The organism is Sporolactobacillus sp. BBK16-2, from assembly GCF_059878335.1.
This window is the reverse complement of record NZ_CM187611.1, coordinates 1,610,214-1,667,884: the sequence shown is the minus strand read 5'-3', so window position 1 is coordinate 1,667,884 and position 57,671 is coordinate 1,610,214. Positions and strand designations below refer to the sequence as shown.

The window sequence follows — 57,671 nt, the reverse complement described above, 5'->3', positions numbered from 1 at the left end:
GACCGCGGCATGTGCGCACTGATTGCTTTCCTATTTGATCTACCGAAGCAAATGAATTAATCATTTGAAAGAGGCTGTCCTTTTTAAAGGACAGCCTCTTTTTTGTTGAAGAAGTCATATGAAGTTTTTTCATCCAAATCGAATCTTTTCTGGAAATCCTTTAAAAAAAGAACTTTGTGACAACCATAGGATCAATCATAGACCTTTCCAACGGAACCCACTCCCTAGAAAACAATCCGAATGTTTGAAGGCACTAAATGAACTCCTTCGTTCATTATCATGCCCACTTAAACATAAATAATACATTTAGTTGAAAAAATTATTCAGCAAGTTTTCTTCTGAGAACAGTTTGAAGGATACCGCCATTGCGATAATAATCAATCTCCACTTCACTGTCGAAACGAACAGTCACTTCAAATTGAATTTTCCGGCCATCAGAGGACGCTGCTTCTGCCTGAACTGAATCACCGGGCTTTACATTTTCGTCTATTGAGACAGTAATAGCTTCTTCTCCGGTTAGTCCAAGTAAATCAGCACTTTGTCCTTCACAGAATTGTAAAGGAAGCACACCCATCATCACCAAATTACTTCGATGAATTCGTTCATAGCTTTGTGCAATGACCGCTTTAATTCCTAATAAATTGGTTCCTTTTGCAGCCCAGTCTCTTGAACTCCCCATACCGTAATCTTTGCCTGCCAAGACGATCAAATCCGTACCGTTCTTTTTGTAATTCATCGCAGCATCATAGATCGGCATCAATTCATGAGTCGGCCAATAGGTGGTAAATCCGCCTTCAGTACCTGGTGCAATTTGGTTGCGGATCCGAACATTAGCAAACGTTCCGCGCATCATGACTTCATGGTTGCCGCGTCTGGAACCATACGAGTTGAAATCGTAGGTCTTAACGCCTTTCTCAAGCAGATACTGTCCTGCAGGACTTTTTGGAGCAATTGAACCGGCCGGTGAAATATGATCGGTTGTCACCGAATCGCCGAATTTCCCAATAACTCGCATGGATTCAAGAGGTTTAATTTCATTTAATTCTGCAGAAAGACTTTCAAAGAAAGGCGGATTTTGAATATAAGTAGAAGCTTCATCCCAATCATACAGTTCGCCTTCGCTTGTCTGAATGGCATTCCAGCGCTCATTTTCAACAAAAACACGCTCATATTCCTTCTTAAAGCTCTCAGGGCCAACAGAACGGTTCATGACTTCTTCGATTTCGTCGCTTGACGGCCAGATGTCTTTAAAGTAGACATCATTCCCCTGAGGATCTTTTCCAAATGACTCATGATCCATATCAAAATCAACCGTCCCTGCCAATGCGTATGCCACAACAAGCGGCGGAGAAGCAAGATAGTTGGCACGAATCAGCGGATGGATACGTCCTTCGAAGTTGCGATTACCGGATAGAACAGCAGATACAGTAAGATCCTGATCAGTTATTGCTTTTTCTACTGCTTGCGGAAGCGGTCCGGAATTTCCAATACATGTGGTGCATCCGTAACCAACCACATTAAATCCTAATTTTTCGAGGTAAGGAATAAGTCCTGCCTTCTCCAAGTAGTCGGTTACTACTTTAGAGCCTGGAGCCAGGCTTGTCTTGACATACGCAGGAACTGTCAATCCCTTTTCAACCGCTTTTTTTGCAACTAATCCAGCTCCAATCATGACGCTCGGATTACTTGTATTCGTACAACTCGTAATTGCCGCAATGACCACAGCACCGGTACTTAACTTTTCTTTTGATCCGTCTTCATATGCGACTTCAGCTGATTTCGTCAATTCCTCTTTGTCAAAGCCAAAGCCGCGATTCCCTGCAGGACGTGTTAGCGAGGATTCAAATTCATTTTTCATTCCTGTTAACGCAATTCGATCCTGCGGACGTTTTGGTCCCGCCAATGACGATTGGACTTCTGACAGATCCATCTCTAAGACCTTTGTAAAGTGAGGATCCATTGCCTCCGGTGTATAGAACATTCCATTTGCTTTGCAATAATCTTCAACGAGCTGAACCTGTTCTTCCGTACGTCCGGTCAGGCGCAAGTAATCTAAAGTGACCTGGTCTACCGGGAAGAAAGTTGCAGTTGCTCCGTTTTCCGGTGACATGTTGGAAACCGTTGCACGATCAGCAAGCGACATGTGTGAAAGACTTGGTCCGAAAAATTCAACAAATTTTCCGACAACACTTTCCTCGCGCAGGAGCTGTGTCACTCGAAGTGCTAAATCTGTAGCAGTTGCTCCATTAGGGAGGCTGCCGACAATCCGAACACCGATCACGTCAGGTACAGGAAAATAGGAAGGCTGCCCAAGCATACCTGCTTCGGCTTCAATACCTCCGACGCCCCATCCGAGAACGCCTAACCCATTGATCATGGTCGTATGCGAATCCGTTCCGACTAATGTATCCGGAAAAGCCAGCAGATCTCCATTGCCCTCGTCCACTGCATGAACTACAGAAGCCAAATATTCAAGATTCACTTGATGAACAATGCCGGTAGCAGGAGGTACTGCTCGAAAATTTTCAAATGAGGATTGCGCCCATTTCAAAAATTTATACCGTTCTTCGTTTCGCTCAAATTCCCGCTCCATATTAAAAAGAAGCGCTTGGTTCGATCCGAATCGATCAACTTGAACCGAGTGATCGACAACAAGATCGACCGGTTTTTCCGGATTAATCTTTTCCGGATCTCCGCCTAAATCGGCCATAGCCTTACGCAAAGAAGCTAAATCCACGACTGCGGGCACTCCCGTAAAGTCCTGAAGAATAATTCGTGAAGGGTTAAACGGAACGTCAATGTTCTTATCAAGATTTGCAGTTCCCCACTTGGCCAAATTTTCTACATGCTCTCTTTTGATCACTTTTCCATCGCATTGTCGCAGAACGGCTTCCAATAACACCTTTATTGAATAAGGCAATCTCTCGACGTCACCATATTCCGACAAAGCGGTTAATTGATAAAAACTTATGGTTTTCCCATTGCTTTTAAACGTGTTTCGAGCATTGAAAAAATCATTTTTTTTCACTGCCCTTGTTTCTGCAGCTGCCACCATTGTTTCACCATCCCGTCTGTTTTTACACTTTTCTCTACTCTAATCATAAGGGAATTTTTTAATTAAGTAAATTTTATTTAATTAAATCTAATTAATAAGTTTTTCTTATCATGAATAGTTTTTAAAGCCATCCTCATTGGCTATTATCTCCTTAAACGAAGTATTAAAAAATAAAAAAGAGAATAAGCATAATTAAATGCTTATTCTCTAGGAAGTGTCGCCATAAATTTATAGCGATCAGCCCGGAATAATGACTTTGTCAATTCGATTGGACATCCATTTTTCAAATAGGAGCAACGTTCGATTAATAAAATCGGAGAACCCTTTGGAATATCCAGAACCTTCGCTTCCTCGGCTGTAACAACAGATGCCTCAATCGATTGAATGGCATGATCAAAAGGAAGCCCGCACTGCCTCTCAATATATTGATAAAGTGACGGACTGACTTGTTCCTCAGTGAGATTAGGTACCATTTTAACTGGAATATATGAGGTTTCGATTGCCATCGGCTCATCATCAGCAAGACGTGTTCGCTTGATTTCAAATACATCATCATGCTCGTCTAATGCGAGATGATCCGCTACTTTGACAGAAGCACACACACGTGTGAAACTCATCATAATACTGCCAGGTTTCATCCCACGGCTGATCATATCCTCTGAGAATCCGTTTAATCCAAGCAGAGATTTCTCAATTTTGTTCTGATCCGAAACAAACGTACCTTTTCCTTTAATACGTATAAGTACCCCCGAATGTACCAAATTCATAACAGCCTGTCGCACAGTCATTCTCGACACATGAAACTGATCGGTAAATTCTCGTTCGGATGGGATTTGATCACCGGATTTCAAATTCCTGTTTTCAATTAACTGCTCAATGTATTGTTCAATTTGATAATACATCGGTACCGGAGATTTACGGTCAATCATTTCATCAATCCTTGCTCATCGATATTAGAGATAATGCAGGTTCATCGGCAATCACGGTAACATCCGGATGCTGTGTAAGGGCAGAAGCAGGAAAGCTGCTGTCAGGCAAAGACGCGTGGATCAGCTTGCTCATTGCCTCAGCTTTTTCCTCCCCGGATGCAATCAAAAGAATTCTTTTGCTCTTTAAAATGGTTCCGATGCCCATAGTAACTGCTCGTTCAGGAACATCCGAAAGACTCCTGAAATAACGAGCGTTGGCTTTACGCGTTGATTCCGTTAATTGTACTACATGTGTGCCAATCGTTAAAGGCGTTCCCGGTTCATTAAATCCGATATGACCGTTTCGACCTATTCCAAGCAGTTGAAGATCGATACCTCCAAGACTGGCAATCAAATCATCATAGTGCTTGGACTCTTCCTCTGAAAGATCTGAGCTACTTGGAAGATAGCTCTGATTCTCCGGAAGATCAACATGATTAAAAAAATGACTTGCCATATAGGCATGATAACTATTGGGATCCTTTGGATCAATACCGGCATACTCATCAAGATTTACTGTCGTAATCTGTTGATAGCTTGTTCCGTTTTGACGATGATCGGCAACAAGTTCTCTGTATGTCCCTTCAGGTGTCCCCCCAGTCGCAAGCCCAAGCACAGCATTCGGTTTCTTGCGAACAGTTTCTATGATTAATTCAGCAGCCTTCCTGCTCATCTCATTTTTATCCTTAACAGCAATAATTTTCATCTTAATGCACCTCTTTCTTTTGATAGGCAATTGTTCCCCGGCAGATCGTCAAAACGAGTTCGTTTTGTTCATTTAGAACAATCAAATCAGCATCTTTTCCGTTCTCAATCGATCCCTTATGATCAAAAACGCCGCATTGCAGTGCCGGATTAATCGCACCCATTTGTACAACATCGCTCAGTGTTGCATCAGTAAAAGCAAGGATATTTCGCAACGAATCCTTCATTTTCAATACACTGCCTGCGATCGTACCGTCTTTAAGCAAGGCAAGTCCATTATCAACAAACACATCCTGACCACCAAGATCGTAAACGCCTTTATTCAGACATTTTGCACGCATGGAATCGGTGATCAGAATCATTCGATCACTGCCCTTTAGTTTATAGGCTAGATTCACCATTCCTTGACACACATGATGTCCGTCGCAAATCAACTCAGTGTATAAATCATGGTGCAATAATGCTCCTCCAAGAATTCCCGGCTCGCGATGGTGCATACCTCTCATTCCATTGTACAGGTGGGTAACTTGTGTTGCCCCTGCATCAATCGCCCGAATAACATCCTCATCAATACCGTTCGTATGACCGATTGACGCGACAACCTTTTGTTTTTTTAAATGACGGATAAAATCTAATCCGCCTTTAACTTCTGGCGCCATCGTTACTTCCTTAATACGGTCCCCACAGAGTTGCTGCCAATGGTCGAATAAATCACAGTCTGGTTCAAGAATATACTCTTCAGGCTGTGCTCCGGTCTTTTCCTTATTAATAAACGGACCTTCCAAATGAATTCCGATGATTTCCGCTTCTCCACGTTTCTGATGACCGATCAATTCACCAGCATTGACTAAGGCTTTTTCTATTAGAGGAACTGACTGCGTGATCGTTGTCGCTAAAAATGATGTTGTCCCTTCTTTAGCAAGAGCAGTAGCTATCGTACTCAATGCCTCGGGAGTTGCATCCATTGTATCTGCACCGTTTGCACCATGAATGTGCATATCAATCATGCCCGGTAAACACTTGTAAGTTGAAGGAAATTGCAATGTCCGGTCCGCCGTCTGATTTTCATTTGATCCAATACTGACAATTTTGTCCTTATCGATCAGAAGACTGCTTTTTTCTAACCATTCATTTTGACTGTAAATAGAACATCCTTCAATTTTAGTCGTCATACGATCGCTTCCTTTTTTCTTTTATTTTATCACTCATTAGAATTACTTGTCTAGACATCTATACGTTAAAAATTATTTTCATTGCTTTCTTAAATCACGATCTTTTCTGTCATTGTTCATTCGCATAAACGAGGGATCCTTCTTCTTCTCAATCATCTCTCTTTGTGTGGATAGTGGATAGCGTGACTAAAGGCTTTGATCATTAGTTTAACCCCTCGTTTTTATAGGTGTCCTCCGAAGCCCGTATATTTCCGCTCTGAAAAAGCTCTGAGACTAATTCCACCAAATAAATATAGCGCTTTCATAATTATTCATAAGCATTACATCAGTATAAACTGCCATTCCATTCAAAAATAAACACTTAATAATGTCCTGATGAACCGAAGTAGCTGCATGGACAAATGCAACTTGAATTGTCCAATGTTCTCACATTTCGTGCACAGAAATAAAAATCAACCTGTGCCATTTTAAAATAAATCGGCAAATATGCTTTTGCAGCAATTGAACCGATCCCAATAACACTTACTTTGAGCATTGAACACCCCCCTGACTGAAATTTATTAGTACTCACTTTTTTCTATTGTAAAAACCCCCATGAATAGCTAATTCATAGGGGTTCATTACTCATTTCATTTGATGATTGATCGCTTTCATCATCTGATTAATCTTCTTTTGCGACGGTTGCTGACCCATTTGAGCCATCATGACACGCAACATGTTTTCATTAATCGGCGGATTCTTTTTTAGGTAATTCATCATATATCTACGGGCGATTAAAAAGCCGAGGATCAATCCGGCTGCTAGGCAAATCACGCCCACGAGTATGTATAACCAGAGCATGCGTCTGCTTCCTCCTTGTGTCAAATGTCCATAGTTCAGTTTACACTATCACGCGAATTCAGGTCAACCTCATACCCATGAAACATAGCCTTTTCCGCACATTTTCGGCTGGAAGACAAAAAAAAGAAAGCGTGTTCTTATAAATTAAGAAATGCTTTCTTCTGAAGGAGGATGAAAAATGGCCATTAATGATAAATAATCATTAATGGAATAGAACTTTGCAATCACAAATTAAAAAGCAAAAAGGAAAAGACAATTGTAGCAGTACATTGTCAAATCATTCCCTTTGTTATATAACAGTATATCACAAAACACTTTTTTTGCCAATTCTGCGGCTAAGATTTTTAACGATTCTTTAATTGATTATCTGTTATCGGGATAATCAACTTTTGATTCGGAACAATATGATTTCGAACTAGACCATTATTGTCTTTAACCCAGGTAACAAATGCATGTTTCGTGAGCTTAGGATTATTAGCATGGTATGTTGTAGCAATTGACCACAACGAGTCACCGGATTTCACTGTAATTTTGACATAATTATTCTGATCGGCAGCAACCGTATTTGTTAAAGTAAAGAAAAGAATGACTGTCATAATACAAAATAATACAATAAATGAAATTCCCTTTGTTTTATTATGTGCATGAGTATTCATCTTGTTTTACCTCCGCTAGGAATATTTGTTCTCAAGAACGCTTGTTCGTTTGTTTTCTTCATTTTAATACGAACGTACATTTGTGTCAATGCTTATTTTAGAACAAATGTTTGCATCTGAATTTCCCAGATGATATACTATTGACAAGATAAGGAAAAGGAGAAGTATCATGAAACTCTCAACTCGGCAGCAATCTATACTCGATTTTATTAAGCATGAAGTTGCGATTAAAGGATATCCGCCATCGGTCCGCGAAATATGTGACGCTGTGGGGTTAGCATCCAGCTCAACGGTACACGGTCATCTTGAAAGGCTTGAGAAAAAAGGGTTTATTAGGCGTGATCCTACAAAACCTAGAGCAATTGAAGTGCTCGATCATGATGGAGACATCTATACAGAAAAGACAGTAAGTGTTCCTGTAATCGGTAAAGTAACGGCAGGACTTCCTATTAGTGCTGTTGAAAATATTGAAGAATATTTCCCTGTTCCAAGTTCAATGGTCGAGGATGAAGATGCATTTATTCTCAATGTCTCCGGTGAAAGTATGGTTAATGCCGGCATTCTTGATGGTGACAAAGTCATCGTCCGTCAGCAGCGGACTGCAGAGAACGGTGAAATTGTCGTTGCTATGACCGATGAGGACGAAGCTACGGTTAAACGTTTTTTTAAAGAAAACAATCATATAAGGCTCCAACCGGAAAATCCTTCAATGGATCCCATCTTGCTTGATAATTGTGTCATTCTTGGTAAAGTAATTGGTGTTTTCCGTTCGATTAAGTGATCTCAACTGCCAAGTGTATGAATGATTCTGAAGCCTTAGGGTACGAAAGAACATCTGTTCCTTCGTGCCCTTTTTCAATTGATTATTGAAGTATTCACAATTAGAAATGGCGAATTCGTATACATGACCCACTGAGTCGGTTAAAATGAAGAAAAGCACAAGGAGGGATAAATCTATGAACGATTTCCTGAAGAAAAGTTTTCTCATAGGGCTCGGCGCGACCATCACCAGCAAAGATAAGGCAGAAAAATTTCTGAATGACCTGTCAAAAAGCGGCGGTGCAGCAGCAGATGAAGCAAAATCGCTTCTAGAATCTTTCAATGAAAAAGGGAAAGAAAACACGGACAAGTGGCGCGCAGAGTTTCACAAAGACATTGTTGATGCAATTAAGGATCTCGGCTTTGTATCACAGGAAGAGTACGGGAGTCTTAAAGAAAAAGTGACGCTTTTAGAAGCTGAACTCACAGAATTAAGGCAAAAAGTATCTAAGAGAGAAAGCAGCGAAGACTAACCTGCACACTAGGTGAATGCTATGATTGGAAAACATATACGCCATATTAAAAGATATCAAGAAATTGTTTCCGTTCTCGTAAAATATGGCTTTGGCTATATTGTTAAAGATGTCGGTCTATTTCATTTACTTTCATTACCGAAACAGATTGCATCAGACTTCTCTGGAAATGGGAATGATCAGAAGTCTCTTGGACAGCGTATCCGTTTAATGCTTGAAGAATTAGGACCAACCTTTATTAAGCTTGGCCAGCTGCTCAGCCTGAGAACTGACATTTTACCAGAGCAAATTGCAGAGGCAATGCGCGGACTCCAGGATCGTGTCACTCCGATCGATGCCCAATCCGTCAAACAGATCATTCAACAAGAATTCGGTAAACCAGTTGCTGAAGTTTTTGCTCAATTTGATGAACAATGTATTGCCGCTGCCTCCATTGCTCAAGCACATCATGCAAAGTTAAAATCCGGCGAAGAAGTTGCTGTTAAGATACGGCGTCCGGATATTGAATACGTGGTGGAGAACGATATTGAAATTCTATGGGATCTTGCTTCTCTCGTTGAGAAACGCTATGAATGGGCTAGGACATATCAAATTATCGATTTGGTTGAAGAATTTTCACTGGCAATCCGCAGCGAACTTGATTACGCTATGGAGGCGCGAACAACTGAAAAACTGTTTGATTTTTTCAAGAATGATGTGAATGTGATCATTCCCAAAATCTATCGAGATTATTCGACAGCTAAAGTGCTTACCCTTGACTATGTTCATGGGTATAAATATGAAGAATTGATTAAGAGTCCGCCAAAAGATGTGTCCAACAAAATTATCTGTGAACGGCTTGTCCGGTCATTTCTTGATCAAGCCTTAATCTGTGGCATCTTTCATGGCGATCCGCATCCTGGCAACCTTTTTTTCTTCCCCGATAATAAAATCGGGTATATTGATTTTGGACAAGTTGGACATTTAAACGAATCGATGAAGCGCGACTTCGGCAATTTAATTATCGGTCTGATGAAAGGAAATACCGAACTGCTTTTCCGCACTATTTCCACGATGACCGTCATGCCGGATGACTTGAATGAGCGTCAGTTGAAAGACGATTTGGAAACTCTGCGCGAGAAATATTATCGTCTGCCATTTAAAGAAGTTCACATCGGCAAAGTCATTTCTGATGTTTTCGCTGTTACCAAAAAGCATCATATCGGTATACCCAAAAATTACACGCTCCTTGGCAAGGCCCTAATCACTCTGGAAGGCTTGATCACCACTCTGGATCACGACACGAACATTCTCGAGCTTGCGGAACCTTATGGGCATCGTCTGTTAATAAGAAGACTTGATCCTACTGAACTTTCAAAAAAGTTATTGATGAATGGTTACGATGTTGTTGAAAACAGTATGCGTCTGCCTTCCCTTTTACGAAAAACCTTAACGCATTTATATAAAGGCAAAACACGTGTCGAAATGAAACTGCCGCAACTGGAAGTTCTGCTGGCCAAACTGGATCGCGCCGCAAACCGGATTTCGTTCAGTATTATGCTGCTCTCACTCAGTATCATTTTGGCAAGCATTATTCTTGGCGAAACGTTCGGGTCGCGTTCATTAATCACAAATGTGCCCATTATCGGCATTGCAGTAACCATTGTGCTTTTCATGTTTATGATCGTTCTTTTGTCAATTTTTCGTTCCGGCCGTTTCTAAGTGCTTCTGTTCCATAAATTGATCATTTGAGCGTTCTTCTAGAGTATCTGCCGGTACAAAAAATAAATAGTAGAAAGCGGATAATATGGTCACGGCACCGACAATCAAAAATAGAGATTCAACAGACAAATAAACCGGAAAAGATAATGTGATCAATCCAAGTGTCAGTGATTGAGAAAGCATTAAAATCGGCGTACTCCAGCTTTCCACTCTCCCCATCATTTTTGGATTCACCAGATGCGGCATCCATCCGCCGATCGCAACATTGACCAAAGGAATCAACAGGGTTGCAAGAAAGATCATAATTAAAAACATATATACAGTCGGCACGTATCCTGCGCCGATCATAAACACACCGCTGACAAGCAATCCGGCAATGATCATCGAACGAAAGCGGCATTTTCCTGCACACAAGGCGGCAATGAGACTTCCAATTAAAATACCTAATCCTGCAATTACTCCGGTCCACACGGAAAATAACTCGTAAGAATCGGGAACAAGCTTATATTTCAAAATAAAAATGAGCATAACGCTGCATCCGCCATTAATGATACCGAAAATTGCAAAACTGGCAACGAGCGAAGTCAGCAGTTTATCTTTAATGATATAATGCATACCCTGATTAAAATCGGAAATAATTGAGCGGAATTTTGTTTTCTGCCAATCGTGGACACCATTAGGCAAACGAACGTCGCTTTTAATATAAGGGTGACGAATCAATAGTGCTGACAGAACAAAAGATAGCGCATCAATAACAATCGCTCCCTGCAGACCAAGATTCCAATAGACAAGTGCTCCAAGCCCATTTCCGAAAATCATAAAAACACTGCTCACCATTTGATTGAGACCTGCAGCAACTGCGTAATCCCCTTTTCTTAAGATCCCTTGTAGAATTGCTTGTTCAGCAGGAGCAAAAAATTTTGCGACAGCAGCGCGCAAAAAGATAATTGGGAAAATTAAACTAAATTGGCCGAGCATCACCACGGCAAACAAAACAATCGACAAAAGAGCACTGAGCCAATCACAATTTGATGCGATTTTTTGCCGATCCATTCGATCCGCGGCAACACCGACAAGCCAAAAAACAAGAAGTGACGGAAGTGAAAACATCAACTCATTCAATGAGGCTAGATAAGGCTGATGACTGAATCGATCAAGGAAGAAGAAAACGAGAGCTGTCATGCCTATGACACTCCCAAGCTGTGATGTAACAGATGCAGCAAACAACATTGAATAAGTCTTGTTTTTAAAAATAGCCAACACAGATTTCATTAGATTCCACTCATTTCCAAGTCATTTATTAACTCCATGAACAAATGATAAAATAAATGATTAGAAAAAGATTCAATCTGATGTTGGGTTTCCGTTCAGACCTCCGTCGGATTTTACCTCAGCCTTGATGGATAGATGAAACAAACGTGAACCGATTGACGGGTCAAACTTCGCTGCCAATCGATTCAATTTATTTTGAGCTATAATTACACTTTTTAAATCATTCTGCTTGTCTCCAAGCATACGGCTGCATTCCTCATAAATAAGTTTGATTTTTTGATTATCAATCCCTTTTCCAGCAAGAAAAAGTGTACCCGCTCTACCGTATTGCGGCACAACAGTGACCCAATCAGCATCTTTTTGATTGGAAATCATTCGGCAAACGCTCTTCTTTGTGAGGTCTGCGACAACAAGCAGTACATCCTGCCATTCAGCCGAAATACTTTTTACTCCGTGCTCAAGTCGAGAAAGCATTGCTTGATTAATGACATAGGGTTGCGAATTAAATGGCATATCGTTCTTTACCCTATTTAAAAGGGCCGCACTTCCTGTGCAAGCGATAAATTGCCTTTTTGAAATTCGAAGGAAACTCGGTTTATTTCCTAAACACCGCTTTATTTTTCCCTTCTCAATGACTTCCACCAAAGTACCATCACTTACAGCAGATATCCATTGATCAGTAGCAATAATTGAAACAAAACTCATAATTACCCCTCTTCTCGCTTCCTTTTATTATAGGGTCTTTAAAAAATTTTAAAAAGTGGGTTCAACTAAAATTGTTTCAATGGATATGAGCAGATAAATTTGCATTTTTCGCCAAAAGTCATAAAATGTACCCATAAGGTTCAGTTTGTTGTCACATTTATATAAATAGAACTCTTGAAAAATGATGTAAATCATGGTTCAAGAAAACAGCTTGATTCTGAGGAGGAACCCATTATGGGAAAAGTAAAAGCTAGTGAGGCAGTAGTAAAGCTTTTAGAAAACTGGGGTATCGATCATATTTATGGAATCCCAGGCGATTCAATCGATTCGATGGTTGAAGCGTTGCGTAAAGAGGAAAGCAAAATCAAATTTTATACCGTGCGTCACGAAGAAGTTGCGTCATTGGCAGCTGCAGCATATTCTAAGCTCACCGGAAAAATCGGTGTTTCACTTGCTATCGGCGGCCCTGGAGCCATTCACCTGCTGAATGGCATGTATGACGCAAAAATGGATCATGTGCCGATGCTGGTTCTGGTCGGACATATCCCTGCACGTTTAACCGGTACCGATTATTTTCAAGAAGTTGATACGGTTGAATTATTCAAAGATGTCGCTGTATATAACAAGAAGATTACCAGTGCGGAAAGCTTCCCGGCAGTTGTCAACCAAGCTATTCGTACGGCTTACCAGGAACGCGGCGTGGCTGTATTGTCAATCCCGGACGATATTGCAATGGGTGAAATTTCGGATAACGCTCCGCAGCTCTCTACTGTATTTGAAAAGAAGATACCCGGACTCGTTCAGAACGATTTGAATGATGCCGTAGCATTAATCAACAGCGCAAACAATCCCGTTATTTTAGCAGGAGTTGGTGCAAAAAGTGCAAAGAAAGAATTAAAGGCCTTTGCTGAACGCATTTCCGCTCCAGTTGCCGTGACACTGCCGGGTAAAGGTGCCCTTTCCGATAGTCATCCGAACTTTATTGGAAATATCGGCAAAATTGGTACTAAACCAGCATATGAAGCGATGAAGAGTTCCGATCTGCTGATTATGATCGGAACGGATTATCCATATGCAGCTTATCTGCCGGAAGGCGCGAAATGTGTTCAAATTGATATTGATCCAATTAAGATCGGCAAACGTTATTCTGTAAATGTTGGTGTTGTTGGCGATGCGGCTGAAGCCCTTGCCTATTTAAATGAGCATGTTACTCCTGTTGATGATCGTCCGTTCTTGAAAACCTGCCAAAGCAAGATGGCCACATGGTGGAAGTGGATGGATGAGGATCAAGAGAAGAAACAAACACCGATTGCTCCTGAAGCACTTATGTCAGCGATTGAATCGATTTCAGAGGATGACACCATCTATTCTGTGGATGTCGGTACGTCAACTGTTTGGTCAACACGTTATCTCAAAGTCTCAGAAAAGCAGGATTTCATTGTGTCAGCATGGCTGGGAACAATGGGTTGCGGTCTTCCCGGCGCAATTGCTGCTAAACAAGCATTCCCTGATCGTCAAGCGATTGCGATCAGCGGAGACGGTGCATTCGCTATGGTTATGCAGGACTTTGCCACTGCTGTTCACTACAAACTGCCAATTATCGTTATTGTTCTTAACAACAAGCAACTGGCATTCATTAAATATGAACAACAATCTGCCGGTCAGCTAAAATATGCTGTTGACTTTGGAGATATTGACTACGCTAAATTTGCTGAGGCATGCGGCGGAAAAGGTTTCCGTGTTGAGAAGTACGACGACCTCAAGCCTGCGCTCGAACAAGCAAAAGCTTCAAATGTTCCGGTCATTTTAGATGTAGCCGTCGATGTTGATGCTGCTCCGCTTCCAGGAAAAATTGTTATGGACGAAGCAAAAGGCTATGCTCGTTTCACTGCTAAGTCGATTGCTGAAAATCATAAATTAGAAAAAATGCCTCCAATGAAAACTGTTGTACGGAGATTCTTATAATCATTTGAGAGCAAAAAACGTTTGTTTGGGAATTAGCCCAAACAAACGTTTTTTTTATATTAAATCAGTATTTAATGATTTTCTCAGATAAACGTGAAAAAAGATCTGCCACTTATAAACGGCAGATCCTTTATTGTGCAAACATTTATTTTTTTACAACGGCATGTCCGCCGAATTCATTGCGCAAAGCAGCAACTACTTTTCCCGAAAATGTATCGCTCTCAAGTGAACGATAACGCATGAGCAGCGAAAGCGCGATGACCGGAGTTGGCACTTGCATATCCAGTGCAGTCTCCAACGTCCATTTTCCCTCACCTGAAGATGCCATGACACCGCTCAATTTTTCTAGATTCCCGTCTTTCGAAAAGGCATCCTCGAGAAGTTCAACCAGCCAACTGCGAATGACAGAACCATGGTTCCATACTTTTGCGACAGCTTGATTATCATAGTCAAAGTCGCTCTTTTGCAGAACTTCGAAACCCTCTGCTAATGATTGCATCATACCGTATTCGACGCCATTGTGCACCATTTTCAAGAAGTGGCCACTGCCTGCCTTACCCGTATAAAGATATCCGTCCTCGACCGAAAGTGATTTGAATAGTGGCTCCAAATAACTAAAAGTCTGTTTATCTCCGCCAACCATGACACATGCGCCATGACGCGCACCGCTCATGCCACCAGAGGTACCGACATCCATAAATGACACACCTTTTTCCTTGCACAGCTCATAACGTCGAACAGAATCGGTATATCGAGAGTTTCCTCCATCAAGGATTATATCTCCCTTATCAAGCTGCGGCAGCAGACTTAAAAGGGTCTGCTCGGTAGGAACTCCAGCTGGAACCATCATCCAAAACACACGTGGTTTCTCAAGTGCGCCAACAAGCGCATCAAGCGAAGTAAATCCATCAATGCCTTTCGATTCCTGCGCTTTCGTTACCGCTTCTTTTGACAGGTCAAAAGCCTTCACTTCAAAACCATGCTCAGACATATTCATGGCAAGATTATAACCCATCTTTCCTAAACCAATTAAACCGATTTGCAATTCAATCACCTAATTTATCAATTATTTAAGTCGCTCCAATCTTAGTTTAACCCATACAAGCGGCTTATCCAAATCAATTTTTTTATGAAACAAATTTATTTTCTAAGTACAGGCAAAATATTTCACATCCAAAAAGCAATCTGCTACGATTTTCTTGTTACATTCCAAAGGAGGGTTTTCGATGAAAACATACCCGCTTTCACTCTGGACTTTGGTGATTGGCGCATTTGCAATCGGAATGACTGAATTTGTAATCATGGGCTTACTTCCCAATGTTGCACAAGACCTCCATGTCTCCACCGCAGCTGCAGGTCAGCTGATTACCGGATATGCAGTCAGTGTTGCTATAGGCGGCCCAATTATTGTCATCGCAACCTATAAGATGGCAAGAAAAAATGTGCTTATGCTCCTCATGGCCATTTTCAGTATTGGGAACTTCTTTGCCTCTATCTCAATTAACTACGGATTATTAATGCTCAGTCGTGTCGTCACCGCAATCGCGCATGGCTCCTTTTTTGGACTTGGTGCCATCATGGCTGCAAGCCTTGTTCCCAAAAATAAACAAGCCTCTGCAATGGCGCTCATGTTTTCTGGATTAACTGTTGCTAATATAGTAGGTGTTCCCTTCGGCACATTGATCGGGCAACGCTTAGGTTGGAGAAGCAGTTTCCTTGTAATCGGCATTATCGGCTTAATCGCTGTCATAGGATTATTTGCTCTTGTTCCCAACAAAGAAAGCAGCAAAAAATCATCGTTACTAAGCGAATTAACTGTTTTGAAAAGCGGAAAACTGTGGGTCACCTTGTTAATCTCGTTGTTTAGCTTCGGCAGTGTTTTTGCATTTTTTACGTATATCACACCTGTTCTGCAACATATGACAAGCTTCGGTGATCATGCTGTCGACTTCACTTTGGTGGTTTTCGGTATCGGAGTCACAATTGGTAACTTAGTTGGTGGAAAACTGGCGGATTGGCGTCTCAATGAATCCTTAATTGGATTGCTCATTTCTCTTGAACTGTTGTTTGTCATTTTGTTCTTCGTTCAATCAAACGCGGTTTTAATGGTAGCTGCCGTCTTATTGTTTGGAATTCTCGCATTCGCCCAATCACCTATTCTTCAATACAGGAGCCTTGTGCTGTCACAAGATGCACCATTAATGTCCAGCACATTGAATCAGTCAGCAATGAATATTGGAAACGCTGCAGGAGCATTTTTTGGAGGGTTATCCGTTCAATTTCTACCGCTTAGATACTTAGCATTAACCGCTCCCCTGCTTTCATTTGTCGGTCTTGTTCTGCTTCTCCTACAGCTTTATTTTTTCCATACAAAAGTAGTCAGAAGTTCCGTTTCCAGCTAATGCCTGTTTAACATGTTTTTCGTTTTGATCAAGCCATTTTATCAGAAAAATGATTACGCCGACCTTTAAGATGCCCATAGATGGATCATTACACGGGGTCAGGATGAAGATGCATCGGATTTGGTTCCGGCTTGCGATATACATCTGCAAAAAAGATAAGCATGGCTAATGCTAAACTCAATAAGAAGAAATACATTGCAACACTCAGATATGGTTTGTATACTTTTTTATAGACACGGAATTGAAGATCCTTGTTCATGACCAAATGTGCATCTTGAAATAAAACCCCTTCCAAGTACAAATCTCTCTGTTCGAATAAGCCTTTTCCATGGATTGATAAGTCCAGAAAGGCATCCTTTTGTCCCGTAATTTTAGAGATTGTCAATTGATAGTCCATTTTCCCTTGAAGCGTATGATCGAGAACTAGTTCCGACAACCTGTCCTTCTCCATATCATCCGCTGAAATAATCTTTTTTGTTTTTTGTTTTTTTCCGGATAACGGATGAATGGTCAACTGATAATTTGCTTTGCCGATAGACCCAGCTTTTCCTAAAGCAATATGATCAAAATCACGATCCGCATAAAACGTTTGTCGTACTACATTTTGTTCAGAAACATGTGCATAGATACCACCCTTTCTCTGACTTTGGTTAACTGAGTAGCGATACTGCACATCTGAATCCTGAGTAATCGGCTTCAAATGAATCGCAGCGAGGCAGATCAAGACAATAAAGAAAAGATGAGCTCCTCGCTGTGTATTTATCCAAGGAAGCTTAAGGGATACATGGTTTCGCACTTTTTGCATAAGTCTCGTCAGCTCTTTCAGCCCATAGCAACATCCGATCAGCATCGGAAACAGAAAAAGTAAAGCGTATCTTGGCTCGGCTTCCCAAATAAAGATGTAAAAGAGATAGTTTCCAAAAAGCATGATTTGGATCAATAAACTTACGTCTACTTTTTTAAGTCTGAAAAAACGCATAACTGAACAAAAAAGCAGCATAAAATGGAAACAATGAAATATTTGAACAATGAACAAGACAAGTTGCTTCTGGCCACCGAAAAAATAATCATAGATAAGAGAATGATTCGAAGTATTGCCCATATACCAGTAGTAGCCCATGGAACCGTCCGCGTAAACGCGAAATGCTTTCAATAGCCACAAATAAGACAATTCACTTACTGATCTTGTTGTTAATCTTTTCTTAATTTCGCGCAAATTTATTTCTTTTTTTTGCGCCTGCGTAGGCTGCCCAAGAGTTTTCTTGAAATCGCGGATATTATAACGTCCCTGTTCTGACAGTCCCAGCATGACCCAGTGTGTGGTCGGCATCTTGTATTGCGGCATTGCTTTAATGTGAACTTTTTCGGCCAAGTTGCCAGTCGCCAGCTGCATCAATATTAATAAAATGATTACGCTCGTTCCGATTATGCACGCCGTTTTCAATTTTGATCTGAGAATTAAATACAAAATAATTGCTGGAAGAAATAAAATCAGATTTTGACGAAGAACGCAACCGACTGCTAAAAGAAAGCAAAAAAGGATTGCATCAATTGGTCTTCTTCTCTGTTCATATCGGAGCCAAACGTAGAGAAGTAGCGGAGGCATCATAATCATCAATGTATCCGAGTAAAAGTAAAGTGTGTAAAAGAAAATTGGCGCACATGACAAAACAAGAAGCAGAAAGATCGCACTCATCCTTCGTCCAAGGAGCAGAGAAACGACCTTCCAAGAATAGAAAATGCCAATATTGAGTATTGCCAAACACACCGCATGATCAACGATGAACAACTCTTTGTTTGAATGAATGGGCAAAAGATAGTAGATGATGTATCGAAAAAGCATAATGGGGATGTTATTAGGATAAATTTGAAAATAAATGCTGTCTTCACTGAGAGAACCGTTATTTTGGAGCAAATCAAAAGCTTTCATAAAGACATGGCCACCATCAATTTCCGGGGGTTGAATGTCTGCAAAGGCAACAAAAACAAAGCACTCAAAAAGTCCAATAAAACTAAACAGCAAAATAATGATTTTTTTTACATTCCGTTCTGAACAGGATGTTAGAAAATGATTAAATGAAAGAAAAAAAAGAAAAATAATCGCAACGTAAAAAAGCAGCATAAAGGATAAGTCAAATGATGAAAAAGCAATTTTTCCGTAATAACTACGTGAATTCATAAATATGGGACCAAGCACGCTCATAAGGAAAAAAAGTCCTGCAAAAAGTGCAAAACCAATGCAAAATAGTCGTATCAATCTATGTTTTAGGAACAGCAATCCGATTCACATCCGGGTAATAATTCCATTTTTCTCATTCAGTATTTGTTAAACTGCTCACATTTATTACAATATGAGCAAAATAATATTCACTTTCCACCTGCATCATTTCAGTAAGAATCTTGTTACGTCAGGTTACTTTTACCTTTTTATAGGTAAAAGAAAAACCGGGCAAAAAGCGCCTGGTCCTTACTTCTGCAGGACGCGGTGGCTTTCGCGTTACATACAGGACGTACTTTCACAGGATGTGATGACTTTCGCGGTTGCATACAGGACGTATGCGTATTTAGCGACAGCTCCTTTGATACTTGAGAGAGTTCCTTTTTTAGCATGGGTTTGTGTCTTTGTAGTGCTGAATCATCGCTCCGGTTGCTCGCATCAACTGAGCACGACCACGGACAGTCTGAGAGTCTCCTCAGACAAGCAGAAATCTGCCTGGTATCGCGCATCTACTTTGATTCTCGGCCAAGACACTGGTTTATTCGTTTAAATACGGGCAAAATCATATACTTGACACACAAAAAAACGGTCGATACATAATCGACCGTTCTTCAATACATCTATTTATAACACTTTTATTTTTGGGTTACAGGCTTTTTCCATAATCCCAGAATCAATCCTGAAATGACTGCGCCGACAATTATTGAAATCAAGAACAAGATTGCGTGATTGCCGAGCAGGACAACGAAAATTCCGCCATGCGGTGCAGGGATATTAATGTTCCAAAACTGAGTCAAACCTCCGGCAATTGCAGCCCCGATAACACTTGACCCAATCACACGCAGTGGATCAGATGCTGCAAATGGAATCGCACCTTCAGTAATAAAGGAAAGACCAAGAATATAGTTAGTAATACCTGCTTTTCGTTCATCTTCAGTAAATTTATGCTTAAAGATAGATGTTGCCAAGGCAATTGCGAGCGGCGGTACCATTCCGCCTGCCATAACGGCTGCCATCATAAGTCCATTTGTATTACCGCTGCTCGTGAAGACACCAATAGCAAATGTATATGCGGCTTTGTTAACAGGGCCGCCCATGTCAACAGCCATCATACCGCCGAGTACTATACCAAGCACAACAGCATTTCCAGTGCCTAAGTGATCAAGAGCGCCAATCAATCCCGTGTTCACCCATTTGAAAATCGGATCAAGAATATAATACATTAATCCGCCAGTAATCAATAGACCAAATACAGGATAGAGAAGAATCGGTTTCAAACCGTCTAACGTACGCGGAAGACCGCTGAATGCTTTCTTCAATAAGATGATTACCCAACCTGCAAGAAATCCGGCTGCCAGACCTCCAAGGAAACCGGCGTTCGAAGAGGCTGCAAGAAAACCGCCGACCATACCTGGCATCAACGCAGGACGATCACCTATGCTCATTGCAATATAACCAGCCAGAATAGCAATTAGGAAGTGAAACGCACCGGTGTCACCTCCTGCGATCGCACTCAACATTTGGAAAATGGTATTGTCTTTACCAAGTCTTTCAAATAAGAACGATATAGCAAGCAAAATACCGCCACCGACAACAAAAGGAAGCATGTGTGAAATACCATTCATCAAGTCTTTGTAAATTCTGCTCCAAATCGATGCATTTGCCTCCGGAGCATCGTTTTCAGAGGCTCCGCCTTCAGCGTGATAAACCGGTGCCTGTCCCTTGAGTGCTTTATTAATTAACTCTTCCGGCTTGCGAATTCCGTCACTGACCGGTGTCTGAAGTACCTTTTTTCCATCAAAACGTGCCATTTCAATTTTCTTATCCGCCGCAACAATAACACCGGAAGCGCGCTTGATTTCATCTTTTGTCAGCACATGTTTTGCACCTTCAGAACCATTCGTTTCAACGCGTATTGCTACGCCCATTTCTTTTGCTTTCTTTTTCAATGCATCTTCTGCCATATACGTATGTGCAATTCCCGTTGGGCAGGCTGTAACGGCAACAACAAATTTCTCTTCAGTTGATGGAGACGGAGTTTGCGTTGATTTTGCAGCTTCTTCTTTCGCTTCTTCAGCATCATGCTCAGCTTGTTTGTCATTAAAAAGTTGTGCGACTTCACCGGTCGTTTTCGCTTTTTTTACCTGCTCAACAAAATCATGATCAATTAATAAGCGCGATAACGCAGCAAGCGTCTGAAGATGCACATCTGCTGCGCCTTCTGGTGCGGCGATCATGAAGAACAAATCGGAAGGCTGTCCATCCAGTGCTTGATAATCAATGCCTTGTTTACTTCGACCGAAGACAACCGTTGCTTCATTAACTGCCTTTGTTTTTGCATGGGGCATGGCAATTCCGTCACCAATCCCAGTGCTTGATTGTGCTTCCCTTTTTAATATCATTTCTTTAAATAATTTCGGATCGTTAATTCTTCCGTTTCGTTCCAAACTAGCAATCAGTTCATCAATTGCGCCTTCTTTAGTCGTGGCTTGCATATCCAGAACCATGGCGCGTTCAATCATTAGATCTGTAATTTTCATTGTTGTGCAACTCCTTTTTCAGTTTCTGTAGAGCAACAAGATTTTTCTGAAATACCGTCTTTAACGGAACAATTCCATATAATAAATTTCATGAAAATTGGTCGTTTGGCAAGCACTTTCATTGTAGGATCAATCTTCGACTCTCTTTTCCATTAAGAGTCAGCTGAACGGTCTGCAATATAAACTACGGTTTTCTCTGTCATTAAGGATTGGCATCTTTCCGGTATTTGATCCGTAATAATGGCTGCCTTATCCAAATCAAACATCTTGCAAAAAGATATTTCAGAGAACTTACTGCTGTCTGAAACGACATAAGAACTGGATGCAAGCTGATGTGCACATCGCTTCAATGCTGCTTCTTCCGGATCAGGGGTTGTATAGCCCATCGACGAATCAATTCCGTTAACGCCAATAAATGCGGTATCAAAACGAAATAGATTAATATTCTGCATTGCAATGCTGCCAACGACTGCCTTTGTATTCGGTTTCATTAGACCGCCTAGCAAATAACACAATATTCTTTTGCGAACAAGTAATTCAGCATGAGCAGGACCGTTAGTGACAACGGTTACATTTGCTGCCCTAATAAAAGGAATGATTTCAAGTGTCGTGGTCCCTGCGTCAAGATAAATACAATCGTTATCCTTTATTTTCTGAGCAGCCAGCTTAGCGATCGACTTCTTCTGCTGAACATTCTTAAGCGTCTTAGTTTCCATGTCAGGCTCTTCATTGAGCTTTCGCAATAAAGACGCACCACCATGAATACGACGAAGCAAGTGACGGTTTTCCAATTCCTGTAAGTCTCTGCGGATCGTTGATTCGGAGGCAGCCAACATTTGAACCAGTTCCTGCATTTTAACAACAGAAGTGTCTGTTAAAATTTTCAGGATCAATTGTTGCCTTTCTTCAGCCAACATACTCATTCCTCCACAAAAAATATTCTACCACACTTTCAGCCAAAATCAATCAATTTGCTTCAAAAAAGTTCAGCGCTTACAATTTATCGCGATTACTAATGATTAAAGTTGAACGATTCTGATTAGTACGCTCTGCTGCCGATAAGAATTTCAAACTCAACCGTAATTATTGCGGAGGATTTTTCAAACCACTGTTTCTGTATTGCTTCAGAAGCATTCCACGCGAGCGGCGTCATCTTCATCAAGTCTCTGATTCCATCCTGATCCAATTGAACTGTATAACTTATCTTTTGCACGGATGCGTTTGGATAATGCTGTTGAAATAAACTGAATGTGTCCGCATTAGAATAGTGTGATTTTTCTGCGCCAAGTAATGAACGTCGGAGTTCCTTAAGATAATCACTACCCGGAATGACTTTTATTATTGATCCACCAGGCTTGAGCATTCGATCAAAGGTGTGGTAATTGGATGGTGAAAGTATGTTTAAAACAACATCAAATAAGTGCTCGTTAAAAGGTGAATGGGCCAGATCAGCTACAAACCAATTTTGATCCGGATAATTCTTAGCAGCTGATTGAATGCCCTCTTTTGCCAGATCAATACCATACCCCTGTATGTTATTTGACGAGGCGATTGCAAGAAGCTGACAGATCTTGGCAAGATGTGAACCCTCTCCGCAGCCGAGATCAAGAATACGAACAGACTCATTCTTTAGATTTTTTATTTGTTCAGCAAGAGCCGCAATCAGTGGGTCAAAGAATCGGTGATCAACAATGACTCTTCTGCGTGCCTCAAAAAGTACTTTTTCATAATGCGTATGGACCGGTTTCGTTACCAGGTTTACATAGCCTTGCTTGGCGATGTCAAACGTATGTCCTTGCTTGCACATCAAACTTTTTTGAGCAACACTATCCATATCAGCACCGCAGACAGGACATCGGAACATATCTCTATTTAAATGCAATTGTTCGGCGCAATGTATTCGTTTATTCATGATTTAACTCGACCTTCATTCCTTAACACGTATTGCATCATTATACCACAGTACATAACTCCTCAATGCTTCATAATATCATTGAGGATAGATATCGATATTGAGGATAGATATGATCTTTCAAATAATGTATATCAATGGAGATATTAAGCCTTAAAACGTATAATAAATTTATTCCTATATGAAAGGTACGATTAATATGAATGATGCTGCTACTCCATCAATTCCTCGACCGCTCGTGAGAACGAATCAATGGGTCATTGTACTAAGCGTTGTCGTATCGATGATTACACACCAGTACTGGCTGCTTTTGATTCCTTTACTCTCAGGACTCTCAGGGCTCTTCTTTCACTACAACCCTGTAATGGCATTAGCAAAACCATTCTTGAGAAAACTGCTTAGTACCTATATTCCGGAAGATAAACAACAGCAAAAATTCAATCAGACAATCGCAGTGTCCTGTCTTTTCATTGCATTCATTAGCTTTCTTCTGCATTGGACCATTGTCTCCATCATCTTTTCAATAATCGTTGGTCTTGCAGCTTTTATCGCTATCCTCGGTTTTTGCGTGGGATGCTACATTCACTTTCAATGGTCGCAATATCGCCAAAAGCGCCTGCAAGCACAGAATCAATCGAAACAACTCTGAGATTATCCATCTTCATCGAGGCTTGTACTGCATAGGTGTTGTCACCAGTCGAAACCTGGGTGAATACACTAAGGCGAAAAGGAGCGATGAATATGTCGGATATTTATGATGCACCCGAGCAGCAGCTCTTTGTCCCGCAGATGATGGAGGAACGAGCTGCGCAGCAACCGGAAAGCAATAACCAAGCCATCCACGATATGTGCACTAAATTAATGAACTTCCACGTTATTGCACAAATGGCTGATGGGTCAAAAATGGATGGTATTATCGAAGAAGTGAACGAACAAGGCGTTGTCATGCTCGTTCCCGAAAATGTGAATGAAAATGAGCGTTTTTATCAAGGGCCAGGCGGTCCAAGACCAAGATTCAGACGATTTAACCGTTTTCTGTTTCCTTTTATTTTCTTTGCGCCACCATTTTTCTATCCGTACCCTTACTATTATTAAAATAAAATCTACAGTCATCCAAATGAAAAAGACGCCTCTTCAACATGTTGTATCACACATTACAGAGAGGCGTTTTTATTGTACAATAAGAAATTCAAACTTCGCTTTCACCAGTGGCTTTTCGAAGCCTAGTTTTCTAACACAAATAAGAAAAAATATTAATTAGAGGAATTAGTGTAAGTGCAACTATTGCTTCACTTTTACCAGAGACTTTGCGAAGCTAAGTTTTCTAATATTACTTATTAAGCTGTTTCGGCAAGGTTACCGAGCATAATTGCGATGGCCCCGCCTGTTTCAATCCACGTTCCTGCCGTTACCGTTGGATCGAACAGTGTATAATCATCCTCTTCATCCAATAACCTCTTTCTTCCCTGTGCCTGCATAAAATTACCTAAACAAAGCATTGCGATTCCAACGAATGAGTACATTTTCTTCCAAACAGTCCGATCAGTAAAAAGAATCATGTTTGCCAGTACTTCTTTCAAATTCGACGACATGGCTTGCACAAGCAATTTTCGGTCGTCGTCTTCATCATTAATGAATTGAATAGCAAAAGAGCCATAACCAATGATCGTCAGAGCAACGCTTAATTGCGCTAATGGATCCTCGGATATGAATTCCGCAAAAAGAGCGCCGGCGCCAACCTGGATTAAACTGCCTAGAAAAACCAATTGATCTTGTGTTTCACGATCCAAATTTTTTATTGGCGTCTGTCCGATGGAATTCATCACTTTTCCAATTGCTATGGATGTAAACGCTATGTTTTTGGACAGTTCTTCTCTATTCATCATTGTTCCCACCCGTCACACGAACCTCAATACTTTATCCTATTCAATAACGGGATAAATGATTGAACTATAGTCAAAAGGGAAAGACTCAGCTGCCCAGTTTTTTCCTGATTATCATAAGCGGATTTGCAATCATTGGCGAGATAAAGCACGCGGCGAGCGCTTCAGCAATTCCATTAGTTGCTACAACAACGAGCAGAGCAGGCAGCAGTCTGCTCACATCGATTTGCAGATAATTTGCATAGGGTACTCGATAAAAAATATAGATAAGGCCAAGAACAAGCACTGTATTGGTAATGGATCCAAATAAAGCAGCTATGGACATACAAACAATGCGCGGGAGCTTCGTTCTTTTCAATAAAATAAAAAGATATCCGGCAACAAAGCCGACAAGAATTCGCGGTATCACTGAAATTAAAGGATTAGTGAATACAATCGGTGCAATTGGACTACTTGGAAAAGTGAATGCACGTATAAAAGTAGTCATTCCCCATACCCCGCCAATGATCGCTCCTTCAATCGGCCCCAGAACAATGGCGACAACAATGACGGTTAAATGAATAATGGTTAAACTTAAAGCACCAATCGGAATATAACCAAGAAAAGGCACAAAATTTTGCAAAAGGATAATTGCCGTAAATACACTTAGGAGAACTAAGCGATATGTTTGATTTTGACCCCCGTTTTTCATAACTTGCTCCTTCTTCAACTTGATTGAGTATTTTTATTGATCTTGATCATTAGCCTACTATGAATTATAGTTGGTTTTTTCAATCTAGCAAGATAGGCTTAATGAAAGCATGACAAGAAAAATGATACAGGCAGCAGAGACAATCGTTTGTTTACATAATATTTTTCTGTTATTAACTGGTGTAATCAAAATAGAATAGTGTAATAAAAAGGAGTTCCTCTATTTCATTGATGCACCTTATGGACCGGAAATTTAATGAAATAGGTGTTATTGATGCCTGAATATAGCCGAAAGTTGACGGTATTGCCTGTCCAATAATTGCCAGATATAATGTCCGTAGGACATCGATCTGGTATTTATTTTTTGGAAAGGAAAGAGGACATCTCTTTAGCCGTGTAATACCACTTACACGAGAGATGTCCCCACAAATCAACCATATGATCATTATATCAGACTATAAGCTTGTTGATAAGCACTCAACAGGTGTTTTCAGTTAAGAGTACTGTGACGGCTCCTTGTCCCTGTTGCGGAGGACGAACTAAAGTTATTGGCAGTAGACCAAGAAAATACATAAGAGATACCGGAGACGAAAAAACGCTAATGATCCGGCGCCTTCGTTGCACAGACTGCTGCACAATTCATCATGAACTCCCTGATTTACTGCTTCCTTATAAGCGTTATGAAGTCAGCTGTTTTGAAAGGGTAGTTTCACAATCTGATCCAGTAGATGTTGCTGTGGATAATTCGACTCTGTTTCGTTGGAACCGTTGGTTCCTTGATTTTATTGAGTATTGGTTGGCTTGTCTTCGTTCCATTGACCTTCGCTTTCAATTGGATATAGACCCAGAGAATTCGCCGTCCCAGGATTCTTTGACCGTACTCGAACGTGTTGGACGGATCTTTGGCGATGGACCAGGTTGGCTGTCGCAAATGACCAAACCGATTGTAAATGTGAATTTGTGGCTACAGACCCGTTCCGCATTTTTGTCCGACTGACCCGTGATTAAACTTCATGATGAAGACCTAAAAAGGAGAGGAAAAATCATGAAGAAATCTGGAAAGTGGGATGAAGTTGCCGCGAATCGCTTTCAATTGATTGCACCCCTGCTATCGGAGGACTTAGACGCAGCTAAAGTAGCGGAAATGAAGAAACAGATTTGCGAAAAAAGTGGATTGTCTGACCGAACGATCCGGCGTTATTTAGCCAGTTATCGATCCAACGGGTTTGAGGGACTAAAGCCTAATAAAAAGGCTGCGAATCAGGAAAAGAACCTAAACGGAGATCTATTGGAACAGGCTATTCTTTTAAGAAGAGAAGCGCCTCATCGCAGTGTCCGTCAAATCATTCAAATTCTCGAGTGGGAAGGAAAAGCGAAACCGGGTGAGATCAAGCGTTCCACGCTTCAGGAAAGGCTAACCGCACGAGGCTATAGTTCGAGGCAAATGCGGCTCTATCAGTCAACGGCCGGCGCTGTCAGACGTTTTCAAAAAACTCATCGAAATAAATTATGGCAGTCAGATATTAAGTTTGGACCCTTCCTTCCCATTGGTCCAAATGGTTCCAAAAAACAAGTTTATCTTGTACTGTTTATTGATGACGCTACACGTTTTATTCTCCATGGTGCTTTTTATCCTACGTTGGATCAACGTATTGTAGAGGATGCTTTCCGTCAGTCGGTTCAAAAATATGGAAGGCCTGAAGCCGTTTTTTTTGATAATGGAAAGCAGTATCGAACGAAGTGGATGGCTCGGACCTGTTCTAAATTAGGGACGAGACTCCTCTATGCCAAGCCCTACTCGCCAGAATCCAAAGGGAAAATTGAGCGAATGAACAGAGTGATTGATGGCTTTCTTGGAGAGGTTGCTTTAGAGAAGCCTCAATCGCTCGATCAGTTGAACAAACACTTCCAAGTTTGGCTCAGTGAATGTTATCTGAACAAACCACATTCAGCACTTGGAGATCATGTGACTCCTATGATGGCTTATCGCAGTGACAAAAAGGCACTTCATTTTCTAGATCCGGAGACCATCGGTCTCGCTTTTCTTCATGCGGAATCAAGAAAGGTAGATAAATCCGGATGCATCAGTTTTCAGAACAAACTCTATGAAGTTGGACTGAATTTTATTGGAACCCATGTTGATGTGGTTTATGATCCATCAGATCTTTCACAGTTAACCATTGAAAAAGAAGGTTATCCCTCTTGGCAAGCTAAGCCTCTTGAGATTGGAGAACGTGTCGAAAAGCGTCCGGATCTACCAGAAACACTACAGCCGCAACCCGTTGATTCTTCACGTCTCCTGCGTGCAGCAGCTCAAAAACATGAAGAACGTCAAGAAATTCAGAAACCGGCGGTTTCTTATCGGAAGGCACTGAAAGAAGGTGGTCGCCATGTTTGAGTCGTTTTATCACATGACGAGTACACCATTTTCTCGTGCGATACCAGCAGACAAACTCTATGAATCTCTTTCCATGGATGAAATTCTAGGGCGCCTCACCTACGCGGCAGAACGTCAATTATTCGCTGTTCTAACTGGTGATTGCGGCACCGGAAAAACAACGACTATTAGGCGATTTTCTCAAGAACTGGATCATACTCATTATCGAGTGCTTTATCTATCAGATTCTAAGTTGACTCCCCGTCATTTTTATAAAGGGTTACTTGAACAGCTGGGCTGTGAAGCAAAATTCTATAGAGGTGATGCAAAGCGCCAACTGCACCACGAAATCGAATTAATGCGCGGTATTCATGGCCTTCAGCCTGTATGCATTATTGATGAAGCGCATTTATTGGATCGCGAGATGTTAGAAGAAGTTCGCTTTCTTTTGAATTTCAAGATGGATGCCCAGAGCCCGATGGCGTTAATTCTCGTGGGTCAAAGTGAACTGTGGGATCGACTACGTCTTCAATCATTTTCTGCGATCCGGCAACGGATCGATCTACAGTGTAAGTTGGGCCATTATGATCAATCTGAGACTACGGCTTATATTGAACGTCATTTAACCTATGCCGGCTGCGATCGGCCGTTATTCACTGAAAGTGCCATTGAAGAAATTTACCGTTTTTCCAGTGGCGCTGCTCGATTGATAAATAAAGTATGTACGCATTGTCTTTTATATGGTGCCCAAAATGGGCACACCGTCATTGATGATCGAATGATTAAGCGAGTCATTGAAGGCGAACTGTCATAATAAACACTAAAAATAGTGAAAAAGGATGGTGATTTCTAGCCATCCTTTTTCAGATTGGTCATTATTTCTAGCAATGCATGAATTGGCCAGAGATTTCGTCAATTCTTGGACAACAGTTCCCGTCAAATTCCGGACATCTTGCGATGTCTATAACAAAATAGGTGCTAAATTAAAAGACAATGAATCCCTATTATTTAAAGGAGTCATTGCCATTTTCTTTATTGAATTTATGCATATTAAATCGTTCACTGCTTCCCTTCTTTATCTTTCAGAATACCGATTAATTGCTTGATCTGCTTCGGCACAGGCAGACCCGTCCTGCCGGCGTTTTCTAAAATGGACAAGAGTTCGTTTGCTAAATAAAAATAGATGGTTGCATCCATGATAATATTTTTCGAACCAATAATTTGATCACATAGATGACTGACAGCCACAATAGCGAAAATCATCACTTTTTTGGCAATGCCTTTGAAACCAATTTTACTAGACAAAGCACTGACATAGGCGGCTGCGAGAAGTCCGGAAACATAATCAATGATCACAAAAGCGACCAATACTGCAATTAATGGTGTCCATTCACCGTATAAATAACCCGACACTGCACCAAAGATTGCTGCAATACTCCTATAGATAAATTCATATTTTGTCACAACTTCATCACCTCATAACTTCTTTATCTATAATTTATGTCCGAGTGTTCATTCATGTAAAGGCTTGCGATACAGCAAGAATAACCATTTTATTTCAAAATAATGAGCTCATATCCAATGGGGAGAGTAACAATGAAATGCTTGAACAAAGCAAAAAAAGAACCCCTGGTTAAGGGGTTCAAGTAACGATTGTTTTGGGAGTTATTGCTTAAATACTTACATAATGAATGTAACATAATGTGGAACAATCAACATCAAACTTTAGCGTGATTTGCATCTACGTCTAAGGTCTTAAAAATAAAAAAAGAATTTAAGGTGAACATGGCATGCATGCAAATCTTAAACTTAAAGGATGGGAAAGTTAATGAGGCAAGCATTGTACTGCCAGACGCAACTCGTTTTCTAAGTGCGCTGGAATAAATTAAGTATTTGGGGCAAGATTTGCTGGAGGCATAACCTGGATTCACCTCAAATCCGACCGATAAAACATTGAATTGTTTTACCACTATTATCTTATCTTGTTTTCATCCGCATGAACAACGTATTTATGATGCGCAACCCCGCATTCTTTATGCGGGATCACGCATAATCACGCACGATTCGTCTCAATTCACCAAATATCTCAACTCAATATGAAAGTGCTCGCTGCTCTAAAGCATTCCAGTGAACCATCATCTGCTTATTATTCATCCAGCGTTTCGTCCCTGTCCATGGATCATTATAATAAAATCCGTTTTTTGAATATCCAGTCAAGGTTAGCGCATGATAAGTAAACCCATCATATGTTCCCCAAATTACAACTGGATGATCGCTGCTAAGATAGTCCTTCAATTTATCTGTTGAGGCCCCAGTTAGATTAATTGCACTGCCAGCATAGTGCTTAACCAGCTTCATTAACGCAGGCGGATAGATGGTTGCCCCGGACTTTGAGTAGGGACTGCCGATAAATCCTGTGTTGGGATCACCGTTCGTTGCTCGTGGCATCTCCTCCGCAAGTTTATCCTTAGTCACATTCGCTCCTTTGTAGCGCAGCATCATTGTCACGGCCGTAATCTCGCACCCGGTTGGCAACTCCGGTAATTGACTAATGACGCCAACATTCATTCGATAACTGTTAGGGATTTTGGTTCCCGTATACACAATCTCTGAACGCGCTTGTTTGATCACCTTATGTGACTGTACTTTTCCAAGCACAAGTTTGCCGTTCGTTCGTTTTGCTTGATAACCTACGAGGACGGAGCCATTTTTTCCCGCTTGGTGCACCTGGTGATCTCCTCGAAATAGGGATTTCTTCTTGATGGTTAGTGTTTTGTATGCAATAATCTCTTTTTTTTCATAGATAACATGAATCGCTGTGGAAATAGTTGTACTGTTCCCGTTAGACTTATATGTATAGGTAAGCTTATATATTCCTGTTGTATTAGGATCAACATGCCCGGAAATGGTTAATTTTTTTATAGTGAGCTTCTTTCCCTCCTTATTGGTCACGACAACGTTTTTCTTAGAATCAAAGTCATCTCCCAATTGAATCGTCTTCGCTACATTCTGTACATTTATAATGACCTGTTTTTCTTGTTCAGTTTGTCCGAAAATACTTTTAGAACAACCGAAAAGCAGCAAAATACTGATACACATTAAAACGAAACAGATATTGCACTTCAGGTGTTTAACCAATGAATCCGTCCTCCAAGCCAATAAGCTTTTGATTAAACAAAGTTAGCACATAAAACTTAAAAATGCCTTAAAAAAATCTTGCAGATTATGATTTGCAAATCTCGTGTTATTATAGTAATAGATTGAAAAAGCTATTTAGAATGGAGAGACTGAGGATGCCGGAACTATCTTATGTGGCGATCGACTTCGAAACTGCAAATTCGCGACGCACTTCCCCGTGTTCTGTCGGATTAACAAAAGTTATTCAAGGACAAGTTATCGACTCCTTCTACTCTTTGATTAACCCTGAAGAATTCTTTGATCCTTATAATACGCAGATTCATGGGATTCATGAAGATGATGTCGTCCAGGCACCAACTATGGATGAGCTTTATCCTAAACTGCTTCCATTTATTGAGGGGCTTCCACTGGTTGCTCACAATGCCAGCTTTGATATGAGTGTTCTGCGTTTTACATTGGATAAATATCGGCTGCCTTATCCGGAAGTCAATTACTTCTGTTCTTATATCCTTGCAAAAAAGTTGCTCACGCTGCCTTCATACCGTTTAGATCGCGTTGCTTCCCATTACCGAATCTCCTTCCATCATCACCAAGCTTCCGATGATGCCTTGGTTTGTGCTGAGATCGTTCGGCAAATGATGCAGGAGTTTCATATTGAGACGCTCGATCAGATGCAGAAGGCGATCAATTATAAGTTAGGCAGATTACATAAACATTCCTATGCACCCTTTTCATCCGTCAGAACACGTCGAGAGGCTGCATTCAGGCCTTCAGACATTACTTCTAAGAAAACATCTTTTGATAACCAACACCCTTTGTTTCATCAAACCGTGGTGTTTACAGGCGTGCTTCAATCGATGTCCCGTGAAGAGGCGTGTCAGAAAGTTGCTGATTGCGGCGGGGCCAACGGCAACGGCGTGACAAAGAAAACAACGTTACTTGTTATTGGCAAACCAGATCGACGAACAATGATGCATTCGAAAAGCAGCAAAGTGCTTAAAGCAGAACATCTTGCAGCCTCCGGACAATCTATTTCCATTATAGATGAAAATCATTTCTTGGACATGTTGAAGATTTTAAATGAAAATTAAAGGTCCGCACCTAATGGATCTCTTACAAAAAAATGATCCTTGGCACCATTCTGCTAAGGATCATTTTTATTTAAATATGAAGCATTATTTACCAATAGCCCATATCCTTCCAAATCAAATGACAATAAATGAACGCAATGTATGTTGAGCGAAGGACTGGCTGCCGCTTGTGGTTATTACGATAAATATTCACGAACAGCCTGATGATCCTCAATCTCTGCTTCCACATCGGTCGCTCAATTTGCGTACGTACAGGTTGTTTCATTAACATCCATCCTTTAGGGCAGAATGCGGGAAAGGAGCCACCTAAATAGCCTGGTCATTATTTGATATTCTTAAACATAAGGTTTGGTGACAAACCAAAAACAATTTGAATCACAAACCCAACAATCCATTCAAAATTGCGACCGCGACAAAGTTATGATCCTACAGATGATTAACAATCATCCTCCTCATTCGACATGACCATAACCGGTTATGCCTATTTAAACGAATTATTTTGTAAAACAGTAACCTTTTTCTCGCTTGTTCTTGCTGCCTTTTTGGTGTACGCGACAAGACGAATGATATCCTGACAGCATTGCTTTGCTCCAAGTACAAGCAGCGGTACACCAATAAAATCTATTTTCATCCATCTGGAACATAAGCCACCGATCGTCATCGCAAATGGCACGGTCGGTGACGTGTTTGAAAAAATGATCTTTTCATTGCCCTTATATTTCTGCTGCAATAGTAAACTTAAATTATTCAACGCCGGAAGCAGGTGTTTAGACGTACCACGCCCCACCGTATAAACCGAATTTCCTTCATCATCAATTCCGTGATAAATGATTTTACCCATATCCGAGCTGTTTAGCTTATTAAAAAAAGGCACAGCTAAAATTTCTGCCCTTGTCAATTTGTGATCAGCAGATATTTTTTTCAAATGATACGCTGCTGCTAATGCAGTCGTATGTGTCCCGCCAAAGTCATTATATATGTAAATCACCTAATCATCCTTTTTTTAATTTGGATTTACTTATATTGTTATCTCCATTTAAACAGAAGATTATCCTCATCATTTCTTGCTTGATAAGAAAAAAACTCAATCTGAAAAAATATCATGAATACGAGTCAAGTAGACGTATTTGATATGATATTAAACAGATTGAGTCGATACATTAAATTTGATCTGATGACTATTAAAAAAATGCCTGATGAGATATTTTTACATTTTTAACAGCCTGACACCGGTACTCTTTCGGTGTCAGGCCGCTTAATCTCAACCCAAATCAAAACTCCTGCTCTTTATGCCACTTCACTATTGCTTGCTTAAATGTACTTTCTTTTCCGGCATCAAAGTGCTGATTAATCTCCGAAAATCGTTTATTTCATCAACATTTTTGAAAAATTGTTTGGGTAGAACTACTGCTTGATTCTTTGATACATGAATCCGAAACATATCTTTATGTTCATATGCAGAAACAAAATCTTCCCACTTGAAAAAAGTCTTTGATTTTCCACGAGTTTGCACAATTTCATTTTGATTGACCTCATACTGAATTTCTTGTTTGATTAATTGATTACTCGAATATTCATTTCTTATTCTAAGAGGAAAAATAATCATTAATAATAAACAGAATACGACCGTAAAAGCTGCTGCCATTGTAAATGAAATCAGTAACTTTTGAAACAGGATCAAATTTATCAAAAGTAAGATGATAAAAAATGAAATGCTTGTTACTGTAAATAACTTTTTTCTTACATAAAAATTATACTTTTTAAATTCACGCCAAGTTAGTGTGCCGCCACAATGGATCACATCATTTTTCATCGTTTCAACTCCCTGACTCATATTAAAACTCTTATCCTTCACGCCCTTCCCACTTTGTTTTAACACGTGCGTTGTCTCTCCAAACTCCAGCAGATTTATCATTTTTAGCTTCCTGTTACGATCACAATCACATTGTTATCTGTTTCCATTATATCAATATTCAGCTTCATTGCGGCAGGATTTATCTTCATTTCAATCGCATAGGAACCGCTCCTGATATGGTAAAATGAAGTATCGGTTGATCGAATGAGATCCCGATTTTTTAATAAGGGGATGCAGCCATTATGAGTTATAAGCAATACCTAATATTGGCAATACCATTTGTATCTGCCTTTATTTTGATAACTTTATTCGGTCCTGCAGATCTTAGACTATGGGCAGTTATTCTTATTACCATTCCTGGCGTTATTCGTGAACTAGTTAATTTCGTGCACAAAAGGAAAGAGCGAAAGAAACAATAGTGTCGAACTGTAAATCAGTTCTATCTCCAAATTCTGACCTCACCAAATTTACCTTTTGAAACAAAATCAAAATCGGTTTGAAAATTTTTTGTTCCGTCAACATTATTCCAACTTCATTAAATCCAAGATCATTCTCTACTTCTTTTAACTTTGCTGTCTACTGAGAAATGCACATTATTTGTAATCGTTATATATTGCTTTGCATTATAATCAATTCAAAATCCGAATCAAGGGGCTAATCCGATGTTCAACAAGTTGCTCAACAGAATAAAACACCATTATAAATCAAAACGTTTTTTATTTTTGGAAGCTCCATATATCTTTTTTGGAGCCTTGTGGCTAATTTTTGCCCCTGACAAATATGATGACTGGATCACCTATTATATTTTGGCATATTTGTTCCTCGTAATGATTGTTGATATCATTGACTGGAATAAAGTTAAGAAACACAACCAACACAGCGATTCCTGATAAAATATTGTCTGTACTGCCCCACAGGGGTAATCCACAAGTCCCTGTCCGCTTAGCATTGCCTATCGTCTAAAATTTTTCCATCTTCCAGTTCGGCAGCATTTCATTGTACAACGGATGATGATAGCCATTTAAACTACAGGGCCAAGATGCTTGTTCAGCACTTGTAGTAACTCAAAATATGATCATCGATCATCATGTCAAATGCCGCTTAGTTCTCTTTTTGATGATGTATAGTGAATCACATAGATTAAGGATTTCAACCTCCGGCAACGTTCTATATCTTTTATGGCAACCTGGCCCACACTTGGGCCGTCTTTGGTCTATTGTCTAAAATCAAACTCATCCCTACTTTCACTCCGATTGTTTGCCAGCAACGGATCTGAGACATCTGCTTTTAAGGTAGAAAGATATCGAGGAAAAAACAGCTGCAAAGTATACTCAAAATATTTTTAAACATTCGCCCCTTAAATATGTGATATTGACACGTTATTTTTGGGCAAAACAAAAACCCCTCAAAGCCATACGGCTCAAGGGGTTTCAGCATTTCTTTTTGATTAATATTGTTCCATGTATTGGTCGCGTTCCCATGGGTGTACTTGAGTGCGGAACATATCCCATTCAATTTCCTTAGCGTCGTTGAAGTGAGAAACTGTATGTTCGCCAAGTGCAGCTGTGATAACTTCATCTGCATTGAATGCATCAACTGCTTCTTTAAGAGATGCAGGAAGTTCATGAATCCCAAGTTCTTCACGTTCTTGATCATTCATAACGTAGATGCTGCGGTCAACGGAAGCAGGTGGAGTCAAACCTTTCTTGATACCATCCAGTCCGGCAGCAAGCAATACAGCCATGCCAAGGTATGGGTTGGTAGCAGGGTCTACACTGCGCACTTCAATACGTGTGCTCAATCCACGAGCCGCAGGAATACGGATCAAAGCGCTTCGGTTGCTCAATGACCATGCGATATAGCTTGGTGCTTCATAACCCGGAACCAAACGTTTGAATGAGTTAACGATTGGGTTAGTGATGGCAGTAAATGCGCGTGCATGTTCCAAAACGCCGGCAATAAATGATTTAGCCGTTGCACTGAGTTTGTCTTCAGTGTCAGCATCAAAGAACGCATTTTCTTTGCCCTTGAACAATGACATGTTCGAGTGCATACCTGAGCCGTTTACACCAAACAACGGTTTTGGCATGAACGTTGCATGCAAGCCATGTTTGCGAGCGATCGTTTTCACAACAAGCTTAAATGTTTGAATGTTATCACAAGTTTTTACAGCATCTGCATATTTAAAGTCAATTTCGTGCTGACCAGGAGCTACTTCATGGTGTGATGCTTCAATTTCAAAGCCCATGTCTTCAAGTTCAAGCACGATATCGCGACGACAATTTTCACCAAGATCTGTTGGTGCCAAGTCAAAATAGCCGCCTTTATCATTCAGGTCAAGAGTTGGATTGCCAGATTCATCTAATTTGAAGAGGAAGAATTCCGGTTCAGGTCCAATGTTGAAATTAGTGAAACCTAGTTTCTCCATTTCAGCCAATTGAGCCTTCAGAACCGAACGAGGATCCCCCGGGAATGGCGTACGATCAGGTTTATAAATATCGCAAATGAAGCGAGCAACTTTACCCTTTTCAGCAGTCCAAGGGAATATAACGAAACTGTCATAATCTGGATAAAGAAGCATGTCCGATTCTTCAATCCTAACAAATCCTTCGATTGAAGAACCGTCAAACATAATATCGTTATCTAGTGCTTTTTCGAGTTGACTTACAGGAATCTCTACATTTTTGATAATTCCGAGCAAGTCAGTGAACTGCAAACGAATGAACTTTACGTTTGCTTCATTTACCTTAGAAATGATGTCTTCTTTCGTAAACTTTGCCATTCAAGATCCTCCCCAAAAATAAGTTTCTGTTTTCAAAAAATTTTATATACATAGGTAGCAGTCACCGAAAGAATCGGGACAACTCCCCTTGTATTAACGAAGCCTTACCGAACTTGCCCGCTTGAACGAGTTCGGATTTCAAAAATTTCATGAGCTCAGCATCAGACATAGCTTTCTTTGCTTCAGCCGGCCGATTTGCTTCCACCGGCTTTTCACTAAGCACACGCCTTATGCCGGCAAGATTCACACCTTCGTCAAGCAAAGACTTGATGTCGAGCAAACGATCAACATCATTGAAAGAAAAGACGCGGCGATTCCCCTCACTACGTTCCGGATTAATCAAGTCATTTTCTTCGTAGTAGCGTATCTGCCTAGCCGTCAGCCCAGTTAATTTCTGAACAATGCCCATTGAGAACAAAGGCATTGAACGGCGTACGTTGTCAGCCATTTCGCCTCACGCCCCTTTCTTAAACATAATTATAACGGGCAGCCCTTAAGTTGTCAAACGATGTTAGCTTATCTCACAGCTTATGACACAGATTTAAATAAATTGTCACAATTTGATCTTTTCAGGATCAAGTAAGTTTTTCTCAAATAAGTGATTTACTGCAATCATCAAAGCAGCTTTAACGTGTTCAAATGTCAATCCGCCTTGAACATACAAAGTGAACGGGGGACGAATTGGGCCGTCTGCTGTCAACTCCAGACTTGCCCCCTGAACAAATGTTCCGGCTGCCATGATAACGTCACTCGTGTAACCAGGCATTGGGCTCGGATATGGAAGAACATGAGCATTAATTGGCGAAGCCATTTGGATCGCTTGGCAGAATGCGATCATCTGATCGGGGTCATGAAAGGTAATGCTTTGAATCAAGTCCGTACGCGCCTTTTCCCAAGAAGGCGATGTTTCCATGCCAAGCTTCTCCATGAAGGCAGATGTGAATATGGCTCCTTTAACTGCTTGAGCAACCATATGTGGTGAAAGAAAAAAGCCCTGATATTGATCCTTTAGTTCGCCTAATGACGGACCAACTTCTTTTCCCAGTCCTGGAGCTGTCAGACGTTCCGAACACATTGAAACGAGATCCTCGCGCCCGACGATGTAGCCTCCTACCTTCGCTAATCCTCCTCCAGGATTTTTGATTAACGATCCGGCCATTAGATCGGCGCCGACGTGGCAGGGTTCCAATGTTTCGGTAAATTCGCCGTAACAATTGTCGACAAAAACAAGAATATGAGGATGTGCTTTTTTAATTGCAGCAATTGCTTCCCCAATTTGGGCAATCGGAATCGACGGGCGCTGATCGTAGCCGCAAGAACGCTGAATCGCAATTAGCTTTGTGTTCTGCGCAATTTCTCGATTTACTGTCTCAATATCAATTTTGCCATTGTTGAGCGCAACATCGCGAAATCCAATACCAAAATCTTTTAATGATCCATGACTGCCGCTTGTTATACCAATGACACCTTCCAAGGTGTCATACGGCTTACCGGTTATGTACATTAATTCATCACCCGGACGAAGCACACCAAAGAGTGCAGTCGTAATCGCATGTGTTCCGGAGATCATTTGTGACCGGACAAGACCAGCTTCAGCTCCGAAACAATTTGCGTAAACTGCTTCAATGCCCTCACGACCGAAATCATCATATCCGTACCCTGTTGTTCCGCTAAAATGGGCATCACTAATCTTATTTTTTTTAAAACTGGATAAAACACGGTACTGATTTTCTAGTGAAACAGCATCAACCGCTTTTAAACGTTCTGCAATTTGCGCTTCAACTGCTGCAGCAATTTTTCTTAACTTCTCTCCATAGGCAAGTGCTTCAAACATTTTTCAAAACTCCTTATTCGTTGACGACGGATCGTGAATCAGTTTCGAGGCGATTGGTGCATCGGGAAAAACAAATCCTTCAACTTCGTAAGCCTGTGACGCTTCGTCATATTCTTGTCTTTTCAATATTGTGTTCCGCTTTAGTTCATTAAGTAATTTTCCTTCATCGGCTGGGAGCTGTGTGTGATAGTCCACCATTTGCGCTTCAATTTGTGCCAGTATTTCAGCAAGAATTCGATCACGGTCCTTAATGTCCCTTGCCGAAACGAGAAGAGATCCTTTCGGAACGATGAATGATGTCTGTAACAGATCTTTCTTGTTATAAATCGTGAGTATAGGCAGGTCGTCTACACCGAGTTCAGACAGTAAATGGCGAACGGTTTCTTCATGTGTAATCAAATCCGGATCCGAAGCATCAAGTACATGCAAAATCAATTGTGCGCCACTCACTTCCTCAAGCGTTGAGCGGAAAGCAGCTACTAGCTGTGTTGGTAGTTCTTGAATGAAACCAACGGTATCGGACAATAGAGCCATGAAACCACCAGGAAGATTCATTTTTCGTGTCAAGGGATCAAGAGTTGCGAAAAGCTGGTTTTCAGCATAAGTTCCTGCAGCGGTTAATTGGTTGAACAGCGTGGATTTTCCCGCATTCGTGTAGCCGACAATGACCACTTGGCATTGATTATTTGACTGACGATGGTCACGATAGCGTTTGCGATGCTGTACAACGGTTTTCAACTGATTGCTGATATCCTTCATTCTGCTGCGAATATAGCGTCGATCGGATTCAAGCTTGGTTTCACCGGGACCGCGTGTCCCAATTCCTCCTCCGAGACGCGACAATGAATCTCCCATCCCGCTCAAGCGTGGCAGGAGATACTGGAGCTGGGCAAGTTCTACTTGAAGTTTGCCTTCTCGCGAACGCGCCCGCATCGCGAAAATATCTAAAATGAGCTGTGTCCGATCCAACACTTTTGCATAAAGCAGCGCTCCAAGCCGTCCCTGCTGAGAGGGAGACAGTTCACCATTAAAGATCACAGTCCCGGCGCCTAATTCTTTTTCAAGGGCATCAAGTTCTTGTAATTTACCGCTTCCAATGTAGGTAGCGGAGTCAATCTTTTGTCTTTTTTGGGTTACGACGGCAACTACTTGTCCACCGGCCGTCTTCGTCAAAGCCTCCAACTCTTCAAGTGACGATTCAAAATGATCGTCACTTTGAGAAGGAAGCTGACAGGCAACGAGTATCACACTTTCCATAAGATACCTCTCTTTAATTGATGCATTAAGCTTCGTCTGCTGGCGCGATCATTAAATGATTATCCAGTGTCAAATCACAGGCACGGATCGTCATCAGCGCGTCACGATCAAAGCTGTTTTCCCTAACTAAACGAACTGCTTGCTGACGTATCATTTTTTCCACATGATTGCGTACATAACGTCCATTACTGAAATGCGGTTCATTCTCAACAATTTTCTGATGAAGATGGCGGAATAGTTTTTTTTGTGCCTCCGCAGTCATCGTATACTCACGATCACGGATCATTTGCTTCGCAATTTCGAGCAATTCTGCACCGGAATAATCCGGAAAAGACATGATCATTGGAAAACGAGATGGCAGGCCGGGATTCATTCTGAGAAATTCATCCATTTCATCGGAATAGCCAGCAAGAATCAAAATAAACTCATCTTTATGGTCTTCCATCTGTTTCACTAATGTATCAATCGCTTCTTTTCCGAAATCCTTTTCTCCACCACGTGACAGCGAGTACGCTTCATCAATAAACAAAACACCGCCTAAAGAACGTTTTACAAGTTCTCTTGTTTTTTGCGCTGTCTGTCCAATGTATTCGCCAACAAGATCAGCTCGTTCAGCTTCGATCAAATGGCCCTTCGGCAGTATTCCCATCTCACGGAACAAGTCACTCAGAAGACGTGCAACTGTCGTCTTGCCGGTTCCTGGATTCCCCTTAAACAACATGTGGAAGGACTGTTTTTGTACCTTCAAATTAGTTTCTTCACGCTTGCGATAAATATAAAGCCACGCATAAAGTTCGCGTACCATATGTTTTATCTGATCCATTCCCACCAGTCGGTCAAGCTTTGCCTCCAGTTTTTCAAGCGGTTCATGGGTCACACGCTCATCAACTGGAAAAGGCGCAGCCTCATGTTTCTCGGTTTTCTGGTTAAAGACCACATTGATCTGACTTTTTTTTGTAAATGTATAGGCTTCTCGCACGATTCGATCACCTCGCTATTCATTGGATCAAGCACCGCTCTTGGCCTGCGTTGTTATGTATACGCCGGCTTGATCGTTTCCGTGACAAATGCCCATTACTTCGGGACATTATGAAAAATGATTGGACTGCTCTATCCTATGTCGTCGGTACCCTATTCAGAAGTGCGAAGAGCCAAAGATCCGTCACTTGCAAAGCGAGCAAAAAGCCTTACCAAAATAAAAGAAAGACAGCGTAACCGCTGCCCTTCCAGAATCTATTATGACTCGTCCTGACTGGTCCAATTCACAGGCTTTGAAGGAGTAAACGTCGAAATCGCATGTTTAAAGATTAATTGCTGCTTGCCCTCGCTGTCCAGAAGCACTGTAAAATTATCGAACCCCTTAACCTTGCCCTTCAATTGAAAACCGCTGACCAGAAAGACGGTCACAAACGTTCCTTCTTTTCGCAACTGATTCAAAAATGTATCCTGGATATTGATTGACTGTTTCATTTTATTCCTCCTCTTTTCTCTCTAAATAAAACTACTTCGATTTAATGTGAAAATTACCTGCAAGAAAACCTCTTTTGTCTGATCTTTTTTCTCTGAGAAGGAATTCAATGTCCAGTCAGAAAGATCTACAATTAAGATTATATTTTAAATTTCCATCATTTGCAAAGATCGTTTATGAAACAAGACAATAAATGTGATAAAAGTTCACGATCGCTCGCTTTTTGCCTGATGTTCTTCGATAAAACTGTAAATTTCTTCAGCTTTTCTTGAAAAGTCTTGCAGTGCATCCGTCATATCGAACCATTGAATCGGCATTTGTCTTTTGAACCATGTCAATTGTCTTTTCGCATAATGACGCGAATTTTTCTTCAACTGGTTCACAGCGTGATCAAGCGAACATAAGCCATCAAAAAACGGGATGAACTCCTTGTAACCGATCGCCTGCATCGCCTGCGCATTTCTCAAGCCTCGTTTATATAATAGCTGTGCCTCCTCAAGGAGACCTTCATCGATCATTTGGTCAACACGCATATCAATGCGTGCATACAGTATTGAGCGCTCCATGGTTAATCCAATACATAAATACGGATAGAGCGGGCGAACAGTTTCATCTTGCACGTGATCACTGAAGCGTTTCCCGGTTTCATGGAAAACTTCTAAAGCGCGTATGACACGCACCAAATTGTTAGGATGAATCCGTTCTGCTGCAACAGGATCAACATGCTTTAATAATGCGAACAGCGCTTCTCCGCCTTCTTCTTGCGCCATACGTGTTAATTCACGCCGATATTCCGGATTCGCCCCGATTGAAGCAAATTGGTAATCGTAAAGTGCAGCCTTGATATAAAAACCGGTACCGCCGACTAAAATCGGCATTTTTCCTTCAGAAGACACACTTTCAAGTACTTTCCTCGCATCATGCTGATAATCGGCTGCCGTATAAGGTTCGCTAGGTTCACAAATATTAATTAAGTGATGGGTTACACCATCTGCTTCCTCTTCAGTTACCTTTGCTGTACCAATATCCATGCCGCGATACACTTGAAATGCGTCCCCATTCACGATCTCGCTGTTAAACCGCTTTGCGAGCGCAATACTGAGTTTTGTTTTTCCGACTGCAGTTGGCCCGACAATGACAATCGTTGTTTGCATCCTATTTTTCATCTTGTACTCATGAACTCCCATGTAAAAAGTAAAAAGGTGGGTACAGTATAACACAAATCACTTTGTCACCGCATAGATAAACCTATCTATGCAGCGGCATTACGTGACAACCCCACGCGAATAGTACATAAATCGTTTACCTTAAACCACACCAAATGACGTCTGCACACGCGTTTGCGAACCTGGATCAATCAGCTCGATGATCTCACCTCTTCCCACGAGCACATCATTTACACAGTAATTATAACGAACGTGTGTTCTTTTATGCAAGTAGAATCTATTATAACCAATATTGATCGAGACAAGACCATTTATTTAATCCTTTTTAAGGAGCTCTGTGTCGTACATGGTGAAATCGCACCGATAAATAAATAGATATTTTCCATCAATGATCAATCCGGTTGAATTCGGAACTTCTGTCGCAAAATAAGAAACATGATTGCCTGCAAAGGTAGCGATTGGTTTTCCCAGCTGCGAACGAATCAAAATGACTTTCGAATGTCCGTCAAAATAATTATGATAGTTATTAACAATCCGATTAACAAATGGTACACTGCGTTCTTGGTTTTCAACCAACACCTTCTGCGGCAGTTTATTCATGACATCCTGTAGACCTTTTTCATACATGATCAATGTACTGCCCACATGAACGACTTGCTTTCCGCCAATAGTAATATTCAAAACTGATGATTCTTTGGTTGTCTCGCCCTTATCATTTGTGCGATCGAATTTATTATCCCGGGTAATCGATCCCGAAATTCCTTTTATCGTATCAATCGGCTGTCCGTCCGCGTCATAAGTCTGCATCGTCACATTTAGGCCTCTTAAGCTTCCCTCAACCTGCGTTGTGAAAAAATCCAATACCTGGCAGCCGCTGAGTACGACAATCGATAAAGCCAGTAAAGCAGCTATAAGTCCAATTTTTATTTTCTTTGTCACGAAACTTTCTCCCCTGTCCCTTGAAAAATCAATGAATCTATCAAAATCATAACGTGTGTGTCGCCTTCTGTCATCCGCCTCAAGACAGAGATAAGAAAAAAGTGCAAAAAAAATGGGCCTTTTCAGGCCCACAAAATAACAATGTACGGTAAATAAAAGATAGCACAGTAAACTGAACAGATTCTGAACAAAAAAAAACGAGCAACTAAGTGCTCGAATAAAAAGGGGGGAGATATTGCTTTCATGAGTCTATAATAACTTTAGATCCTTAAGAAACGCTTAAGATAAAGTGTTTTATTCATTGCCATTTTATTACTTTGCAATAAAAATCGCATAGATTATAAAAAGTGCCGCTAGAATCACAATAATGGACATGCAACCTGGTTTCCCAATAAACAGACGGTCAAAATTGTCGGTAGGCTTTTGCTTGCCTTCATCCATTAACATCAACTCTTCTCTACTATTCTAGTGTTTACATCCCTGACTGTCCGGCGATCATCACAAACGTCGTCCACAAGAGAATCAGCGAACAAATAATGATACCGATCAGCTTGGTGGACCGAACCAAGCCGCCTTCTTTTTTTGATTTATTTAAATACACTATTAAAATGAGCGCTGCAGCTGTAGACATATAAGCAATTCCTGCACCTGCCCAATACCAGAATACCTTTGGTGACCAGTACGCCATCTGTTGGAACCCGCTGCTGAATGAAGCGCCAATGAACATAAGTATAAATATAACTAGATTCGGATGTTTCAGTTTCTTCACTTGGTAATCTCCTCAATTCCTGAACTTACTTTATTTAAATGAAACGCATCTTTTTACATACAATCATACTTCATTAGTTATTCATAAGCGAATTAACTCGTAGCGAACATCAGCTAAAAAAGACGTGTGCAGTTAGATTAATTTCAAATGTTCTCAGATCATGCTGAATGACCAAATCTAATACCGGATCATTTTTAGATTTTTATAATCTCAAACAGTAACATTGCACTAAATGAATGCGACGATTTAAAATACTAGAAATGTTCGAATTTATAGTGATTATCCAACAAGATAAGCCTTTAAAATGGAAGGATAAGTGAATCAATCCAATCCCACGAATAAGAATCAAACAAATGAATAAGAATACACTACCCTCAAGAAAGAATAACACCGTTTTAGATCATCACTGAATTTGTTCAATTGAATATTAATTGATGCCATAATTGAAGCGATTGATGGGAAAATCTCTGATTTAAGAAAGTACGAAGATGAACACCAGAATGACTTAAACAACCGTGCTGTTTATTATGCGGTTTGCCGTGATATTGATTGGCTTGAAAAAGCAAAAAAAGATCTGATTGATGCTTAAATAAGTTGATAGAGAGAGTATTGCAAGATGGCCTAATATTTCCCCACCCCCATGCGAGGGTGGGGGATTTTTTATTGCCGTTGACTAAAAATAGCTCATGAAAATCCTCGGGATTTCATGAACCATTTTTTGATGAGAAACTGTATACGGAGCAACCTCTTTTTTATTGATCGTTGATCGAATATGAATGACGCGTTAGAGCGATCAATTGTGAATAATGCCTTCGTTGCTTTCAATTTCACTGAATCTCAAAATAAGAAAGAATGCGCATGGCGCTTACCCAACCTGAAGGTACGGAGCTCTTTTGAGATTTAAGGTAGTAGTAAGTATCCTGTTCCCGAGTCCGTTTTACAGCCTTAGTGACCTTAAATTCAGACTTACTTGGAATTGTTGAGCCTATAAAATCAGATTTTTGAGCCAATCTCTTAGTCTTGTATTGCGTGTAAGGAGGATAATTCCAAATAACACCTGGAGTGGCAACCCCGACGACGTGGTCCTTGTAGATAGCAGGAATTGTTGTGGGCTGGGTAGTCATTGCTTTTTTAACTCCGCCAGCAAATGAGCCGACTTTTTTGCCCCCATAGACGTAACCCCGATATTTACCATTCATCGTCACGACACGATAATAAACGGAACCGGTGTTGGTGACCTTATAACCGTAGGCACGGAAATAATAAGTTGAACCCTTATAAGCGTGGTTTCTCAGACTACCATAGTAATAATCAGCATCTGCATGAGTATAAGAAGCAAATTTTGCCATCTTGCTCTTAGAAGCTACTAGTTTAGCCCCTTTTACCGTGCCGGGTTTCGTATAAAGGGCGTATTTACCTGTAGCAACCACGTTACGGGTGGATCCGGCTGTCTTTAAAGGCGTGTAGCCCACTTTAATTGTTGCCGTATTGGTTTTAACGGTTTTATTGGGTTTATTGGATGTATTGGATGTATTGCATGATGTTATAGTCAGTAAGCTCGCTACAGCAAGGACTGAAACCATGAATAATTTTGTCCATTTATTCATATCTAAATCCCCCTTGTCTAATACGTTTTGGACTTAATCGTAACGCCCAGTTCAGCTCAGGGACTGCGTGATGATCCTCTTATTTTACTTCATTATAACATAACGTAACGCATAGACTAAACGCCTTTGCGGTTTTCCTTTTTCTTAAAGAAAAGCTTACATCACTTACAACAATCCACAATAGTGTTATAATAAAATAGGTTTGCAATAATGAGAATATTATTGCAAACCGAATTTTTAGACAGGAGGAATTTGTTATGAGTGGAAATGATAAAGCCGGCCAATTAGATGAGCAATTTGACGCTGGTAAACCTGTTCCGACTGACCAATTGGTTATGAACCGAGACGATTTTGATTCCGACGAAGCCATGGAGCACTACTTTAAGGATCACCCTGAAGCCCCTCATCAGGCCTATGACGCATATAAAGAAGAAATATCAGCAAGTCATCAACAAAAAATAACTATTTCCTCTCAGGCGGCAACTGGTAGTCAAGTTTATTCATTACATGATTTATACTCCGAACATGTTGTCCAAAGTGCCTATGTAGGAACTTCATACCTTTACACCACTCAACAAGTTGATAATAGTGAGGGAGCCTATCAAATAATCACACGTTTTCCATTGAACGGTTCATCACTAAAAGCGCAAGATTACATGACTCTCGGGCGATTTGGACATGGTGAGACGTTACAGTGGTTTGACCACAATGGAAAAGATTATTTCTGGGTAGTTGCAAAGGCAACACGGGTCGATAATCCAACGGCTTCTGGTTTCGACTGGGGAACACAAATTGCACGGATTCAATATCAAGCTGGCGCTTCTGTTGACTACACGGATGTTCCTCGTTTCTCAAGCATCAATCGTGCCAATAATTTAGGTACATCTTTTGGTACATTGAAGCGTTGTGAAGCAGCTTTAAGTAGCTCTCGTGTCCATTTATTGATCTGGTCAATGAATACGTCCAATACGGTTCAATTTGCTTATTACAATGCTGAGGGACTAAATGATATTTTAGATGAGCAGGAAGCTCAAGCTTCAAAGTATATTTCAGCTGGTGACCCTTCTGTTGTCAGTCTATGTGTAAGTTCATATCAATCAAGTGATTTTTACAATGCAGTTAAGTATCAATCTGTTCAAGGGATTGAGTTTTCTGACGGACAAGCTATTTATATTTCAAGTGGTGGCACCGGTAAAACACCAGTTATTCAAAAAGGCAATTGGGGCACAACTTATTTCATTCCATACGCTGTTACTATTGAAGGTGGTGCCTTAAGCAATCCAGCAGTTAATCAAGTTGAAACTGAAGGGATTCAATTAAAGGGAGACTATGTTTACTTAAATGTATCTCTGCATAGCGGCGATAAATCTAAATTGATTTTCACAGTACCTAAAAATGATTTTTAACCAACTTTCATCAACATGTAATCTAAGAAGCTATGACTTAAGCTTCAAAATTTTCCCATGCGAGAGTGTGGGGTTTAAAGAAAACGGAGAACCGCCAAATTCACCACCAATGTTTTTGTGCACTTCACGCAGAATCTCGAAACGGGATTGATCAACAATCTTTAATTGTATCTCACTTATTAAATCTGTGGGAGAAAATACATTTAAAAAGGTGTCTCAAAGTCAAAAATGGACTATTGAGACACCTTCATTATATTTATCTTTACTGCACGCGTTTGAACATCTTTTCCATTTCGTACGGCGTGAAGTGTACGAGCACCGGACGGCCATGTGGACAGGTGAACGGATCCTTGGCTTTACTGAGTGTGTCGAGCAATGCCTGGATTTCATCCTGGCGCAGATAGTGATTGGCTTTGATCGAGCGCTTGCAGGACATCATCATTGCGAGCTTCTCGCGCAGCTTTTTGATCGAAACTTTGCCTGTTTCAATTAATTGATGGATGATGTCATTGATCATTTCCTCTTCCTTGCCCTTCGGGATCCAAGTTGGGCAGGAGCGGATGATCAAGCTGCGCGCTCCGAACACTTCAAAATTCAACCCGATATCGCGCAAGTAGTCCAGATATTCCATGACCGTCTCATATTCAGCCGTGCTGAAGTCAAAGGTCATGGGCACAAGCAGTTCCTGTACTTCACGTGCTGTTTCGCCAACCTTTTCACGAAAGAATTCATATTTAATTCGTTCCTGAGCAGCATGCTGGTCAATAATATAGAGACCTTCCTCGTTCTGAGCAAAAATATAGGTGCCGTGCATCTGACCGATCGGATAGAGCTTTGGCATGCGCCTTTTTGGTTCATCATCCTCAGGTGATACTTCGACGCCTGTATCATGCACCTCTCCTTGAAAAGCTGCCGCGATTTGATCAAAATCTGATCTTGTCGTTGAAAATCCTTCGTTTTCCGTCTCATGTACTTGTTCCGTGAACGTTGGTTCAGCAAATGGTTCATTTTGTTGTGTCTCTTGCGGATCTGATAGATCAGGTCCTGTAACGGCTGCCGGTGAAAAGTCAAGCTTCTGCTGTTCATTCTTTGGCTTATCAGCCTGCATATGCGGCTTGCCTGATACCGAGGGAATGAGCCGTTCACGATGAAAAGCTGATCGAATTGTTTCGCTGATTAGTGCGCAGAGCTCCTTCTCCTTGCTGATTCGTGCTTCCAGCTTTGCCGGATGAACGTTGACGTCAACAAGCGACGGATCCATTTGAATATGAAGTACACAGATCGGATAACGGCCGATCATCATCAACGTGTGGTAGCCGTCCATGATGCTGTTGAAAATCGGATAGTTTTTAATAAACCGATTGTTGATAAAAATGTAGACATATTGTCTGCCTGCTCTGGAAATCTGCGGATGTACCGCAAGGCCTTCCACTTTAAAATCGAGTGATTCTCCTGAAAAATGAAAGCCAGCCTTCGCCGTTCGCACACCATAAATAGCAGCCAGAACATGGCTCAAATTTCCACTTCCATTTGTTTGAAAAACGGTCTTTTCTTCATGAATCAATGTAAACCGCACGTTCGGGTAAGCAAGCGCCATGCGATTAACGACATCAGTTATTTTTCCAAGCTCGGTGTGTATACTTTTAAGATATTTTAATCGAGCCGGCGTGTTGTAAAAAAGCCGTTCCACATTGATTTCGGTGCCCTTCCTGCTTTGAGCAAGACCGGTAGATATTATATGACCACCTTGAAGAACAAGATGCGTACCGGGATGTTCACCATCTGATGTTGTCAATTCAAGATGGGAAACTGCAGCAATACTTGGCAACGCTTCGCCGCGAAAGCCGAGCGTCGCAATGTGGAAAAGGTCGGAATCCTGACGAATTTTGCTCGTTGCATGCCTCTCGAAAGCAATTTGGCAGTCTTCAGGTGCGAAACCGCGACCGTCGTCCGTGACCTTAATTGATTTCAGGCCGCCTTCCTCAACCTCGATCAAAACGGAGGAAGCTTCAGCATCAATCGCATTTTCCACAAGTTCTTTCACGACAGAAGCCGGGCGTTCGACGACTTCTCCTGCAGCAATTTTATTAGCCAGCGTCTCACTTAGCCTCTTTATAACACCCACCTGAGTCTCTCCTTTCGCAAAACGTGCTTTACTTCTTCAATTCCTTTTGCAGCTGATACAACGTGTTCATGGCATCCATCGGTGTCATAGCCAGCAATTCAATTTTGCTCAGATCATGCAGCACTTTTCGTTCGTGCTTGCCCAGTTCCGAAGACCCGGTCTCCTTTTTCGGTTCAGCAAAAAGCACCAGCTGTTCCGGCTCTTCTCGGGCAACTTCAGCTGCCGCCGCTGCTTCACGCTTCGGAAACGTTTCAGAAGCAGGAGATTGTTCAGGAGACTGTTCGAGTCCGCGCAGAATTTCATCCGCACGTTCGATCAGATTATCTGGCAGGCCGGCCAGTTTCGCAACATGAATGCCGTAGCTTTTGTCCGCTTTGCCGTCAAGCACTTTATGAAGGAAAACAACGGTCCCGTTCTCTTCCATTGCACCGACATGAATATTCTTCAATCGATCGAGCTTTTTCTCAAGAAAGGTAAGCTCATGATAGTGTGTGGAGAAAAAGGTTTTGGCTGCAATATGGTCATGAATATATTCGACAATGGCCTGAGCAATCGCAATTCCATCATACGTTGAGGTGCCGCGACCGATTTCGTCGAGCAAGATGAGACTGTTTTGGGTAGCATGACTCAATGCATAATTAGCTTCGTCCATTTCTACCATGAACGTACTTTGTCCGGAAACAAGATCATCGGCGGCACCGATACGAGTAAAGATTTGATCAAAAATTGGCAGGGTTGCCTGATCTGCCGGGACAAAGCAGCCGATTTGCGCCATAATCGCCGTAAGCGCGGCCTGGCGCATGTACGTACTCTTCCCGCCCATATTCGGTCCGGTAATCATTAACAAATCGCATGTCTTGTCCATGTTAAAATCGTTGGCAACAAATGTCCCGCGCCGCATTACGCGTTCAATGACCGGATGTCTGCTGTTTTTAATCGATAAAGCACGATCCTTTGAAAAATTCGGGCGAACATAGCCATTTCGATCACTGACCGAGGCAAAGCTCTGTAACACATCCAGACTGCTCACAAGGCGTGCTAGCTTCTGCAGACGCGCAGCCTGTTCTTTAATTTGCAGTCGCACATCACCGAACAGTTGGAATTCAAGACCGACGCGTTTCTCTTCTGCTTCTAAAATAACACGTTCTTTTTCCTTCAGTTCAGGTGTAATAAAACGTTCGGCGTTCGACAATGTCTGGCGGCGCTCATATTTTCCTTCAGGAATCAGCTTCAGATTTGGCCGGGAAACTTCTATATAATAACCGAATACACGGTTATAGCCAATTTTCAATGATTTAATACCGGTCGCTTCTCGTTCTTTGGCTTCTAGTTCAGCGATCCAGCGTTTTCCATTTTTCGATGCATCTCTGTATTGATCGAGTGTTTCGTTGTAACCAGCCTTGATCATTCCGCCATCTGAGGTTGAGAAAGGCGGATCATCAACAATCGCTCGATCAATCAAATCACGAGTCTCAGCACATGGATCCATCTCCTGTTCATACTGAGATAGTGAAACTTCTCCAAGTTCAGCCAAAGTCTGTTTTATTTGAGGAATTTGTTCGAGCGAACGCCTGAGTTGCACAACTTCACGCGGATTAACATTGCCGAATGAGACGCGACCGACGAGGCGTTCCAAATCATAAACGTTGCCAAGCAAAGAACGCAACGATTCGCGTTCCAAAAGATGCTCTTTTAATGCTGCTGCAGCATCCATACGTTTCTCAATCAGCTTCTGATTTAATAGCGGTTTCTCGATCCATTGTTTCAGCCGCCTACCGCCCATTGCCGTTTTGACATCGTCAAGCAGCCACAGCAGTGATCCGTACGTTTTCTTCTCGCGGTTCGTTTGCGTAAGCTCCAAATTGCGCCGGGAATGCTGATCGATCATCATGTATTCATTAATATGGTAGACATCTGCAGGCTGCAAGTGATCGAGAGATCGTTTCTGCGTGTTCACTAAATAATTCAGCAGTCTGCCCAGCGGCCGCATCAGTTTTTCCTGATCAATACCTTCAGTAATGCTTTTCAACTGATCCGGAATCGCATCCCCTTCGCTTTCGGAGAATGTTGTATTCAGCCGTTCAACCAGTTCCTCTTTCTTGCCCGCATCGAAATCCGGCGCAAGAACAAGTTCACGTACATCATTTGCATCCATTTCTTGAATCACGCCGTCCCAATTGGAAATCAATGTGACGCGCGTTTCTCCAGTCGTTAAGTCACTCATGGCGAACCCATAAGAGCCGTCAGAAAAAGCACTCAACGCTGCCAAAAAGTTATTCTTTTTCGGCTGCAGCGATTCATCCTCCATAATGGTTCCAGGTGTAATCAATTGAATCACTTCACGGTGAACCATACCCTTCGCCAGCTTCGGATCTTCCATTTGTTCGCAAATCGCAATTTTGTATCCTTTATCAACCAATACCTTGATATATTGTTTTGCTGCATGATACGGAATACCACACATAGGTATGTATTCGTCTTTTCCACCGTTTCGTGACGTCAGCGCTATCTCCAGTTCCTTCGACGCTTTTTTAGCATCCTCAAAGAACATCTCATAGAAATCGCCAAGTCTGAAGAAAAGAAACGCATCCTGGTACTGGGCTTTTATCGCCAAGTATTGCTGAATCATTGGTGTAAAACTCATGATCTGTCGACTCCACCTTGCCTGTGTACAATTTATTATTCTATTATTATAACACAGGGTAACCTATGTTCGGGTTATTGAATCATGCGGTGCAATGCTATAATAGACAAAATAATGGTTGAAAGGATTCGATCAAAATGAATAAAAGTTTAGAATCTTTAAAAAGCAATGTTAGAACTGTATTAACAGGAAAAGATGACATGGTGGAACTCATATTTATCGCAATGATTTGCGAAGGCCATCTGCTTTTGGAAGATGTTCCAGGGACCGGAAAAACAATGATGGCAAAAATAATTGCAAAGTCAATTAAGGGAACATTCCGCCGCGTGCAATTTACACCCGACTTACTGCCGTCAGATATTACCGGAATTAAATTTTTTAATCCGAAGTCACAAAGTTTCGAGCTGATGATGGGTCCGGTGATGACTAACATTCTGCTTGCCGATGAGATTAACCGTGCAACGCCACGTGCACAGTCCAGCCTTCTTGAAGTTATGGAGGAGCGCCAGGTGACCATTGAGGGCGAGACATTTGCAATCGATAAGCCTTTTCTCGTTATCGCAACACAAAACCCGATTGAATCGCAAGGCACCTTCGCACTTCCGGAAGCGCAAATGGATCGCTTCTTCATGCAAATCTCTTCCGGCTATCCGACTTTTGACGAAGAACGAGAAATGCTTCACCTCCATCGGTTAACGAATCCGCTTGCTCAAATTGAACCAGTCATTGAGAAAGATGAAATTGCTCAGCTGCAGGAACAGGTTAAAAAGACGAAAATCAGTGAAAGTGTCGAGAATTACTTGTTGGAAGTTGTTCGCGCCACCCGTGCGCATGACTGGGTTGCGAGCGGCGTCAGTCCCCGAGGCACGTTGGCATTCATGCGCGGAGTACAGGCAAAGGCACTTCTTAATGGACGTGATTTCGTGGTTCCTGAAGACGTGAAATCGATAGCCACCTCCGTACTCGCCCATCGGCTCGTGCTGTCGATGGAAGGCGAGCTCCATGCAACTAAGGAACAAGTCATTGCGGACGTCCTCGAACATATCGACGTTCCGGTTGAGGCAGGAGCACAGCAAGAATGAAAGGATATGCGGCCGATTGGCAAACCCGCAACCAATCTCTCTTTTATCTGTTCGGTTTCATCGTATTTCTGATTGGGTTTCTTAGAAATACATTCCTGCTTTCAATAACAGGATTGATTTTTATCGTTTTCGCTTTTCTGTCAAAATGGTATTTAGTACATATGATTCGCACCTTATCTATTGAGAACACGGACCGCAGTCTTCGTCTTTCTGCTGGTGACGAAGGTGAACTGATCGTCACTTTTCTTAATTCATCCAAGCTTCCCTTGTTTTCATTAAGAGGACGCATCGTTTCTGATCCAATCGTTTCTTTTTCAACCGGTAATCATTCGAATCCCAATCCAATCTATCAATTTTCAGTGACGGTACCGGCACAAAAAAAGCTGTCTGTTCATTGTCCGGTTAAAGCCATGGAAAGAGGCACGGCGCGTATTCGAACTTTTGAATTGACATGTTCGGATCCGCTTCATTTAGTCAGCTGCGGGATTCATTTTAATGAAATGCTGAAGAGTCATCTCATTATCTACCCTCAACCAAAAGCTGTGAGTCATTTGAATCTTGCTCCGCCGCAGCACTTAGGTGAAGTTCCGTCCGCTCATTCGCTCTTTCAAGACTACACAGCGTCTTCCGGTATTAGAAACTATGCGTCTTCAGACCCGTTCAAGCATATTCACTGGAAAGCCAGCGCTCGCACTGGACGTCTTCAAACGAAAACATTTGAGCGTGTCGCCCATCAGAGTTGGACATTTTTGTTTCTGAATGCATCAAATCATTTAAGCCATGAACGTTCCAGTGACTTTGAAAAACGTATTTCTGCAGCAGCATGGCTGGCGCGCGATGCAAGGAAACGCGGCATTGAGTTTTCCATGTACAGCAACACGAAGACAATTGGGCAAAAAATATTGGGTATTGAACCTGAACAAGGCGGAAACCATTTAAGGAGGGTTTGGGAACTACTCGCTTTTATGCAAAAGTGGCAAATCAAAACACCAATTCCTCAAGCGATGCAGATTATTGATAAGAAACTAAGTCACCCGAGCGTTCTGATCCTCATGGATCTGGACCAACCCGAATTGGCTGCTCCGTTTCTATCGAAATGGTTAAAGAACGGCCATCTTATATTTCAGCTTTGTATTTCCGAGAATACCTGCATTTTAGAACCAGTTGAGAAGGGAGCGATCGCCATTGGTTAGATTAAAAGAGAGCATTTCTTTCACACTTTTTTTTAGTTGCGAATGGTTATTTTGTTTTCTTGTTCTTCTGCCGATCATGCCAGGCCAATGGGCGATGTTGTTTCCTTTTATTGCACTCGCAATTATTCATAGTCTGCTGCTTAGTGTACTACAGAGGAGCAGACATTCCAGTTTAGCAGGTTTTCTCTTCGTTGCCGTCATAATCGGCTTGCTTGCGTGGCTTGTTCTGCATATGAGCCTTTTTGCATCTGCTCTATTGTCCGCCCTGCTCACTTATTTTTCACTTCAGGATGACGAAGGCAGGAGCCCGGAACGACTCTGGCGGCTGATGCTTCTGTTTGCGGTCGTCGTTGTTGCCTATACTCTGTTTGCGCCAATTAGCCGACGTGGCGCTTTATTTCTTCTCCTTTTTGTCGAATTAGCCGCGGCTGGCATGTGGATCAGCTTTAAGAGCGAATTGAACAAACGCTGGCTTTCAATCATTGCAGCATCGTTTGCTGCAGCAGCAATCCTACTTGCTCTTATCACTAGCTTCTTAAAACCGGTAGTTACAGTGATTTATAACTTTCTTTTCAACGTTATCATCCGACCAATCACATATGGAACTGTATCGGTCATTTTCGGTTGGTTGAATCACTTTTCTTCGAAGCAGACCGGAAGACGAATTCAAAATGCGCTGCAAGGATCAAATATAGAAAAGAAGCCGTCGGTAAATACGCCACCACCCGACCTTCATCCCGCTTTTAATTTTGGCCTAATCTTCGGCATCATCATTGCTGCCGCATTGCTCTTTATTGTTTTTTGGCGGTTGAGGAAAATCAAGCGAAACAGTGCAACGCAAGATAAATTGAATACCAAATTGACGCAAAAGAAAATCACGAACCTTGTTCACGAGCCAAGTCAGAGCAGGCGGCCTCTATTTTCGCCAAAAAATCCTGTGCGCCGTGCCATCTATAAACTTCAAAAGCACGCCACAAAACAGAAGCTTGGTAGACGTTCATCTGAATCTCTGGCTGAATGGCTAAGACGACTGAAACTAACTCATTCGGATATATTGATTTCTTCTTACGAAAAAGTTCGATACGGTGGCGTTGAGCTCACGGATATGGAGAACAAAACATTTTTTCGAGCAATTGATGAGGCGAAGCAGCAATTAAACAGCATGAAGCAAAGTGTTGATTCCGAAGACAGCAAATTATGATAGTATAGAATTATCAATCGGAAGGGAAGAACATCCAAATATGTGATTGACACGTTCAATTCCAACTCAATACCAATTGAATAGGAGAGAATGTGTCATGAAACAACGTGGATTTCGCTTTCTTTGGATGGGACAGTCATTGGCAAATCTCGGTGATGTACTTTACATCGTCGGATTGATGTCCTACCTCTACCACTTTACCGGATCTGCTGTATTTATGGCGTTTGTACCGTTTTTCAGTACAGTATCCCGATTTTTGAGTGCACTTGTTGCACCTATCTTTCTTGAATGGATGGGACTAAAGACAAGCCTTGTTATTTCTCAAGTCGGCAAAACCCTTCTGCTGTTTGTCTTTTTCTGCTCCGCCTTCTTTTCATTTGCCGGCGAGCGCTTAGGGATTATCTTTGCCACGGTCATACTCGTCAGTTTTTTTGATGGATGGGCAACTCCTGCACGCGGAGCGCTTGTACCACTGCTTGTTTCAAGAGATAAGTGGATCTCGACAAATAGTTTCCTGTCTCTATTGGATCAATCAATTTCCATGGGAGGCTGGGCACTGGGCGGAATAATTGCAGCTCGATTCGGCGGCATTACTTTAATTTCATCAGCGCTTGTTCTTTACATCGTCGCAGCAGTGCTGATGATACTGATCTGTGTTACTGAAGAGGGCATTAAGAAACAGCAAGAACAAAGCAAGTGGACAATTCTGAAAACGGGTTGGATCACAATCTGGCAAGTGCCTGCGCTGCGCACCATCTTTATTACTGATTCACTATGCGTATTTGCTGATGTCGTTTGGATTGCTGCCATCATTTACGTCTTCGTTGCGCAGGCACTCCATGTGGATGCCTCATGGTGGGGCTATATTAATTTCAGTTTTTTTGCTGGACTGCTGCCTACCAGTTTTTATGGCATGCGTTGGGGTACGCAGCTTAAAAAGCATGCATCCTCAACCGCACTTTGGGGTTTGATCGTTGCCTCCTTAATCACATTGTTATTTGCAATGAATTCGGTGCCTTGGGTCGCACTCATCCTTACCGCTCTTTATGGAACAGCACTTCAGTTCAAATCGCTTATTTTTCTTACGGTTGAACAAAATGCAGCACGTCCGGATGTGCTCGCAAACGTGTTTGCAGCTCAGGATGCTGTCCAATCCATTCTGTTCGGAATCGGCAGCTTGATCTTCGGTACTATCGCTGATCTGTTTGGTATACGATCTGTCTTTTTCCTATCGGCCCTGCTGCTGTTTCTTGCTTTTTCTTTATTGCTTGTCTATAGGAACCGTATCGTTATTGAAAAATAAATTTCTGATTAAGACAAAAGCCGTGATCCTGTTTCGGATCATGGCTTTTTTAGTTGCACGCAAAAAAAGAAGAGACACCTGCCTCTTCTCAGTCTTCCTCTTTGTCATCATCTGTCAGAAATTCAGAATCCAGCCCGTCTAATTCCTTATCTAAATCTTCGTCATCATCAGAGGCTTCTGCTCTGATTAATCCGTCATCATCCACCTGGACTTTAACCTTTGTTTCTCCGATGACCTCAACGAGAAATTCACGTTCGACTTGAGCGACTACTTTGTTGCCATTTGGAGAAATCTTTGCCTCCAAACAATTCGGTTCTTGCAGTGCTCGGCATGTGACATCGACCTGATCAGAAATAACTTGTTTGTCGCGGAGTGTTAGCGGCACACGATCATGGTAGCTTACGGTTTCGCACACAACCTCGGTCTTCGAATTATTATTAAACGAATACCATGTGTTG

52 protein-coding genes (2 of these 52 cut by a window edge) are annotated in these 57,671 nt (G+C 41.5%); 17 read left to right on the top strand and 35 right to left on the bottom strand.

The genetic code is table 11. From position 1 onward, the window contains the following. On the top strand, positions 1–60 hold the 3' end of the coding sequence (locus AC6F33_RS08355; RefSeq protein ID WP_480947406.1) for a dipeptidase. It extends 1,314 nt beyond the left edge of the window; 60 of the gene's 1,374 nt are visible here — the last part of the coding sequence; its start codon lies beyond the left edge, outside the window; its stop codon occupies positions 58–60. A 259-nt stretch (positions 61–319) separates the two neighbouring features. Here the strand turns inward: AC6F33_RS08355 and acnA are convergent, their stop codons facing one another. From acnA to yneA, 7 genes are all read right to left on the bottom strand, one after another. Beyond that, the gene (acnA, locus tag AC6F33_RS08350) at positions 320–3,028 is read right to left on the bottom strand and encodes an aconitate hydratase AcnA (protein ID WP_500778146.1); all 2,709 of its coding nucleotides are present in this window, start codon (positions 3,026–3,028) and stop codon (positions 320–322) included. Positions 3,029–3,255: 227 nt separating this feature from the next. Further along, positions 3,256–3,984, bottom strand: coding sequence for a GntR family transcriptional regulator (locus tag AC6F33_RS08345; RefSeq protein WP_480947407.1), 729 nt, complete (start codon positions 3,982–3,984; stop codon positions 3,256–3,258). 4 nt (positions 3,985–3,988) lie between these two features. After that, complete coding sequence (gene nagB / locus AC6F33_RS08340; RefSeq protein ID WP_255746460.1) at positions 3,989–4,729, bottom strand: glucosamine-6-phosphate deaminase; 741 nt, start codon at positions 4,727–4,729, stop codon at positions 3,989–3,991. 1 nt (position 4,730) lies between these two features. Next, on the bottom strand, positions 4,731–5,900 hold the full coding sequence (nagA, locus tag AC6F33_RS08335) for an N-acetylglucosamine-6-phosphate deacetylase (protein ID WP_255746457.1): 1,170 nt from the start codon (positions 5,898–5,900) through the stop codon (positions 4,731–4,733). A gap of 361 nt (positions 5,901–6,261) precedes the next feature. Next, the gene (locus tag AC6F33_RS08330; RefSeq protein WP_500778105.1) at positions 6,262–6,435 is read right to left on the bottom strand and encodes a hypothetical protein; all 174 of its coding nucleotides are present in this window, start codon (positions 6,433–6,435) and stop codon (positions 6,262–6,264) included. 89 nt (positions 6,436–6,524) lie between these two features. Beyond that, the gene (locus tag AC6F33_RS08325) at positions 6,525–6,740 is read right to left on the bottom strand and encodes a YneF family protein (protein ID WP_253060792.1); all 216 of its coding nucleotides are present in this window, start codon (positions 6,738–6,740) and stop codon (positions 6,525–6,527) included. A 344-nt stretch (positions 6,741–7,084) separates the two neighbouring features. Continuing rightward, a complete protein-coding gene (yneA, locus tag AC6F33_RS08320) occupies positions 7,085–7,396 on the bottom strand; it encodes a cell division suppressor protein YneA (RefSeq protein ID WP_255746454.1) in 312 nt (103 codons plus the stop codon). Positions 7,397–7,565: 169 nt separating this feature from the next. Here yneA and lexA point away from each other — a divergent pair, with 169 nt between their 5' ends. From lexA to AC6F33_RS08305, 3 genes are all read left to right on the top strand, one after another. Further along, complete coding sequence (gene lexA / locus AC6F33_RS08315) at positions 7,566–8,177, top strand: transcriptional repressor LexA (RefSeq protein ID WP_255746453.1); 612 nt, start codon at positions 7,566–7,568, stop codon at positions 8,175–8,177. Positions 8,178–8,352: 175 nt separating this feature from the next. Continuing rightward, entirely contained in the window at positions 8,353–8,688 is a 336-nt protein-coding gene (locus AC6F33_RS08310; RefSeq protein WP_255746452.1) for a phasin family protein, read from the top strand. Positions 8,689–8,709: 21 nt separating this feature from the next. After that, positions 8,710–10,389: an ABC1 kinase family protein gene (locus tag AC6F33_RS08305; protein WP_480947410.1), complete on the top strand. Its 1,680-nt coding sequence runs from the start codon at positions 8,710–8,712 to the stop codon at positions 10,387–10,389. On the opposite strand, the gene AC6F33_RS08300 is transcribed toward AC6F33_RS08305, so the two are convergent. Both AC6F33_RS08300 and AC6F33_RS08295 read right to left on the bottom strand, forming a co-directional pair. Next, positions 10,363–11,661 carry an MFS transporter gene (locus AC6F33_RS08300; protein ID WP_500778104.1) on the bottom strand — a complete coding sequence of 433 codons (1,299 nt, stop codon included), beginning with the start codon at positions 11,659–11,661 and terminating at the stop codon, positions 10,363–10,365. The two genes, AC6F33_RS08305 and AC6F33_RS08300, sit on opposite strands and share 27 nt — an antisense overlap. A 72-nt stretch (positions 11,662–11,733) precedes the next feature. Continuing rightward, positions 11,734–12,366, bottom strand: a complete 633-nt coding sequence (locus AC6F33_RS08295) for a hypothetical protein (RefSeq protein ID WP_500778103.1) — start codon at positions 12,364–12,366, stop codon at positions 11,734–11,736. 234 nt (positions 12,367–12,600) lie between these two features. On the opposite strand from AC6F33_RS08295, the gene AC6F33_RS08290 reads away from it, so the two are divergent. After that, positions 12,601–14,331 (top strand): pyruvate oxidase, encoded by a 1,731-nt coding sequence (locus AC6F33_RS08290; protein WP_480947413.1) that lies wholly within the window; start codon positions 12,601–12,603, stop codon positions 14,329–14,331. Between the two features lie 145 nt (positions 14,332–14,476). Here the strand turns inward: AC6F33_RS08290 and gnd are convergent, their stop codons facing one another. Further along, positions 14,477–15,376: a phosphogluconate dehydrogenase (NAD(+)-dependent, decarboxylating) gene (gene gnd, locus AC6F33_RS08285; protein ID WP_480948248.1), complete on the bottom strand. Its 900-nt coding sequence runs from the start codon at positions 15,374–15,376 to the stop codon at positions 14,477–14,479. Between the two features lie 181 nt (positions 15,377–15,557). Here gnd and AC6F33_RS08280 point away from each other — a divergent pair, with 181 nt between their 5' ends. Continuing rightward, positions 15,558–16,733, top strand: a complete 1,176-nt coding sequence (locus AC6F33_RS08280; RefSeq protein ID WP_500778102.1) for an MFS transporter — start codon at positions 15,558–15,560, stop codon at positions 16,731–16,733. A gap of 88 nt (positions 16,734–16,821) precedes the next feature. Here the strand turns inward: AC6F33_RS08280 and AC6F33_RS08275 are convergent, their stop codons facing one another. The 4 genes from AC6F33_RS08275 to AC6F33_RS08260 form a co-directional block, all read right to left on the bottom strand. Beyond that, on the bottom strand, positions 16,822–18,990 hold the full coding sequence (locus AC6F33_RS08275; protein WP_500778145.1) for a glycosyltransferase-like membrane protein: 2,169 nt from the start codon (positions 18,988–18,990) through the stop codon (positions 16,822–16,824). Positions 18,991–19,586: 596 nt separating this feature from the next. Beyond that, positions 19,587–21,491, bottom strand: a complete 1,905-nt coding sequence (locus tag AC6F33_RS08270) for a PTS fructose transporter subunit IIABC (protein WP_255746439.1) — start codon at positions 21,489–21,491, stop codon at positions 19,587–19,589. A gap of 152 nt (positions 21,492–21,643) precedes the next feature. Beyond that, on the bottom strand, positions 21,644–22,408 hold the full coding sequence (locus AC6F33_RS08265) for a DeoR/GlpR family DNA-binding transcription regulator (RefSeq protein ID WP_255746437.1): 765 nt from the start codon (positions 22,406–22,408) through the stop codon (positions 21,644–21,646). A gap of 122 nt (positions 22,409–22,530) precedes the next feature. Further along, positions 22,531–23,403 (bottom strand): putative RNA methyltransferase, encoded by an 873-nt coding sequence (locus AC6F33_RS08260; RefSeq protein ID WP_480947416.1) that lies wholly within the window; start codon positions 23,401–23,403, stop codon positions 22,531–22,533. A 199-nt stretch (positions 23,404–23,602) separates the two neighbouring features. Between AC6F33_RS08260 and AC6F33_RS08255 the strand changes: the two genes are divergently transcribed. Further along, positions 23,603–24,052 (top strand): DUF4395 domain-containing protein, encoded by a 450-nt coding sequence (locus AC6F33_RS08255; RefSeq protein ID WP_255746434.1) that lies wholly within the window; start codon positions 23,603–23,605, stop codon positions 24,050–24,052. A gap of 92 nt (positions 24,053–24,144) precedes the next feature. After that, on the top strand, positions 24,145–24,498 hold the full coding sequence (locus AC6F33_RS08250) for a hypothetical protein (RefSeq protein ID WP_255746432.1): 354 nt from the start codon (positions 24,145–24,147) through the stop codon (positions 24,496–24,498). 242 nt (positions 24,499–24,740) lie between these two features. On the opposite strand, the gene AC6F33_RS08245 is transcribed toward AC6F33_RS08250, so the two are convergent. Then, a complete protein-coding gene (locus tag AC6F33_RS08245; protein ID WP_500778101.1) occupies positions 24,741–25,289 on the bottom strand; it encodes a DUF6944 family repetitive protein in 549 nt (182 codons plus the stop codon). Between the two features lie 85 nt (positions 25,290–25,374). Next, positions 25,375–25,977 carry an ECF transporter S component gene (locus AC6F33_RS08240; protein ID WP_255746429.1) on the bottom strand — a complete coding sequence of 201 codons (603 nt, stop codon included), beginning with the start codon at positions 25,975–25,977 and terminating at the stop codon, positions 25,375–25,377. 483 nt (positions 25,978–26,460) lie between these two features. On the opposite strand from AC6F33_RS08240, the gene AC6F33_RS08235 reads away from it, so the two are divergent. Genes AC6F33_RS08235 through AC6F33_RS08225 form a run of 3 tightly spaced genes read left to right on the top strand, consistent with a single transcriptional unit; the run spans position 26,461 to position 29,167 of the window. Beyond that, positions 26,461–26,973, top strand: a complete 513-nt coding sequence (locus AC6F33_RS08235; RefSeq protein ID WP_480952872.1) for a DUF6431 domain-containing protein — start codon at positions 26,461–26,463, stop codon at positions 26,971–26,973. 48 nt (positions 26,974–27,021) lie between these two features. Continuing rightward, positions 27,022–28,374 (top strand): DDE-type integrase/transposase/recombinase, encoded by a 1,353-nt coding sequence (locus AC6F33_RS08230; protein ID WP_500778100.1) that lies wholly within the window; start codon positions 27,022–27,024, stop codon positions 28,372–28,374. Beyond that, positions 28,367–29,167, top strand: coding sequence for an ExeA family protein (locus AC6F33_RS08225; protein ID WP_500778099.1), 801 nt, complete (start codon positions 28,367–28,369; stop codon positions 29,165–29,167). The genes AC6F33_RS08230 and AC6F33_RS08225 overlap by 8 nt, the downstream gene beginning before the upstream one ends. Before the next feature lie 245 nt (positions 29,168–29,412). On the opposite strand, the gene AC6F33_RS08220 is transcribed toward AC6F33_RS08225, so the two are convergent. Further along, positions 29,413–29,817 (bottom strand): phage holin family protein, encoded by a 405-nt coding sequence (locus tag AC6F33_RS08220; protein ID WP_480947420.1) that lies wholly within the window; start codon positions 29,815–29,817, stop codon positions 29,413–29,415. A gap of 627 nt (positions 29,818–30,444) precedes the next feature. Next, positions 30,445–31,491 (bottom strand): C39 family peptidase, encoded by a 1,047-nt coding sequence (locus AC6F33_RS08215; RefSeq protein ID WP_500778098.1) that lies wholly within the window; start codon positions 31,489–31,491, stop codon positions 30,445–30,447. A 155-nt stretch (positions 31,492–31,646) separates the two neighbouring features. Here AC6F33_RS08215 and AC6F33_RS08210 point away from each other — a divergent pair, with 155 nt between their 5' ends. After that, positions 31,647–32,582 carry an exonuclease domain-containing protein gene (locus AC6F33_RS08210; protein ID WP_255746427.1) on the top strand — a complete coding sequence of 312 codons (936 nt, stop codon included), beginning with the start codon at positions 31,647–31,649 and terminating at the stop codon, positions 32,580–32,582. Positions 32,583–32,670: 88 nt separating this feature from the next. Here AC6F33_RS08210 and AC6F33_RS08205 read toward each other — a convergent pair whose 3' ends face one another. From AC6F33_RS08205 to AC6F33_RS08140, 14 genes are all read right to left on the bottom strand, one after another. Further along, positions 32,671–32,847 (bottom strand): hypothetical protein, encoded by a 177-nt coding sequence (locus AC6F33_RS08205; protein ID WP_255746426.1) that lies wholly within the window; start codon positions 32,845–32,847, stop codon positions 32,671–32,673. Between the two features lie 216 nt (positions 32,848–33,063). Beyond that, positions 33,064–33,570, bottom strand: coding sequence for a DUF3189 family protein (locus AC6F33_RS08200; protein ID WP_255746424.1), 507 nt, complete (start codon positions 33,568–33,570; stop codon positions 33,064–33,066). Positions 33,571–33,882: 312 nt separating this feature from the next. Continuing rightward, positions 33,883–34,497: a YcxB family protein gene (locus AC6F33_RS08195; protein WP_500778097.1), complete on the bottom strand. Its 615-nt coding sequence runs from the start codon at positions 34,495–34,497 to the stop codon at positions 33,883–33,885. A gap of 1,387 nt (positions 34,498–35,884) precedes the next feature. Continuing rightward, a complete protein-coding gene (gene glnA / locus AC6F33_RS08190) occupies positions 35,885–37,219 on the bottom strand; it encodes a type I glutamate--ammonia ligase (RefSeq protein ID WP_255746417.1) in 1,335 nt (444 codons plus the stop codon). A gap of 61 nt (positions 37,220–37,280) precedes the next feature. After that, a complete protein-coding gene (locus AC6F33_RS08185) occupies positions 37,281–37,667 on the bottom strand; it encodes a MerR family transcriptional regulator (RefSeq protein ID WP_253060748.1) in 387 nt (128 codons plus the stop codon). A 105-nt stretch (positions 37,668–37,772) separates the two neighbouring features. After that, positions 37,773–39,053, bottom strand: a complete 1,281-nt coding sequence (locus AC6F33_RS08180) for a methionine gamma-lyase family protein (RefSeq protein ID WP_255746415.1) — start codon at positions 39,051–39,053, stop codon at positions 37,773–37,775. A 3-nt stretch (positions 39,054–39,056) separates the two neighbouring features. Next, positions 39,057–40,310: a GTPase HflX gene (gene hflX, locus AC6F33_RS08175; RefSeq protein WP_500778096.1), complete on the bottom strand. Its 1,254-nt coding sequence runs from the start codon at positions 40,308–40,310 to the stop codon at positions 39,057–39,059. 25 nt (positions 40,311–40,335) lie between these two features. Continuing rightward, positions 40,336–41,289: an AAA family ATPase gene (locus tag AC6F33_RS08170; protein WP_255746411.1), complete on the bottom strand. Its 954-nt coding sequence runs from the start codon at positions 41,287–41,289 to the stop codon at positions 40,336–40,338. Between the two features lie 257 nt (positions 41,290–41,546). Next, complete coding sequence (gene hfq / locus AC6F33_RS08165; protein WP_093669405.1) at positions 41,547–41,780, bottom strand: RNA chaperone Hfq; 234 nt, start codon at positions 41,778–41,780, stop codon at positions 41,547–41,549. Between the two features lie 204 nt (positions 41,781–41,984). After that, positions 41,985–42,944: a tRNA (adenosine(37)-N6)-dimethylallyltransferase MiaA gene (miaA, locus tag AC6F33_RS08160; protein WP_255746409.1), complete on the bottom strand. Its 960-nt coding sequence runs from the start codon at positions 42,942–42,944 to the stop codon at positions 41,985–41,987. Positions 42,945–43,259: 315 nt separating this feature from the next. Next, positions 43,260–43,883, bottom strand: a complete 624-nt coding sequence (locus AC6F33_RS08155) for a DUF5052 family protein (RefSeq protein ID WP_255746407.1) — start codon at positions 43,881–43,883, stop codon at positions 43,260–43,262. A gap of 312 nt (positions 43,884–44,195) precedes the next feature. Next, entirely contained in the window at positions 44,196–44,324 is a 129-nt protein-coding gene (locus AC6F33_RS08150; protein WP_255746405.1) for a hypothetical protein, read from the bottom strand. A 31-nt stretch (positions 44,325–44,355) separates the two neighbouring features. Continuing rightward, complete coding sequence (locus AC6F33_RS08145; protein WP_255746404.1) at positions 44,356–44,652, bottom strand: hypothetical protein; 297 nt, start codon at positions 44,650–44,652, stop codon at positions 44,356–44,358. A gap of 827 nt (positions 44,653–45,479) precedes the next feature. Continuing rightward, the gene (locus tag AC6F33_RS08140; RefSeq protein WP_255746400.1) at positions 45,480–46,259 is read right to left on the bottom strand and encodes a hypothetical protein; all 780 of its coding nucleotides are present in this window, start codon (positions 46,257–46,259) and stop codon (positions 45,480–45,482) included. Positions 46,260–46,516: 257 nt separating this feature from the next. On the opposite strand from AC6F33_RS08140, the gene AC6F33_RS08135 reads away from it, so the two are divergent. Further along, positions 46,517–47,665, top strand: coding sequence for a helveticin J family class III bacteriocin (locus tag AC6F33_RS08135; RefSeq protein WP_255746399.1), 1,149 nt, complete (start codon positions 46,517–46,519; stop codon positions 47,663–47,665). 262 nt (positions 47,666–47,927) lie between these two features. On the opposite strand, the gene mutL is transcribed toward AC6F33_RS08135, so the two are convergent. Together mutL and mutS are read right to left on the bottom strand one after the other, a co-directional pair. Beyond that, positions 47,928–49,790 (bottom strand): DNA mismatch repair endonuclease MutL, encoded by a 1,863-nt coding sequence (mutL, locus tag AC6F33_RS08130; protein ID WP_255746397.1) that lies wholly within the window; start codon positions 49,788–49,790, stop codon positions 47,928–47,930. Positions 49,791–49,818: 28 nt separating this feature from the next. After that, the gene (gene mutS / locus AC6F33_RS08125; RefSeq protein WP_255746395.1) at positions 49,819–52,434 is read right to left on the bottom strand and encodes a DNA mismatch repair protein MutS; all 2,616 of its coding nucleotides are present in this window, start codon (positions 52,432–52,434) and stop codon (positions 49,819–49,821) included. Positions 52,435–52,571: 137 nt separating this feature from the next. Here mutS and AC6F33_RS08120 point away from each other — a divergent pair, with 137 nt between their 5' ends. The 4 genes from AC6F33_RS08120 (at position 52,572) to AC6F33_RS08105 (ending at position 57,213) form a co-directional block, all read left to right on the top strand. Beyond that, entirely contained in the window at positions 52,572–53,516 is a 945-nt protein-coding gene (locus AC6F33_RS08120) for an AAA family ATPase (protein WP_255746394.1), read from the top strand. Continuing rightward, entirely contained in the window at positions 53,513–54,709 is a 1,197-nt protein-coding gene (locus tag AC6F33_RS08115; RefSeq protein ID WP_500778095.1) for a DUF58 domain-containing protein, read from the top strand. The genes AC6F33_RS08120 and AC6F33_RS08115 overlap by 4 nt, the downstream gene beginning before the upstream one ends. Further along, positions 54,702–55,910, top strand: a complete 1,209-nt coding sequence (locus AC6F33_RS08110) for a DUF4129 domain-containing protein (protein ID WP_500778094.1) — start codon at positions 54,702–54,704, stop codon at positions 55,908–55,910. Before AC6F33_RS08115 ends, AC6F33_RS08110 begins: the two co-directional genes overlap by 8 nt. 97 nt (positions 55,911–56,007) lie before the next feature. Beyond that, complete coding sequence (locus AC6F33_RS08105) at positions 56,008–57,213, top strand: MFS transporter (RefSeq protein WP_500778093.1); 1,206 nt, start codon at positions 56,008–56,010, stop codon at positions 57,211–57,213. 88 nt (positions 57,214–57,301) lie between these two features. On the opposite strand, the gene cotE is transcribed toward AC6F33_RS08105, so the two are convergent. Then, a protein-coding gene (gene cotE / locus AC6F33_RS08100) for an outer spore coat protein CotE (protein ID WP_480947429.1) crosses the window boundary here: on the bottom strand, positions 57,302–57,671 show its 3' portion. The gene runs 191 nt beyond the window's last position; only the last 370 of its 561 coding nucleotides appear in the window; the start codon falls outside the window, past its right edge — the gene reads right to left on this strand; the stop codon is at positions 57,302–57,304.

Bases quoted from the DNA above. Each gene is read 5' to 3' on its own strand.
- AC6F33_RS08105 (WP_500778093.1), top strand. From the start codon at position 56,008: ATGAAACAACGTGGATTTCGCTTTCTTTGGATGGGACAGTCATTGGCA.
- AC6F33_RS08180 (WP_255746415.1), bottom strand. From the start codon at position 39,053: ATGTTTGAAGCACTTGCCTATGGAGAGAAGTTAAGAAAAATTGCTGCA.
- mutS (WP_255746395.1), bottom strand. From the start codon at position 52,434: ATGAGTTTTACACCAATGATTCAGCAATACTTGGCGATAAAAGCCCAG.
- AC6F33_RS08150 (WP_255746405.1), bottom strand. From the start codon at position 44,324: ATGGATGAAGGCAAGCAAAAGCCTACCGACAATTTTGACCGTCTGTTT.
- AC6F33_RS08225 (WP_500778099.1), top strand. From the start codon at position 28,367: ATGTTTGAGTCGTTTTATCACATGACGAGTACACCATTTTCTCGTGCG.
- AC6F33_RS08295 (WP_500778103.1), bottom strand. From the start codon at position 12,366: ATGAGTTTTGTTTCAATTATTGCTACTGATCAATGGATATCTGCTGTA.
- AC6F33_RS08260 (WP_480947416.1), bottom strand. From the start codon at position 23,403: ATGAATAAACGAATACATTGCGCCGAACAATTGCATTTAAATAGAGAT.
- AC6F33_RS08120 (WP_255746394.1), top strand. From the start codon at position 52,572: ATGAATAAAAGTTTAGAATCTTTAAAAAGCAATGTTAGAACTGTATTA.
- AC6F33_RS08240 (WP_255746429.1), bottom strand. From the start codon at position 25,977: ATGAAAAACGGGGGTCAAAATCAAACATATCGCTTAGTTCTCCTAAGT.
- AC6F33_RS08305 (WP_480947410.1), top strand. From the start codon at position 8,710: ATGATTGGAAAACATATACGCCATATTAAAAGATATCAAGAAATTGTT.
- hfq (WP_093669405.1), bottom strand. From the start codon at position 41,780: ATGAAACAGTCAATCAATATCCAGGATACATTTTTGAATCAGTTGCGA.
- AC6F33_RS08345 (WP_480947407.1), bottom strand. From the start codon at position 3,984: ATGATTGACCGTAAATCTCCGGTACCGATGTATTATCAAATTGAACAA.
- AC6F33_RS08265 (WP_255746437.1), bottom strand. From the start codon at position 22,408: ATGTTGGCTGAAGAAAGGCAACAATTGATCCTGAAAATTTTAACAGAC.
- AC6F33_RS08310 (WP_255746452.1), top strand. From the start codon at position 8,353: ATGAACGATTTCCTGAAGAAAAGTTTTCTCATAGGGCTCGGCGCGACC.
- miaA (WP_255746409.1), bottom strand. From the start codon at position 42,944: ATGAAAAATAGGATGCAAACAACGATTGTCATTGTCGGGCCAACTGCA.
- AC6F33_RS08330 (WP_500778105.1), bottom strand. From the start codon at position 6,435: ATGCTCAAAGTAAGTGTTATTGGGATCGGTTCAATTGCTGCAAAAGCA.
- AC6F33_RS08325 (WP_253060792.1), bottom strand. From the start codon at position 6,740: ATGCTCTGGTTATACATACTCGTGGGCGTGATTTGCCTAGCAGCCGGA.
- yneA (WP_255746454.1), bottom strand. From the start codon at position 7,396: ATGAATACTCATGCACATAATAAAACAAAGGGAATTTCATTTATTGTA.
- AC6F33_RS08195 (WP_500778097.1), bottom strand. From the start codon at position 34,497: ATGATAAATCTGCTGGAGTTTGGAGAGACAACGCACGTGTTAAAACAA.
- AC6F33_RS08230 (WP_500778100.1), top strand. From the start codon at position 27,022: ATGAAGAAATCTGGAAAGTGGGATGAAGTTGCCGCGAATCGCTTTCAA.
- AC6F33_RS08245 (WP_500778101.1), bottom strand. From the start codon at position 25,289: ATGATGAATAGAGAAGAACTGTCCAAAAACATAGCGTTTACATCCATA.
- AC6F33_RS08290 (WP_480947413.1), top strand. From the start codon at position 12,601: ATGGGAAAAGTAAAAGCTAGTGAGGCAGTAGTAAAGCTTTTAGAAAAC.
- nagB (WP_255746460.1), bottom strand. From the start codon at position 4,729: ATGAAAATTATTGCTGTTAAGGATAAAAATGAGATGAGCAGGAAGGCT.
- AC6F33_RS08210 (WP_255746427.1), top strand. From the start codon at position 31,647: ATGCCGGAACTATCTTATGTGGCGATCGACTTCGAAACTGCAAATTCG.
- AC6F33_RS08270 (WP_255746439.1), bottom strand. From the start codon at position 21,491: ATGAAAATTACAGATCTAATGATTGAACGCGCCATGGTTCTGGATATG.
- glnA (WP_255746417.1), bottom strand. From the start codon at position 37,219: ATGGCAAAGTTTACGAAAGAAGACATCATTTCTAAGGTAAATGAAGCA.
- AC6F33_RS08250 (WP_255746432.1), top strand. From the start codon at position 24,145: ATGTCGGATATTTATGATGCACCCGAGCAGCAGCTCTTTGTCCCGCAG.
- lexA (WP_255746453.1), top strand. From the start codon at position 7,566: ATGAAACTCTCAACTCGGCAGCAATCTATACTCGATTTTATTAAGCAT.
- AC6F33_RS08280 (WP_500778102.1), top strand. From the start codon at position 15,558: ATGAAAACATACCCGCTTTCACTCTGGACTTTGGTGATTGGCGCATTT.
- AC6F33_RS08205 (WP_255746426.1), bottom strand. From the start codon at position 32,847: ATGAAACAACCTGTACGTACGCAAATTGAGCGACCGATGTGGAAGCAG.
- AC6F33_RS08300 (WP_500778104.1), bottom strand. From the start codon at position 11,661: ATGAAATCTGTGTTGGCTATTTTTAAAAACAAGACTTATTCAATGTTG.
- AC6F33_RS08135 (WP_255746399.1), top strand. From the start codon at position 46,517: ATGAGTGGAAATGATAAAGCCGGCCAATTAGATGAGCAATTTGACGCT.
- AC6F33_RS08115 (WP_500778095.1), top strand. From the start codon at position 53,513: ATGAAAGGATATGCGGCCGATTGGCAAACCCGCAACCAATCTCTCTTT.
- AC6F33_RS08140 (WP_255746400.1), bottom strand. From the start codon at position 46,259: ATGAATAAATGGACAAAATTATTCATGGTTTCAGTCCTTGCTGTAGCG.
- AC6F33_RS08185 (WP_253060748.1), bottom strand. From the start codon at position 37,667: ATGGCTGACAACGTACGCCGTTCAATGCCTTTGTTCTCAATGGGCATT.
- hflX (WP_500778096.1), bottom strand. From the start codon at position 40,310: ATGGAAAGTGTGATACTCGTTGCCTGTCAGCTTCCTTCTCAAAGTGAC.
- AC6F33_RS08255 (WP_255746434.1), top strand. From the start codon at position 23,603: ATGAATGATGCTGCTACTCCATCAATTCCTCGACCGCTCGTGAGAACG.
- nagA (WP_255746457.1), bottom strand. From the start codon at position 5,900: ATGACGACTAAAATTGAAGGATGTTCTATTTACAGTCAAAATGAATGG.